This window comes from Candidatus Cloacimonadota bacterium (assembly GCA_016932035.1).
Classification (GTDB): domain Bacteria; phylum Cloacimonadota; class Cloacimonadia; order JGIOTU-2; family JGIOTU-2; genus Celaenobacter.
This window is the reverse complement of the sequence record JAFGDR010000031.1, coordinates 1-57,671: the sequence shown is the minus strand read 5'-3', so window position 1 is coordinate 57,671 and position 57,671 is coordinate 1. Positions and strand designations below refer to the sequence as shown.

The 57,671-nt window shown below is 40.5% G+C and carries 49 protein-coding genes, 4 tRNA genes, 1 other RNA gene and 1 pseudogene (1 of these 55 running past the window's edge); 22 read left to right on the top strand and 33 right to left on the bottom strand.

What is annotated here, in order from left to right; genetic code table 11:
• Both JW794_05195 and JW794_05190 read left to right on the top strand, forming a co-directional pair.
• A protein-coding gene (locus JW794_05195; protein ID MBN2017506.1) for a hypothetical protein crosses the window boundary here: on the top strand, positions 1-140 show its end. The gene continues 583 nt to the left of window position 1, outside the view; only the last 140 of its 723 coding nucleotides appear in the window; its start codon lies beyond the left edge, outside the window; the stop codon is at positions 138-140.
• Between the two features lie 32 nt (positions 141-172).
• Positions 173-1,747: a response regulator gene (locus JW794_05190; protein MBN2017505.1), complete on the top strand. Its 1,575-nt coding sequence runs from the start codon at positions 173-175 to the stop codon at positions 1,745-1,747.
• Positions 1,748-1,750: 3 nt separating this feature from the next.
• On the opposite strand, the gene mnmE is transcribed toward JW794_05190, so the two are convergent.
• From mnmE to JW794_05170, 4 genes are read right to left on the bottom strand one after another with little or no spacing between them, the layout of a single operon-like run.
• Entirely contained in the window at positions 1,751-3,091 is a 1,341-nt protein-coding gene (mnmE, locus tag JW794_05185) for a tRNA uridine-5-carboxymethylaminomethyl(34) synthesis GTPase MnmE (protein ID MBN2017504.1), read from the bottom strand.
• Complete coding sequence (locus JW794_05180) at positions 3,088-4,956, bottom strand: 1-deoxy-D-xylulose-5-phosphate synthase (GenBank protein ID MBN2017503.1); 1,869 nt, start codon at positions 4,954-4,956, stop codon at positions 3,088-3,090. Before JW794_05180 ends, mnmE begins: the two co-directional genes overlap by 4 nt.
• Positions 4,950-5,582: a YihA family ribosome biogenesis GTP-binding protein gene (locus JW794_05175; protein ID MBN2017502.1), complete on the bottom strand. Its 633-nt coding sequence runs from the start codon at positions 5,580-5,582 to the stop codon at positions 4,950-4,952. The genes JW794_05180 and JW794_05175 overlap by 7 nt, the downstream gene beginning before the upstream one ends.
• The gene (locus JW794_05170; GenBank protein ID MBN2017501.1) at positions 5,569-5,949 is read right to left on the bottom strand and encodes a 6-carboxytetrahydropterin synthase; all 381 of its coding nucleotides are present in this window, start codon (positions 5,947-5,949) and stop codon (positions 5,569-5,571) included. The genes JW794_05175 and JW794_05170 overlap by 14 nt, the downstream gene beginning before the upstream one ends.
• A 113-nt stretch (positions 5,950-6,062) precedes the next feature.
• Between JW794_05170 and JW794_05165 the strand changes: the two genes are divergently transcribed.
• The 12 genes from JW794_05165 (at position 6,063) to JW794_05110 (ending at position 15,071) form a co-directional block, all read left to right on the top strand.
• Positions 6,063-7,451 carry a TldD/PmbA family protein gene (locus JW794_05165; protein MBN2017500.1) on the top strand — a complete coding sequence of 463 codons (1,389 nt, stop codon included), beginning with the start codon at positions 6,063-6,065 and terminating at the stop codon, positions 7,449-7,451.
• Positions 7,451-8,785 carry a TldD/PmbA family protein gene (locus JW794_05160; protein MBN2017499.1) on the top strand — a complete coding sequence of 445 codons (1,335 nt, stop codon included), beginning with the start codon at positions 7,451-7,453 and terminating at the stop codon, positions 8,783-8,785. Before JW794_05165 ends, JW794_05160 begins: the two co-directional genes overlap by 1 nt.
• A gap of 3 nt (positions 8,786-8,788) precedes the next feature.
• Positions 8,789-9,571, top strand: coding sequence for a hypothetical protein (locus tag JW794_05155; protein ID MBN2017498.1), 783 nt, complete (start codon positions 8,789-8,791; stop codon positions 9,569-9,571).
• Positions 9,572-9,679: 108 nt separating this feature from the next.
• Complete coding sequence (rpmH, locus tag JW794_05150) at positions 9,680-9,814, top strand: 50S ribosomal protein L34 (GenBank protein MBN2017497.1); 135 nt, start codon at positions 9,680-9,682, stop codon at positions 9,812-9,814.
• A gap of 6 nt (positions 9,815-9,820) precedes the next feature.
• Positions 9,821-10,141 carry a ribonuclease P protein component gene (rnpA, locus tag JW794_05145; GenBank protein MBN2017496.1) on the top strand — a complete coding sequence of 107 codons (321 nt, stop codon included), beginning with the start codon at positions 9,821-9,823 and terminating at the stop codon, positions 10,139-10,141.
• A gap of 4 nt (positions 10,142-10,145) precedes the next feature.
• Positions 10,146-10,355, top strand: coding sequence for a membrane protein insertion efficiency factor YidD (yidD, locus tag JW794_05140; GenBank protein ID MBN2017495.1), 210 nt, complete (start codon positions 10,146-10,148; stop codon positions 10,353-10,355).
• Between the two features lie 14 nt (positions 10,356-10,369).
• Positions 10,370-12,001, top strand: a complete 1,632-nt coding sequence (gene yidC, locus JW794_05135) for a membrane protein insertase YidC (GenBank protein MBN2017494.1) — start codon at positions 10,370-10,372, stop codon at positions 11,999-12,001.
• Between the two features lie 11 nt (positions 12,002-12,012).
• Positions 12,013-12,276, top strand: an RNA gene (gene ffs, locus JW794_05130) — signal recognition particle sRNA large type.
• Positions 12,277-12,289: 13 nt separating this feature from the next.
• Positions 12,290-12,496 carry a hypothetical protein gene (locus JW794_05125; GenBank protein ID MBN2017493.1) on the top strand — a complete coding sequence of 69 codons (207 nt, stop codon included), beginning with the start codon at positions 12,290-12,292 and terminating at the stop codon, positions 12,494-12,496.
• 1 nt (position 12,497) lies between these two features.
• Positions 12,498-13,439 (top strand): radical SAM protein, encoded by a 942-nt coding sequence (locus tag JW794_05120; GenBank protein MBN2017492.1) that lies wholly within the window; start codon positions 12,498-12,500, stop codon positions 13,437-13,439.
• Positions 13,436-14,632, top strand: coding sequence for a DUF401 family protein (locus JW794_05115; GenBank protein ID MBN2017491.1), 1,197 nt, complete (start codon positions 13,436-13,438; stop codon positions 14,630-14,632). The genes JW794_05120 and JW794_05115 overlap by 4 nt, the downstream gene beginning before the upstream one ends.
• Position 14,633: 1 nt before the next feature.
• Positions 14,634-15,071, top strand: coding sequence for a TIGR00725 family protein (locus JW794_05110; protein MBN2017490.1), 438 nt, complete (start codon positions 14,634-14,636; stop codon positions 15,069-15,071).
• 16 nt (positions 15,072-15,087) lie between these two features.
• Here the strand turns inward: JW794_05110 and JW794_05105 are convergent, their stop codons facing one another.
• The 4 genes from JW794_05105 to JW794_05090 are packed head-to-tail and all read right to left on the bottom strand — an operon-like array spanning position 15,088 to position 24,496.
• Positions 15,088-16,101, bottom strand: coding sequence for a hypothetical protein (locus JW794_05105; protein ID MBN2017489.1), 1,014 nt, complete (start codon positions 16,099-16,101; stop codon positions 15,088-15,090).
• On the bottom strand, positions 16,098-21,026 hold the full coding sequence (locus JW794_05100; protein MBN2017488.1) for a T9SS type A sorting domain-containing protein: 4,929 nt from the start codon (positions 21,024-21,026) through the stop codon (positions 16,098-16,100). The genes JW794_05105 and JW794_05100 overlap by 4 nt, the downstream gene beginning before the upstream one ends.
• 13 nt (positions 21,027-21,039) lie before the next feature.
• Entirely contained in the window at positions 21,040-22,299 is a 1,260-nt protein-coding gene (gene purD / locus JW794_05095; protein ID MBN2017487.1) for a phosphoribosylamine--glycine ligase, read from the bottom strand.
• Between the two features lie 4 nt (positions 22,300-22,303).
• Positions 22,304-24,496: a FecR domain-containing protein gene (locus JW794_05090; GenBank protein MBN2017486.1), complete on the bottom strand. Its 2,193-nt coding sequence runs from the start codon at positions 24,494-24,496 to the stop codon at positions 22,304-22,306.
• 130 nt (positions 24,497-24,626) lie between these two features.
• Here JW794_05090 and JW794_05085 point away from each other — a divergent pair, with 130 nt between their 5' ends.
• Positions 24,627-25,841 carry a CinA family nicotinamide mononucleotide deamidase-related protein gene (locus JW794_05085; GenBank protein MBN2017485.1) on the top strand — a complete coding sequence of 405 codons (1,215 nt, stop codon included), beginning with the start codon at positions 24,627-24,629 and terminating at the stop codon, positions 25,839-25,841.
• A 233-nt stretch (positions 25,842-26,074) separates the two neighbouring features.
• Here JW794_05085 and JW794_05080 read toward each other — a convergent pair whose 3' ends face one another.
• The 3 genes from JW794_05080 to JW794_05070 all read right to left on the bottom strand — a co-directional run bounded on the left by JW794_05080 (position 26,075) and on the right by JW794_05070 (position 28,393).
• A complete protein-coding gene (locus tag JW794_05080; GenBank protein ID MBN2017484.1) occupies positions 26,075-27,649 on the bottom strand; it encodes a S41 family peptidase in 1,575 nt (524 codons plus the stop codon).
• A complete protein-coding gene (locus JW794_05075) occupies positions 27,646-28,302 on the bottom strand; it encodes a dTMP kinase (protein MBN2017483.1) in 657 nt (218 codons plus the stop codon). Before JW794_05075 ends, JW794_05080 begins: the two co-directional genes overlap by 4 nt.
• 14 nt (positions 28,303-28,316) lie before the next feature.
• Positions 28,317-28,393 (bottom strand) — tRNA-Arg (locus JW794_05070).
• 129 nt (positions 28,394-28,522) lie between these two features.
• On the opposite strand from JW794_05070, the gene JW794_05065 reads away from it, so the two are divergent.
• The 3 genes from JW794_05065 to xth are packed head-to-tail and all read left to right on the top strand — an operon-like array spanning position 28,523 to position 32,689.
• Positions 28,523-29,551 (top strand): NAD-binding protein, encoded by a 1,029-nt coding sequence (locus tag JW794_05065; protein ID MBN2017482.1) that lies wholly within the window; start codon positions 28,523-28,525, stop codon positions 29,549-29,551.
• Between the two features lie 26 nt (positions 29,552-29,577).
• A complete protein-coding gene (locus JW794_05060; GenBank protein ID MBN2017481.1) occupies positions 29,578-31,941 on the top strand; it encodes an anti-sigma factor antagonist in 2,364 nt (787 codons plus the stop codon).
• Positions 31,928-32,689, top strand: a complete 762-nt coding sequence (gene xth, locus JW794_05055; GenBank protein MBN2017480.1) for an exodeoxyribonuclease III — start codon at positions 31,928-31,930, stop codon at positions 32,687-32,689. The genes JW794_05060 and xth overlap by 14 nt, the downstream gene beginning before the upstream one ends.
• Positions 32,690-32,819: 130 nt before the next feature.
• On the opposite strand, the gene JW794_05050 is transcribed toward xth, so the two are convergent.
• From JW794_05050 to JW794_05000, 11 genes and pseudogenes are all read right to left on the bottom strand, one after another.
• Positions 32,820-35,948, bottom strand: a complete 3,129-nt coding sequence (locus JW794_05050; protein MBN2017479.1) for an isoleucine--tRNA ligase — start codon at positions 35,946-35,948, stop codon at positions 32,820-32,822.
• Between the two features lie 210 nt (positions 35,949-36,158).
• On the bottom strand, positions 36,159-37,451 hold the full coding sequence (gene guaD / locus JW794_05045; GenBank protein MBN2017478.1) for a guanine deaminase: 1,293 nt from the start codon (positions 37,449-37,451) through the stop codon (positions 36,159-36,161).
• Positions 37,435-37,827, bottom strand: a pseudogene (locus JW794_05040) (septum formation initiator family protein). Before JW794_05040 ends, guaD begins: the two are co-directional and overlap by 17 nt.
• The gene (eno, locus tag JW794_05035) at positions 37,781-39,061 is read right to left on the bottom strand and encodes a phosphopyruvate hydratase (protein ID MBN2017477.1); all 1,281 of its coding nucleotides are present in this window, start codon (positions 39,059-39,061) and stop codon (positions 37,781-37,783) included. The pseudogene JW794_05040 and the gene eno overlap by 47 nt, the downstream one beginning before the upstream one ends.
• Positions 39,062-39,072: 11 nt before the next feature.
• Entirely contained in the window at positions 39,073-39,354 is a 282-nt protein-coding gene (locus tag JW794_05030; GenBank protein ID MBN2017476.1) for a hypothetical protein, read from the bottom strand.
• A 25-nt stretch (positions 39,355-39,379) separates the two neighbouring features.
• Positions 39,380-39,955: a D-sedoheptulose 7-phosphate isomerase gene (locus JW794_05025; GenBank protein ID MBN2017475.1), complete on the bottom strand. Its 576-nt coding sequence runs from the start codon at positions 39,953-39,955 to the stop codon at positions 39,380-39,382.
• A 61-nt stretch (positions 39,956-40,016) separates the two neighbouring features.
• Entirely contained in the window at positions 40,017-41,240 is a 1,224-nt protein-coding gene (gene rodA, locus JW794_05020) for a rod shape-determining protein RodA (protein MBN2017474.1), read from the bottom strand.
• The gene (locus JW794_05015; GenBank protein MBN2017473.1) at positions 41,241-42,791 is read right to left on the bottom strand and encodes a YifB family Mg chelatase-like AAA ATPase; all 1,551 of its coding nucleotides are present in this window, start codon (positions 42,789-42,791) and stop codon (positions 41,241-41,243) included.
• Between the two features lie 70 nt (positions 42,792-42,861).
• Positions 42,862-42,938 (bottom strand) — tRNA-Arg (locus tag JW794_05010).
• Positions 42,939-42,974: 36 nt separating this feature from the next.
• Positions 42,975-43,051 (bottom strand) — tRNA-Met (locus tag JW794_05005).
• A gap of 16 nt (positions 43,052-43,067) precedes the next feature.
• Positions 43,068-43,144 (bottom strand) — tRNA-Met (locus JW794_05000).
• 210 nt (positions 43,145-43,354) lie between these two features.
• Between JW794_05000 and JW794_04995 the strand changes: the two genes are divergently transcribed.
• From JW794_04995 to JW794_04980, 4 genes are read left to right on the top strand one after another with little or no spacing between them, the layout of a single operon-like run.
• The gene (locus JW794_04995) at positions 43,355-44,788 is read left to right on the top strand and encodes a TolC family protein (protein MBN2017472.1); all 1,434 of its coding nucleotides are present in this window, start codon (positions 43,355-43,357) and stop codon (positions 44,786-44,788) included.
• A gap of 13 nt (positions 44,789-44,801) precedes the next feature.
• Entirely contained in the window at positions 44,802-45,779 is a 978-nt protein-coding gene (locus JW794_04990) for an efflux RND transporter periplasmic adaptor subunit (protein MBN2017471.1), read from the top strand.
• A 36-nt stretch (positions 45,780-45,815) separates the two neighbouring features.
• Entirely contained in the window at positions 45,816-46,964 is a 1,149-nt protein-coding gene (locus tag JW794_04985; GenBank protein MBN2017470.1) for an ABC transporter permease, read from the top strand.
• Complete coding sequence (locus tag JW794_04980) at positions 46,961-48,112, top strand: ABC transporter permease (protein ID MBN2017469.1); 1,152 nt, start codon at positions 46,961-46,963, stop codon at positions 48,110-48,112. The genes JW794_04985 and JW794_04980 overlap by 4 nt, the downstream gene beginning before the upstream one ends.
• Before the next feature lie 7 nt (positions 48,113-48,119).
• Here JW794_04980 and JW794_04975 read toward each other — a convergent pair whose 3' ends face one another.
• The 11 genes from JW794_04975 to JW794_04925 all read right to left on the bottom strand — a co-directional run.
• Positions 48,120-49,028 (bottom strand): hypothetical protein, encoded by a 909-nt coding sequence (locus tag JW794_04975; protein MBN2017468.1) that lies wholly within the window; start codon positions 49,026-49,028, stop codon positions 48,120-48,122.
• 7 nt (positions 49,029-49,035) lie between these two features.
• Complete coding sequence (locus tag JW794_04970; protein MBN2017467.1) at positions 49,036-49,941, bottom strand: hypothetical protein; 906 nt, start codon at positions 49,939-49,941, stop codon at positions 49,036-49,038.
• Positions 49,938-52,430 (bottom strand): lamin tail domain-containing protein, encoded by a 2,493-nt coding sequence (locus JW794_04965; GenBank protein ID MBN2017466.1) that lies wholly within the window; start codon positions 52,428-52,430, stop codon positions 49,938-49,940. Before JW794_04965 ends, JW794_04970 begins: the two co-directional genes overlap by 4 nt.
• 17 nt (positions 52,431-52,447) lie before the next feature.
• Entirely contained in the window at positions 52,448-53,506 is a 1,059-nt protein-coding gene (locus tag JW794_04960; protein ID MBN2017465.1) for a DUF4837 family protein, read from the bottom strand.
• On the bottom strand, positions 53,496-54,047 hold the full coding sequence (gene pgsA / locus JW794_04955) for a CDP-diacylglycerol--glycerol-3-phosphate 3-phosphatidyltransferase (protein ID MBN2017464.1): 552 nt from the start codon (positions 54,045-54,047) through the stop codon (positions 53,496-53,498). Before pgsA ends, JW794_04960 begins: the two co-directional genes overlap by 11 nt.
• The gene (locus JW794_04950) at positions 54,034-54,909 is read right to left on the bottom strand and encodes a hypothetical protein (GenBank protein MBN2017463.1); all 876 of its coding nucleotides are present in this window, start codon (positions 54,907-54,909) and stop codon (positions 54,034-54,036) included. Before JW794_04950 ends, pgsA begins: the two co-directional genes overlap by 14 nt.
• Positions 54,906-55,610, bottom strand: a complete 705-nt coding sequence (locus JW794_04945; protein ID MBN2017462.1) for a methyltransferase — start codon at positions 55,608-55,610, stop codon at positions 54,906-54,908. Before JW794_04945 ends, JW794_04950 begins: the two co-directional genes overlap by 4 nt.
• Before the next feature lie 6 nt (positions 55,611-55,616).
• On the bottom strand, positions 55,617-56,048 hold the full coding sequence (gene dut, locus JW794_04940; GenBank protein MBN2017461.1) for a dUTP diphosphatase: 432 nt from the start codon (positions 56,046-56,048) through the stop codon (positions 55,617-55,619).
• On the bottom strand, positions 56,048-56,938 hold the full coding sequence (locus JW794_04935) for a polyprenyl synthetase family protein (protein MBN2017460.1): 891 nt from the start codon (positions 56,936-56,938) through the stop codon (positions 56,048-56,050). The genes dut and JW794_04935 overlap by 1 nt, the downstream gene beginning before the upstream one ends.
• 25 nt (positions 56,939-56,963) lie before the next feature.
• On the bottom strand, positions 56,964-57,176 hold the full coding sequence (gene xseB / locus JW794_04930; GenBank protein ID MBN2017459.1) for an exodeoxyribonuclease VII small subunit: 213 nt from the start codon (positions 57,174-57,176) through the stop codon (positions 56,964-56,966).
• Positions 57,177-57,671, bottom strand: a 495-nt coding sequence (locus JW794_04925) for a thiamine diphosphokinase (protein MBN2017458.1), incomplete at its 5' end; no start/stop codon positions are given.

The window sequence follows — 57,671 nt, the reverse complement described above, 5'->3', positions numbered from 1 at the left end:
ATGATATTGATAAAAAAGGCGCTATTACATGGTCTTGCTTAGATGTAAATGGTTTTCAAATACCTTCGGGAGTTTACCTTTACATTTATTTAAATAAAAATTATACATCATACGGTAAAATTGTTCTTATCAAAGAATAGATTTCAACCTTTTTTTTAGAGAGAATGTCCTAATGATTCAAATTGATAAAACAGACATTACAAAAGAAGAAGAATATCTTCAACTGAAAAAAGCAATTGAAACAATGAAGCTCGGGGTTACAATCACAAATATAAAAGGCGAGATCATCTATACAAATCCTGCAGATGCACATATGCATGGCTGGGATCCTGATGAATTGATTGGAAAAGATGTTCGTATCTATGCTACAAGAAAGAAATTGCAGCCCTGGAAGATCGACCAGGTCATAGAATGGCGAGGAATGACCAGAGAAAGCACGAACATTAAGAAAGATGGTGAACCTTTTCCAGTTCGTCTTATCTCAGATGTAGTTCGTAATGCTGAAGATTTCCCTATAGCGGTTGTTACGTTATGTGAGGATATAACTGAGTCAAAACAACTTCAACAAGAATTAAAAGAAAGTGAGGAAAAGCTTCGCCAAAAACAAAAGATGGAAACAATCGGTGTGCTTGCTGGTGGAGTTGCTCATGACTTTAACAATCTTCTCACTGCTATCAATGGTCGCTGTGACCTGCTTATGCGTAAGCTGAATGAATCCGATCCAATATATAATGACCTTAAGGAAATACGAAAAGCTGGTGGAAGAGCTGCTTCACTTACAAGCCAGCTTCTTACATTCAGCAGACAGCAAATCATTGAGCCCAAAGTGTTGAATGTATCAACTGTTATCAATGATGTTCACGACATGCTTCAACGTTTGATTGGTGAGGATATCATATTTCAAACCGATCTTCAAGAAAATCTCTATATAAAAGCTGACAGCAATCAAATAGATCAAATTCTTATGAATCTTGCTGTAAACGCAAGAGATGCAATGCAGAATGGTGGAAAACTCACGATAAAGGCTTTTTCAAAAACTTTAACAACAAAACTTGAATCAACTCAAACCGAAGCTCTTAATCCCGGAGAATATGTCGTTATAGAGGTCTCCGATACCGGCACCGGGATGAGCAAGGAGACGATCGTTCGAATATTCGAACCTTTCTTTACAACAAAAAAAGTCGGCAAAGGAACAGGTCTTGGACTTGCAACAGTATATGGTATTGTTAAACAAAGTGATGGTGGTGTTGAAGTCGACAGCTCGCTTGGAGAAGGTACAACATTTAGGATTTATCTTCCGCTGGTTGAGCAAGAAGAAATCGAAGCTCCCGTTTCTGAAACAACGACAAAAATCGAGCCAGAATATTCTATTGAACAAAAACAGCATACTATTTTACTGGTAGAAGATCAAGAAATGGTGCAAGATCTCGTTACAGAAATTCTTGAGGATGAAGGTTTTAAAATTATTACTGCCGACAATGGCATCAATGCGCTTGAAGTAGCCAAGAATTTCGATGGTTCTATTGACCTGATGCTTACAGACGTAATTATGCCAGAGATGAATGGAAGGGAATTAGCAGCAAAGATGCATGAAAAAAAGCCTGATTTGAAAATTCTATTCATGTCCGGCTATACGGGGGAAGAAATCCGTAATCGAGGTGTTCTTGAGCCCGGAACAAATTTCATACAAAAACCATTCACCCCAGACTCATTAGTTGAAAAAGTAATTGAAGTTCTAAGGTCTTAAAACCTATTTCCCAACGCAAAAACGATCAAATATAGAATTGATAATTTCCTCACTACTTATCTTTCCTATAATCTCCTCCAAATATTCACTGGATTCTTTTAGATCAAATGCAATGAACTCCAATCCTCTCTGAGAATCAGCAGAATCTATTGCCTGACATAGCGCTTTCAGGCTCTTTTCTGCAGCTGCAAGCTGTCTTGCATTTGTAATAAATCCACCTGATATATCATAATTGCTGATATCAATATTGTTAATCATTCTTTTTTTGAGTTCCTCGATTCCGGTTCCATCTATTGCTGATACATATAACAAATCCTTCTCTTTTTTTGGTTGAACACCTAATAAATCTACCTTATTCAATACCTGGATAATATTTATCCCATCAAGATTAGGCAGTGATGTTTCACGTGAAACAGTGCAATCCTTGATCCATATGACAAGATGTGCATCTCCAATTATTTTTAATGATTTTTCTATTCCGTATCGCTCTATATGTTCTGGATCATCTCTCAGTCCCGCCGTATCAAATAGTTTAACCAGATAACCCTCCAAAGCGATATCCTCTTCAATATAATCTCTGGTCGTTCCGGGTATATCGGTAACAATAGATCGTTCATTTTCGATGAGTTTATTAAAGACACTTGATTTGCCTGCATTTGGTGGACCTGCAATTACTACTCGATAGCCTTCGTGCAGTATTCTTCCTTCATGTGCTGTTTTTATGAGTTTTTTAAGTGATTTTTGTATTCTATTAAGTGCACTTCCATAATCATTAAATTTTTTAGATCCCAATCCCTGATCTGAGAAATCAATATCGAGCTCTATCTCTGTTCTGATAGCAGTTATCTCATCTAATATTATTGAAATTGAGTCATGAAGTTTCCCTTCAAGTTGATAAATTGCAGACTCTAATGAATGCTTTGTAGAGGAATGTATCAGGTCAATAATTGCTTCTGCTTCTGTCAGGTCAATTTTACCATTGAGGAAAGCTCGTTTTGTAAATTCTCCCTTCTCTGCAGATCTTGCTCCCCTTTTCAGAATAGTCTCTAATACTCGCTGTGTAACAAACGCTCCACCATGGCAACTTATCTCGATGACATCTTCGCCAGTAAAACTATTCGGGTTTTTGAAATATGATACGAGAACTTCATCAATTAACTCGTTGCTATCAAAAATCCGTCCAAAATATATGTGATGAGATTCCATCTCTTCTGCTGCTATTTTCGATCGGAATACTTTATTGATTATTTCCAGGCTATTCGTCCCGCTTAATCTTATTACCGCAATCCCGCCAGTCCCCGGTGGGGTTGAGACTGCTGCAATGGTATCCAGATGGTTTGTCATAATGATGAAATATATGATATGATATTTCTTGTCGTAAGTCCAATTTTATCTCTTAATATCTCAGTATTTCCATATGTTACAAAATCATCTGGCAATCCGAATCGTTTGATTGTAAAATGTATGTTCAGCTCATTACAAGTTTCAAGAATAGCTGCTCCAAAACCTCCATAAAGAGCATTTTCTTCTATTGTGATGATATTCTTTAACTTTTTTTTATGTAATTCTTCAAGCATCTTACTATCGATTGGCTTGATAAATCTGGCATTTATTAAAAAAGGATGCTTGCCATTTTTCTCCATTTCATGATATGCATCATATCCAATTTTAAAACTGGTTCCTGCACAAATGATTGCATCTCTTTCTCCCTCATATATAAGTTCAAATTTACCCAATTGTATTATCTCGCTCGTACTTTTATATGAATCAACTACTCCCCTTGGATATCGAACAGAGATGGGACCTTTATTATAATTTTGCATGAATTTGAGCATCTTTTTAAACTCTTCACCATCTTTAGGTGCCATGATAACCATATTGGGGATACATCTAAGATATGAAAGGTCGAATGCACCATGATGTGTCGGTCCGTCTTCACCAACGAGTCCACCTCTATCAATCGCAAATTTCACGGGTAATTTCTGCAATGCTACGTCATGAATTATCTGATCAAATGCCCTCTGTAAAAAAGTCGAATAAATGGCCACAAAGGGTTTTAACCCTTCCAATGCTAGTCCGGCCGAAAAGGTGACGGCATGCTGCTCTGCAATTCCTACATCAAAAAAACGATCGGGAAATTTCTCTTTAAATCTTCGAAGTCCTGTTCCATCACACATTGCAGCAGTTATCGCAACGACATCTTTATCTTTCTCAGCTATTTCAATGAGAGTGTCACCAAAAAGTGTAGAATAAGATGGTTTTGCTAGCTTTGCTTTTGATTTCTTTATCTCCCCTGTCATGTTGTCAAAAGAAGAAACTCCATGAAATTTTGTTGCATCCTGTTCAGCAAATTCACACCCCTTGCCTTTCTTGGTGATTAGATGTACAAGAGCTGGCTCGCTTATGTTATTTCTGACCTGAGTGAGAATTTTTATTACTGTCGGAAGATCATGGCCATTGATCGGCCCAATATATCTAAAGCCCAGATCCTCGAAAAGACTGCTGGGTACGAACATCTTAAGAATACTGTCCTCAAAACGCCTTGCACCTGAAATAATCTTATTTCGTACGATTTTTGGGAGTGTCTGTACCATATCCCATACATCATTTTTTAGCCTATTATAATGCCTCCCAGAAAGAACATTTGCAAGATAATAATGCATACCTCCAACATTCTTAGAAATAGACATTGAATTCTCATTTAAAATGACGATAATATCCTTTTTAGAACCACCGATATTATTTAACCCCTCGTAGGCTTCTCCTGCAGTAAGTGCACCATCGCCAATGACAACGATCGTCTTATCTGGATTATTCTTATACTCTTTGCCAACAGAAATTCCAAGTGCCGCAGATAATGAAGTGCTGCTGTGACCAACGCCAAAAGCATCATATTTACTCTCAAAAATAGAGTTAAAACCGCTTATCCCGCCAAACTGGCGAAGCGATTCAAAATTATCGTTTCTTTCCGTAAGAATCTTGTAGGCATATGACTGATGCCCAACATCCCATATCATTCTATTCTTTAGTGGATCAAAAACATTTAAAAGTGCAACAGTGAGTTCAACAACTCCCAAGCTAGGTGCAAGATGCCCGCCTGTTTTGGAGGTCACGTCTATAATTCTTTCTCGAATATCCTTGCATAGCTCTTTTAGTTGTTCAAGGCTAAGTTTTTTAAGGTCTTCAGGTTTGTTTATCTGTTCTAACATGTTTCATCTCCATTTGTGTCTGTTCCAGTAATGTGGTCGATCCATTCTAATATCGGCTCTCTACCCTTTTTATCCTTTGCGGAGAACATCAAAATATCTTGGTTGGGTAAGAGTAAAAATTGATCTTTGAGTATCCTTGTCTTAATTGAAGCCAGTGATTTACTTATCTTATCTGCTTTTGTTGGTACAATGAGTAAATTTTTATTATGTGATGTAATCCAGTTTTTTGCTTCAATATCCTTTATGTCCGCTTCATGCCGTATATCAACGATCAACACAATGCCACATAAGTTTTTCCTCTTCATGATATAATCATCAGACAGTTTTTTCCAGGCTTGCTGGACTTTCTCTGAAATCTTTGCATAACCATATCCTGGCAAATCAGCAAAATTGATATGAAAATCTCTGCCGTTTCTAGTGCATACGACTTCAAATATATTGATTGTTCGTGTTTTACCGGGTTTTTTACTTGTCTGTGCTAGATTTTTTCTTTGCAGCAGACTATTTATGAGTGATGATTTTCCAACATTCGACCTTCCGATAAAAGCAATTTCTGGCGCATTACCTACGGAAAGATCAGAATATTTATAAGCACTTTCGACAAATCTGGAATTAAGGATTCTCATAAGGTCTATATATTACTGAGTATTTCTCAGATTCACTTACTTCAATCTCATAGACAGCAGTTTTGTCATCATTAAACACAGATTCTGCTTTTTTATAAAGAACCTTCGCAATAGACTCAGATGTTGGATTTATTTCGCTGAAAAATTGTAATTTGTTAAGATTTTCATGATCAAATTCTTCCAATATCTCATTGAACTTATTCTTTAGTATTTTGAAATCTTTGGTCATACCAATTTCATCGATGCTGCTGCAACGCAGAACGAGTCGCACATTCCAGTTATGACCATGCACTTTTGAGCAATCACCCTTGTATCCTACTAAGTTATGTGCGGCACTAAAATTACTTTTTATATTAACAATATACATTATACACCTCAACGTATAAGCTTATTTTTTTATGTAATTTGTTGTCAAAATATTCTACACTTTCTTGACATCACGTCCAGTCTTTCATGCATAAGTTCTTTATCGGAGGTCACATGTTAAAGAAATCAATAATTGAGAAAGTCCTTCAGAAATCGCTTTCAAATGGTGCTGATTTTTCTGAACTCTTCTTTGAAGATACTCAAAATGCAACGATCCAGATGCTTGACAGCAAGATAATACAATCAGTCAACGGCAAAGATCATGGAGCTGGGATTCGAGTTTTTTATGGCAATAAGGCAATCTATGCATTTACAAACGATGTTTCAGAACAAGGTCTGCTGAAAGCAGCAAAAGCAGTTAGTGGTGTTGAACAAGGAGATTCTGAAACTAAAATTTTGGATCTTTCAGATTCTCAGAATAAATCGAACAATATATTCTTAATTCCTTTTAGTGCCGTTCAAGCAGAAGAAAAAGTAGAACTCCTTCATCGAATTGATTCGTCTTCACGAAAATATTCACCGTACATTTCTCAGGTTAATATCACATATCTTGAAAAAGTACAAAATATCGTAATTGCCAATAGTGAGGGAATGCACACAAAAGACCAGCGATCTTATGCTCGTGTCTATGTCAGTTCAATTGCATATAAAGACGGGCAAATGCAGACTGGTAACGAAAGTCCCGGAGCTCTAAAAGGATATGAATTTTTCAAAGAGCTAAAGGCAGAAGAAATTGGTATTATGGCATCAGAAAGAGCAGTAAAAATGCTTCTTGCTGACTATGCGCCGAGTGGTAAATTTCCTGTTATAATCGGTAATGGTTTTGGGGGTGTCATATTCCATGAGGCTTGTGGTCATCCTCTTGAAACGACTGCTGTTGCAAAAGGAGCCTCGGTCTTTGCAAATAAACTCAACCAAAAAATAGCAAATACTTGCGTCACAGCGATAGACGACGGCACAATGCCTAACTACTGGGGATCATCAACGATCGATGATGAAGGGAATCCTACCCAAAAAACTATCCTTATAGAAAATGGAATATTGAAATCCTACATGGTCGACAAACTTGGTGGCCTCAAGATTGGAATGCCAACAACAGGCAGTGGTCGACGACAATCCTACAAATTTGCTCCCACATCCCGAATGAGAAATACTTACATCGATAAAGGTAACGATTCATTCGAAGACATGATTTCCTCAATTGACTTTGGCCTCTATGCAAAAAAGATGGGCGGAGGTTCAGTTCAACCAGGTACAGGTGATTTCAATTTTACTGTAGGTGAGGGATACCTTATAGAGAATGGAAAAATCACTAAACCCGTCCGCGGTGCTACATTAATAGGTAATGGGAAGGATATCTTGAAAAAAATCAGTATGATAAGCGATGATCTGGAATTTGCTGAAGGTATGTGTGGGTCACAAAGTGGCAGTATTCCGACCTGCGTGGGACAGCCAACGATTAAGGTAGACGAAATTGTGGTAGGTGGAAGGAAGGTGAAATAATGTTTGAAAAAGAATTTGAAGAAATTAAATCCATTGCAAAAAAACATAACATCTCACACTATGATGCATATCTTTCAACTTCTCATTCTCTATCTATCAGGATATTCCATGGGGATATAGACTCATTCAATTATTCAGACGCTCTTGGGTTAGGTCTTCGGATAATAATAGGAGAGAGAACTGGTTATGCCTATACAGAGAAGCTCGATCGAGAATCTTTGGAAGCCACACTTTGCAATGCACGTGATAATGCGAGGATTGTTGATTACAAAGAAGAGGTCAAATTAGGCAATTATCCTCCAATTACCAAAAAATTGGATATATATTCTGAAGCTCTATCCAAAATTTCTGTTGAAGATAAAATTAAAAAAGCAAAAGAGATCGAGAAGGCTTCATATGACTCTGACAAACGCATCGTTAATGTTCCCCAATCGATCATTGGTAATAATGAATCGTATGTAAAAATAGCAAACTCTTGCTGGATGACAAAAGAATATATCACAAATGCTTGTTACGGGCTGTCCTTCTGTCTTGCGAAAAAAGACGATGAAACAAAGTCCGGTTATTTCGAACACCTATCAAGGAATTTTAATGACATCCATGCTTCGGAAATAAGTTCCGGGGCGGCAAAAAAAGCAATCGAATTACTTGGTGCACGAGATATTTCATCCGGGAATTATCCAGTTCTCTTTAACAATGAAATGGCTGCCACGCTTTTAAGCACATTCTGGGGCATCTTCTCAGCAAAAGCTGTTCATGAAGGACAATCACTTTTAAAGGGACAACTTCATAAAGAAATAGCCAGTCCGCATCTTACTATCATAGATGATGCGCTTCTTGATGGTGGATATAATACACGTCCTTTGGATGATGAAGGTTATCCGTCACAGACAACAGAATTAATAACTGCCGGTACGCTGAACACGTACCTTCATAACTCAATAACTGCATTGAAAGATGGAATTCCTTCAACCGGTAATGCAAGCAGATCATATAAGACCACTATCGGCATCTCTCCTTCGAATTTGTACATAAAACCAGGAATAAGCACCAAAAAAGAGATCTCATCCAGCGTGAAAAATTACATTGAAATTGTTCAACTGGCTGGGATGCATAGCGGATGCAATACAATTTCAGGAGACTTTTCAATGAGCGCTCAGGGATTTTATTGCGAAAATAGCGAGCGAAAATATCCGATTCATAATTTTACCGTTTCGGGCAATTTTTTCAATCTTATGAAACAGATCATTGGTATTGCAGAGGATCTTTCTTTTAAACTATCGGCGATTGGTGCCCCCTCGATCCTTGTGGATGAACTTTCAATAAGTGGTTAACGTATGCGTGTAGGATTTCTTCAATTTTCTCCCGTCTTGTTTCACGAGAAACAGAATCTCGAAAAAATATCCCTTCTGCTTGAAAACTGCCATACCGATGTTGTCGTGCTTCCTGAGCTTTTTACAAGCGGATATTCTTTCATGTCTCATGAAGAGATAATGCCCTTCGCTTCAGAAAAAGATGGTAGAATACCAGAATTCTTTAAAACGATTGCATCCAGAGAACAGACTGCCATTGTAGCCGGATTCCTAGAAAGAGATGGTCGTCGATTTTATAATTCTCAACTCTTTGTCGATCCGCAGGTTAACCAGACCATATATCGAAAGACACATTTGTTTTTGAATGAGAAAGATCACTTTGAGCCCGGAGATACCGGATTTAAAATCGTAAATTATAAAGGTGCTCGATTTGGTCTCATGGTTTGCTTTGATTGGATTTTTCCCGAATCTGCTCGCACGCTGGCAGTTATGGGTGCAGATATACTCTGTCATTCAGCAAATCTCGTCCTTCCTTTTTGCCAGAAAGCTATGATCACACGATCCATTGAAAACAGAGTTTATACCATCACGAGTAATCGAACCGGCTCAGAAAAAAACAAAGAATCAAAATTAACTTTCACTGGCATGAGCCAGATTACTGATCCGTCAGGAAATCTAATTGCATCAGCAAACGAAACCGAAGAGATTCTCAAGGTTGTTGATATTGATCCTACACTGGCTCGGAATAAAATGGTCACTGACAAAAATCATATTCTGAACGACCGGCGAAAAGAATTTTACGAATAACAAATATTTCTTACATTACTAAATACGTGCATTAAAGGGTTCAAAAACTTGACACCATATCAGGACTCTCAGAATTGCACATTCTAAAGTACATCTGGAGGTTTCGCTGTGAAAAGAACATATCAGCCTCATAATAAACCGAAAAAAAGTTCTCACGGTTTTCGCAAAAGAATGAAAACCAAAGACGGAAGAGCGATCTTTAAACGTCGCCGTGCAAAACGCCGTAAAAGACTCTCAATCTAATGGCTCGTGAAGAGAATCACTTCTCAGGCACAATTTGATGAATTACGAAAGCATGGCATACGGAAGCATACCCGGTCCTTTGACCTGGTCTTTTGTCCTTGTTCACTGGAAGATGATTTCGGACTTGCAATCATTATTTCCAAAAAAGTAGCAAATGCCGTGAAAAGAAATAAGATAAAACGCTGGATACGGAACTTCGCTCATGCTAACAACGCTTTATTTAGTAATAAAATAAACTATCTTGTTATCAGCAAGAATGGGATTTTTGAGTATGGGCGAGACAATATTTATAAAGATCTGATAAAGGTACTTGATAGCATTGAATAAAATTATAAACAACTTTTTTATTCTTTTAATAAACCTTTATCAAAGGTTAATATCACCTATATTTCCGGACACCTGCCGTTTCTATCCCTCCTGCTCGTCGTATGCAAAAAGTGCTTTTTTAAAATATGGATTTTTAAAAGCGGTCTATCTGTCTTCCTGGCGCATTCTCAGATGCAATCCCTGGTCAAAAGGTGGATACGATCCGTTACCCTAAAGGAATGATACAGTATGGATAAAAAAACTATTGTTGCATTGATTCTGATTTTTGTTGTATTTTATGTTAGCAGTAAATTTCTCTGGAAACAACCAGCCCAGCCTGTTACACAGCAATCTCCAATAGAGCAAAACTCGCAGGTTACACAAAAAGATACCAAGCCTGAAACTACAGAAAAACAACTTTCAAAAACCACCTCTGTAATTGATTTAAAATCAGACATTGCTCTCAAAGACGATATAATACTCGAAAATAATCAAATCAAGGTCATTTTCACCAATCGTGGCGGTAACATCAAACAGGTTATCCTAAAGAGCATTGAAAATGAAGCTCATGAAGGACCGATCGAGCTCTTTGTAAAAGATAGCGGTATGTTCAATACTGTCTTTTATACAGACACAGACACGATCAACTTCAAGAAGCAAAATCTTGATTTCACTTATGATGAATTCAGCGTTGTTTTTTTCATAGAAAAGGATGGCAAGCGAGTCTTTGAGAAAGAATACTCGATTATTAGTGACTATACACTTGATGTGAAGATCAAGGCTGATGACCTTGCTTTTATTGATTCTTACGACATACAGCTTAATGCAGGCGTCTATTATGATCAGCAGGGAGACAAGAGATTTGACACCTACATAAATGCGGTTGCATTCATCGACAATACACTTGATAAGATTACGATAAAAAAAGCAACTGCAGGAATCTCTCAATATGGAAATATTTCGTGGACGGTTTTAAAATCAAAATATTTCATGGTTGCCGCAATTCCGGAACGTACTGTTAAGCTTCGAGAAATCTTTGTCTATGCAGATAATAGTAATATCATGGAAAATGCAAAGGTCGAGGTCGGAAGAAACTCCATCGATCATTCGTATCAATTCTATTGCGGACCTGTAGATTATGATCAGTTGCGTGCTTTTAATATCGGGCTTGAAGATGCAATGAATTTTGGATGGAAACTACTCAGACCGATCAGTAAACTCATCCTGAAGTTATTGAAGTTCATCTATTCTCTTATTCCAAACTATGGTATAGCGATCATTCTTCTTTCAGTTATCATCAAATTTATTTTCTATCCTCTCACGCATAAAAGTTTTACCTCTGCTCAAAAAATGCAGCAGGTCCAGCCGATGCTGAAAGAGCTCCAGGCTAAATATAAGGGCAATCCACAGAAACTTAACCAAGAAACCATGAAGCTGTATAAAGAGCATGGTGTCAGTCCGTTAGGTGGATGCTTGCCACTTCTTATTCAGTTCCCTTTCCTGTTTGCTCTCTATCCTGTTCTGCAATCCACCATCGAGCTCAGGCATGCGGGATTTATATTCTGGCTGAAAGATCTTTCAATTCCTGATCCATATTACATCTTACCGATTCTTATGGGCATTACAATGTTCTTCCAGCAAAAATTAATGGCTCAGAAACCAACTCCCAATATGGACGATAAGCAGCTTGCCCAAGCAAAAACTCAAAAATTCATGATGTATGGTATGCCGATATTCTTTGTGTTCATTTTCAGATCTCTTCCGGCGGGTTTGGTTCTGTATTGGTTTACTTATAATATCCTTTCTGTGATCGAGCAGCTTTCTATCAGAAAAAAAACGCAAGCTCTTTCACATGAAATTGTTGTTGATAAAAAGAAATAAACATACATAGGGTGTGCTAGGCGGGAAGCCAGCGGTGTCCTGTAACCTGCAATCCGCTATAGCAGGGCTGAATTCCAATCTGCGAGATTTGATGTCTGTCTGTGTGGTATGCAAGTGGTGTTGAGAGTCAAGTCTAACGCAATCGGGCTCTGTGAACCTTGTCAGGACCGGAAGGTAGCAGCAATAAGCAGTCCGCCTGATGTGCCGTTAGGAAACTTGGTTTGAGCTAACGACATAATGCCTTTCAGAATATGATTTCAACGTGCGGTGCACACCCCCTTCATCTCAATGGAAAAAGATAAAAAGATCGAACACAAGAAAACACATGTTCCCAAACCAGTAAGAATAATCCTCGGGATTCTTCTTGGAATGCTGGTTGGTTTCCTCTGGCATAAATTCGTAGGATGCCGATCCGGTGCCTGCCCCATCGCTTCTAATTACCTCTATTCTCTGGGATTCGGTGGTATTGCGGGTTTGCTCATCTCCCTTTTCTAACATGAAATACAAGCATCTCTTCGGACCGGTTCCCTCTCGGCGCCTTGGACTTTCACTCGGAATCGATCCCATTCCATATAAAACCTGCACTTTTGATTGCGTTTATTGCGAATGCGGGACAACGACCGATCTTACAAAAAAACGAAAAGAATATATCCCTGTTGATGAGATACTATCAGAACTCGAATCGTTCCTTTCAACTAATCCAACCCTCGATTATATAACATTTTCCGGCTCGGGTGAACCGACCCTCAATAGAGGCGTTGGCAAAATAATCTCCTTTTTAAAAGACAATTACCCTCAGTATAGCGTTGCAATGCTGACGAACTCATCTCTTCTGTCAGATCCGAACGTTAGAAATGAGTTGTTACAGGCAGATGTTATCATGCCGTCGCTTGATGCAGTTTCTGAAGATGTTTTTCAGAAAATTAATAGACCGGCTCTCGGAATCAACATCGATGATATCATAGCTGGCTTGATAGCGTTCCGCAAAGAATTTAACGGTAAAATTTGGCTTGAAATATTCATAATTCCAAACATAAATGACTCTGATGAAGAGATTGAGAAGTTCCATCAAATATTGAGAAAAATTAAACCTGATCTTGTACAGTTAAATGCTCTTGACAGACCGGGCACAGAAAACTGGGTTATGCCTGCAAGTGCTGATGTGCTTCAAAAACTTAAGGAAACTTTTGCTGACCTTCCCGTAGTGATGATCAGCAATTATCAAAAACGCGAGAAGGTAAAATCCTACGATCTTTCAATTGAAGATGCAATACTATCAACGATCTCCCGTCGTCCATGCACTGCGGAGGACCTTTCTGAAATTCTCGATATTCATATTGCTGAATTGAATAAATATATAGATACACTTCATGAGAAGGGAAAGATCGAAGCATTAAAAAAACCTCGGGGTATATTCTTTAGGGCTAAGGTAGTATGACGGCTCTCCTCCTTTGGATTGGCTTCTTTTTCTCGCTGGTTGTAATGATCCTTGTTGCGAGAAAAAGTTTGTGGATGGGTTTTTTTGTTGGAGCTCTGATCCTTGGGATTATCAATCTCAAGCCGATAACAATCATACAACAATTTAAAGGCACGATTTTCGATGTATCCATCTTGCTTCTTGGTATTTCTGTAGGATTCATCGCCCTCATCGGCGGAGTTCTTGAGGAATCAGGTTTGATGGAAGGATTATTTAAAAATTTACGTTTAAAACGAAAACTCTTTCTTATGTTTGGACCTGCTTTTCTGGGAATGCTCCCCATGCCCGGTGGTGCTCTTCTCTCTGCACCCCTCGTGTTGAGAGCAGGAGATGATATTTCTGATAAACAATACACTGCGATCAATGTATGGTTTCGACATGCGTTGATACTCATCTACCCTCTTGGAGCGCTCCTTTCAACAAGCAAAATGGCTGACCTTTATCTTTACAGAGCTCTTTTATACCTGATCCCCGGATTTATTATCATGATACTCCTTGGCTGGGTATTTCTTCTGAGAGATATCGATGGGAACCTTCCCACCCAAAAACATCTTGATATGAAAGCGCTTCTAACTCCTATTGGTATTATTCTCGCGGCTCCACTAATACACTTACTTCTGATGATTATCTTTCCGGACGTTATTACCGAAATTCCTCTTATTATTGGCGTTTCATGCAGTCTTATCCTTGCTATGATCTTAGGTAACATGCCCATAAAAAATATTGTGCTGGTCTTCAAAAAGATGAAACCGCTAAAATATTTTCTGCTCATTATTGGTATGTTCTTCTTCTTAAATGTTTTCCGGGCGTCGAATATGTCCGACATCATTGCTCAAGCGGCAATATCAAAGAGCTTCACTATCGTCATAATTGCTGCGTTCCTCGGTTTCGTGACCGGTCGTGTTCAGATGCCTTTTGCAATTGTTCTCCCGATCTTTTATGCCAGATACGGCATTGATGCCATGTCATACCTGCTCTTTGCGATTATGTTCTTCTCGACCTACATGGGCTATATTATTTCTCCAATACATCCCTGTGTATCAGTTTCCCTTGAGTTTTTCGGTTCAGATCTGAAAGGTTTCTATAAAAAATTATTCTGGCCTTTTTTCATTTCTCTTGCAACTGCCTATATAATAGCACTCATTGTAACATAATATGAAGAAAAAGATCATAGCAGTAATCGGGGGAAAATCAGCTAATCAGGACTATTATGACTTTGCATATCAGGTTGGAAAATTGATAGCTGACAATGGTCATATATTAATCTGTGGTGGACTCGGTGGCGTTATGGAAGCAGCGTCAAAAGGTGCTTCTGAAAATGGTGGATTTACCATTGGAATACTTCCGGGATTCGAGAAAAAGGATGCTAATCCTTATATTTCTATATCTATTGTCACTGGAATTAGTACTGCTCGGAATTCCATTATAGCACGAACCTGCGACCTTGCTATTGCTATAAACGGATCATATGGTACGTTATCTGAAATCGCTTATTGTCTCGATTTTGGCAAAACAGTGCTTGGATATAAGACTCATGATGTAAAAGGTATTATTTCAATTGATAAACCAGAAGAAATAAAAGCGTATCTATAATTCCCTACAACTTACATTAAAATTTCGCAACAACCCCAATCCTATGTGAATTCCCAAGATCTGCGTGAGTTATAAGTGCATAGTTTATTGTGAACTGCCTGTAGCTGAATCCGAGACCTGCAGTGAAATGATTATTATAAAGACCGGAGCGAACTGACAGAACTTTTTTATAGGTAAACTCAAGTCCAAGGTGGTTCAAATATTCGTAAACATCACTCCAGTCATATGCAAGGATCACATTTGAGTCTATGAATGGAACCGGTTGATCGAGCGCTAAGCCAAATCTGGGAGTCGTTACGATCTCATCGACATGTTTTGAGCGCGTGTCCCATGTAATTTTTGTTCCGCTTATATCTTGAAGATTGAATGCAAATTTGATCTTTCCAAGCCAGGGCACTTCAGTAAGAAGTCCAAAATCGGTGCGTATCATAAATGATGCATCAAGCCCCATTCCTGTGCCTATGTTCTCATAAATATCACGCTTAATATATTTAAAAACGCCGCCGATATAATAGTCTATCGGAAGATCGAAAAGCTCCCATCCAAGGTCGGCGATCCGAGAAAAATTCTTTGCAAATGCAAATTCAAAAAGCTGATCAGAGCTCGTAAAATATCCATCCGGAGTTCCGGTCAACTGTAAATCGACATTTGAAGATCGTATGAAAACATTTGAGTTTTTCAACCATTTTTCATCAAACATAGGGATATTATCAACCGAGAGCTGCGTGAAGCTGACACCGATCGTAGTACTTGCCGGTAGCGGGATACAGAATGAGAAGAAATCATAAGCAGCAAGGTTATCAAAGAGAAATGCATGCATAAATTCTGCTTCGATATCAGTGATTTGAGCAATACCAGATGCATTCCAATAGATAGCACTCCCGTTATCTGCAACTGCAGAAAATGCACCTCCCATACCAAGCGGTCGAACACCGCTTCCGAGAAGAATGAAATCTCCTGCATAGCGTCCAGCATATGCAAACAAGGGCATTATTACAAGCAAAATTATTATTACAATCTTTTTCATCATCGCAGGATAGCCATCTTCATTATCTTCTCGATTGATTCATTACCTTTAGTGGCAACGATCTTGTAAAAATACACACCATTTGCGAGCTTTCTTCCATCTCGATCAACGCACTCCCATCCTTTCAGGGTATGTGGATATTCATGATATCCAACGGTTGTGCGCATATCCCTTATTACATTTACAAGTCGTCCTGATACAGTATAGATCTCGATCCTGACCTCGTCTGCATCGTCGGTGAGCGTGTACGTAAATCGTGTGCGTCCTTCGTTGTTTGGGTCGGTCGTTTCCAAAGAAACCGGATTCGGGTAGTTGCCAATATGTATAAGGTTGAACTCTTTCTGAACAGAGAAATTGATCACTCTCTCATGGAAGTTTCCGTTCACATCAGCCACGGAGATGATGATCGTGTATGAGCCAGCTTCCACATCAATCTGATATTTAACAGGAATTGACGTCATATTATTAGTAGATAGCGAATAATTGCTGACAGCTTCACCGTTTAAAAAGATCTTGATCTTCTCAACATCAACGCCATTTGCATCCTGAATAATAAATGAAAACTGCGCATTATTATCAACATAACCGCCATTGGTGAACTCCTGTCCCTCAACATTTACATCGATCGAGGGAACGGTTGTATCGTCGTTGTTGAAGAGTGTATACAGCCCGGGTTTTGAAATGTATGCATAGGAAACGCTTTTCTCCTGAAGATTCGTATCACCACCGATCATGAACCAGCAGCGGAGCTCCTCATTCCAGCGATATATCCTAAAATTGCCATTCTGAGCAAGATGCTGGATCGTTGTGTCGGTTCGAGAATAATTAAATGCGAGAGTAATATCTTTACGGAATTTCTTATCATGCGTTAGACAGGTAGAGTCGAAGGGAGATATCTCATAACACATATACTCTTCAGAAAGGAGAGGAATTGGTTCAACATCGGGAAGGAGTGTTATCGTGTCCAGTGTTGAAGGATAAATATAGAATAATTCATCCTGGCCAACAACTCCAGAAGGAAATGCTGCAACAAAATTGGAATCAAGACTGGTATGTGTTAGTGCTACATTATTCGGAACCGTAAAAGCATTGATGTCGTATATTTTTGTTGATGTATTATTATAATAACTTAGTTCAAGATATGATGTGTCCGGATTGGCATGCACTGTTAAAGTATATTCTGCAGGAGTTAGATCACAGCTGAACGTTATAATTCTCTTTTCAAGTGATCCAAGTTGGGGAGTTGTAATTGAGTCGAGGATTGTAGGGCCGTCAGTAAGTACTACCTTTGTCTGAGGTGTCTGGAGTTTTCCAATATTAAATAATTCAACATCAAATGAAATCCCGGTCGTTCGATATTTTAACTCGAAGCTTTCAATTGCTATATCTGGACCGGACACCTCGAAATTTACCTCTTCAGACTGTGTGACACTTCCATCAGTAGCATACACCTCAATATAGTATTCTATAGTCGTTTCAACATCAAAAACATCTATTGGCTGGATTGTTTTGTAGCCAAGGGTATCCCCGACCTCCTTCTCCATTAAGACTTTGTATTGGGTTTGTGGGCTGCTATATTTCCACCACACACATTTTACGGAATCAATTCCGGCATTATCATATGCTTTTGCAGAGATGTAGATGGAATCTCCAATGGCTGGAATTTCTGGTATGGGATGCATATGAAAGATTGCGGCTTTGCCTACCGTGAACTCAGTATATCCTATATAATCAGAGTATGAATCATATCCATAGGTTCTTACAATACGAGAAAATTCTGATGATGTATCGAGTGTATCGATTATGTATTCATATCCAGCTGGGTTGTAAGATGTTCTTTCAATATTATTCAACTCAACCTGGATCATCTCGCTTTGATTGTAAGGGTTCCTGATAAGATCATCTTCATCGGTGACGTAATATGATATTCTATTCAATGTGGATGCATCGTTTTCAATGAATATCGAAACAGTATCACCTTTCACAAATTGATAGCTGTCCAATGTCGTATTCAGTTCTTGTATAGGAAACACAATATCGATCGCCGGATCGCCCATATAATTAAAATGGCGTAAAAAGACTAGGTGAGCACTATCCCAGGGATATTTGAGTGCATACTCGGTTTTCGCAATATTACAGACCGTTGCCATATTCCTCTCACCAAACGTAAACATACTCTGAAGGAAATAAGCTCCAAGGTATTCATCTTGATCGAGAAATCCTTTTCCTGCTCCACCGAAGAAGCCGATCGATCCTTTACCTGCTTCGAGAACAAATGCTTCACCCAGACAGCTTGTACCTGGATATTCAAAGTTCGATGTATAACATGTCAAGCTGCTGATAATTGGATAATTATCATTGAAAAGCGTAGAAATATCTCCCAAGTTCATCAAATTCAGATCTGACCAGATCTGTCCACCGCCATGTCCCATGAACTGCATAAACGCTGTTCCATCATCAATATAATCTTTAATGTTCGTCGTACTTCCCCAATAAGGATCATCGTGATCTGCCTGTGCATAAATTCGTGATACACGAAAAGTTTTAGGTATATATTTCCTGTTGAGTCGCTGACTTTGATCCTCGAAAGTGCCCGACCCACCAGCAATGAGCATAACATGATTTCGCCAGTTATCATTGAAATTTGGCTGGGAATTATATTGAATGGTCTTGGCAAATGCCGGGAGTATCTGACCTGCTTCCCAAACAGGGATTCTACCGACTGCCAGGTCTGGAAGTTCGTCATCGCCAACGATCGATACAAACCAGTTATCATCAACCGTTGCACCAACTTTATATGACCAGCTCATGTGAGAAGGCACTATGCTGTATTCCTTGTTTGGAGATGTCGGACGTTCATCATAACAGGCATCACCTAATAACAGAATGTATTGAGGTGCAGGTTCCTGCCAGTTATTATATGCATAAGATATAAAATCCTTAATGGCTTTATCCGTCTTAAGCCCATAATTGAATTCATCATATATTGCTTCTGTCGAAACTGTTTTAACGATCAAGCCTTTTTGCTCATACCAATGAGCTGCAAAATCATAAAAAATATCTTCTTCGAGAAATTCCCGTTTTGAGATCACAATATAATCTGCTTGTTCATTCGGTGTTCTGATATTACTTGGAAAGTCTGGAAGGACTGCTTTGGGGATCAGTTTTTGTGAATCGCTCACGGCAATGTACTTTGTGTTATTGTCAAAAACGTGATCCTGGAAAGAAAGCACATAAGGAGCTCCGCCTTCTGGCAATCCGGATTCTATACTCAGATTCTCAAATTTACTCACCCCGATTTTATACACATCGATATCCGGAATGGTAAATTCGTTGATCTCAAATTGCATCAATCCGGGAGAAAAAGAAGTCGGTTTATTGAATTCAAGCAGATCTTCGTGGGCTATGCATTCCCGCCAGTACCTGACGTCAATGTAATCCAATAACACCCTATCATACGATGCATCTGTATCTCCTGGAAGCGATAAATATATCTGGTTACTGCCATTATTGAGTTTGTCGTTACTCATTGTACCGGTCATGATCTTCTCGTTCTGACCATACCAGTATTCAGACCCTACTTGAGATGAGTTAATATATGAAAGCGCATGATGCTCTCCTGTATTATTCTCACTTGCATAGGTTTCACCAAAGTAACAAATCGTAACATCCGCACTTCTTGCATTACTTTGAAGGGGGTTATAAAGCTGAATAGTAAAATTGGTCATATTCGGTGCGCTGAACTGCTGCCAGAACCAGAGATCCTCTCTCGCAGGAGAAACCTGGCTTAATTTAGAATAAATGCTTTGATTCTCAAAATGAACAGTGGTATCAAAATTATAGACTTTTCTGTAATTATAAGGATTCGTCTCATACAATCCACCATCTTCGATCGCAAGCCGCGTTCCGAGCACTTCTTCGTCGTAACTCAGGAAAAACACATTCTCCCACGAAAATGGATTATAGTAGCAGTTCTCCCCATGGTATATATCTGCATAAAATTCGAAGTAATCTCCTTCATCGAAAGAGTCGTCGTCCTGACCATAGAAATAGATCGGGATCAACTCACCCTGATTATGCAGCTGCAAATATTTCGGATTTATCTCATCAATCTGGATACGGATATCATATTCTGTTCCCAGCGAATCGATCCATGTTTGTAGCGTATCTTTAAGGTATTCATAATCAATTTTATAAATACCCTTTTCTTCGATGACGAACTTGAACTGTGATATCTCTGTTTCGTTCTGTCTCTTATGAAGATAGGATTCCTTCTCTTTTTCTTTTCTCCAATATTGAGACACCTCATTATTGATGATCATTTTGTCTGCAATGCCATCAATATAATTTACTTCACCCCCGCGTGCTTTGCTTTTATCTCCGTCGATATGAAATTGAATCACAAGGTCAGTGTAGAGCTTAGCTGTTTTTTTTGTATGATTATATTGAATAGGAAAGATACGAAATGATCCAAGATATCTGTTGCCGATATATCCCATCGCCTGCACTTCAGCAGCTTTTTCTGGATAATAGTTGTTTGTTTTAAAATTTATAAACTGTTTCGAGGGATCCGGAACAAGGATTCCTTCGTCTTTATACGGATGATTGATCGGAATTGAAACATTTGTGAGAGTCACATATTCCTGCGATAAAACACTTACACCAGCTTTTCCTTCTGGTGGAAGACCAATATTTCCAGACAGGAATGGAAGGGCTGGCAATCCTTCAGTTGTAATAAAGTATGTTTCAAGGTCCGGCAGGGAGAGTGTTTCGTTCGTTTTTGCATTTGATTGAGGAATTGTATATTCATCGATCCTCAGGTGCACCTGAATGAAATCTTCTGTTACTTCTTCTATCGTAAAACTATTCATTCCCCATAACGAAGAAGCTACAAGGATTAATAAAGCAACGGTAAAAACTTTCTTCATCAACACATGTCCCTCATAATTTACGAATTCCTTTTTGGGCGATGTCCTTTCTATGATAGCTACCCGTAAAGGACACTTTGGCAACTTCCTTATACACCTTATCTTGCGCATCGCGAAGGTTATCCCCGAAAGCTGTAATCGATAGGACTCTTCCTCCGTCTGAAAGTAATGCCTCTTTCTCTTTCTTCACTCCGGCATAGAATATAAGCACTTCATCTGAAACCTTATCGAGACCCTTGATCGGAAAATCACTTTTGTATTCTCCGGGATATCCACCTGATGCAATCACCACATTGACCGCACTCCTATTTTTCCAATTCAATTCAACCTCATCGATGCGTTCTTTTAGGATAGCTTCAAACACATCAACAATATCATTGTCAAGAAGTGGAAGAATTACTTGCGTTTCAGGATCGCCAAAACGACAGTTATATTCGAGGACTTTCACGCCGTCTTTTGTTAACATCACCCCCGCATAGAGAATTCCTTTGAAGGGTCTTCCTTCCTTCTTCATTCCTTTAAGAGTAGGAGCAATTATTTTTTCGTTTATTTCTTTCTTTATATCTTTTGAATATATTGCAGGCGCATAAGCTCCCATTCCTCCGGTGTTTGGGCCGTTATCTCCATCCCAGATCTGTTTATGATCCTGAGATAAAATAGTCGAACTAAAATGTTCTCCATCACAAAATGCAAAAAGGGATGCCTCTTCTCCTTTCAGGTATTCTTCAATTACAACTTTTGAACCCGCATCACCGAAAAGTTTGTAATTTATGATATGATTGAGTACTGTTTCAGCTTCAGTATAATTATCACAAATAAAAACACCTTTTCCCGCTGCCAGACCATCGACTTTTAGAACAACGGGGAATGGTATCTGAAGCAAATAATTCAATGCAGGCACAATTTGGTCGAAGACCTCGAAGTCTGCAGTTGGAATATGATATCTCTTCATGAAAGTTTTGGCGAAGACCTTGCTGCCTTCTAATTCGGCAGCTTTTTTTGATGGTCCAATTACAGCAAGTCCCTCTTTCACGAAAGTATCAACGATTCCTTCGGTAAGCGGCTTTTCGGGTCCGATAATTGTAAGGTCTATTGCCTCGGATTTTGCAAAGTGTACGAGTTCTTCAGTCGTGTGCAAAGGTATATGCCGTGCAACGTTCTCCATGCCGGGATTCCCTGGAGCAACAAAAATACTGTCTATCTTCTTACTTTGCGCACACTTCCATGCAATGGCATGCTCTCTACCACCGCTTCCAACAATTAAAACCTTCATGTGACTATATTTTTATCTGCACTCCAAAACTATATGTCTTTTTGGTCTCATCGTCTCCCGATATCTTCCCGTCACCATTGAGGTCGATGTAGTAGACTTTATAATCCCAAACGAGAAGCGTTACCGGTGATACTTCGTAGCCGATCTGGGCTTCTATCACTGCATTGGGACTCTTCCATGTGGTGAATTTCTCAACCTGTGTTTGAGAATATCGCGCATAGGCATAGTCAAGACCGGGGATGAATGTTTTCTTCAAACGCGCTTCTCCGAGGATTGATTTGCCCATGTTATAATCTTTACCATGAATATCTTCATAGGCGACTGTAAAATCGAGAATGTTGAAAATGTGCGAAACGAGCTGTCCGCGCCATCCCTGAGATTTATTGATTCCCTTCAGCGTACTCCTCTTGGTTACAACAGAATCTCCAACGACCATTGCGCGTTCGTTATCATAAAGGTAATCAAAGAAGTTGGGTTCAAAATCATCTCCGAACATTCTGTAATCGAGGGTTGCGTCAAAGATAAGAAATTTTGCACCAAAGCCAGGGAATATCACACCAGTTCCATAATCAAGAATATGAGCTAGTTCGGAATAATGATACAAACTGAAAAGCTTGGAATTGATAAGAGGTAATGTATAATCAGCGCCAATAATGGTAACGCTTTCCTTCTTTCCTAATTTATACACACTCTTCAGATAATCTGCCAGATTGTCCCATCCGGGTATAACCTGATTTACATCAAGTTCATTATTATTATCAGCGTCGATATCAATCGTAACACTTCCCACAGAATCGATATTAGCAGGATCCGGCCAACCATCACTATCGGTGTCTGCCCAATAATGGGGATTATCGGGATAGTCATCGAATATATTTGGATATCCGTCTTCATCATTGTCCTTTAAGCCGCCGAGTTCGTTCAGGTCTGTTACTCCCGTAAATCCAAATTCCAGATTGTTGAGGAAAGGAATACCTGTGGTAACAAAAGGATTCAACTTAACTCGTGCAGCAAATATGTTATGCTCATCGACATTCGGACAGAATACATCTACGCCAAGTCCGAATGGTTTTGTATTAACAGCAATTTCTGCTCCAAGCTGTTTTGTTGCAGGATAGTCAAGCATGTTTGTATAGTCTCTCATGATGAGACCGTGACCAAATTTTACACTGGGGAATGCACCGAGCCTGAAATAGAACGGGTCGCGTCTGTTTGCAAACTCAAGATACATGATCTTATTCAAATATGCATTGAAGTTATCCCAATCTTTCTTCCTGATGTTGCCGTCACCATCAATGAGGATATCAAAATCAAGCCCTAACTTAAATTTCCAAATTGGAATTTCCGGCATGAGACGGATGCGTGTATAGGTAACACCATCGATGGTAACTGTTCCGATCCCCAGTGTTCCGGGAAGTATTGATTTTCTGGGTGCTTTAGGCTGGTCTGCTTTTGCTTCCTCTTTGGGTTCTTCAACTGGCTGCACTTCAATATCCGGTTTCTGTTGTGGCTGTTCTTGAGGTTGATCTGGTTGCTTTGGTGTTTCCGGTTTTGTCTCTTCAGGAATTGTGACTTCCATAAGAGATTCTGGGGGCTGGACATTTTCCATCATCTGGAAAGAAGGAGGATCAATGCCGTTTGAAAATCCTTGATTCCCAGCTGGAATACTGATTCTTCCAAACTCATTACTAAAATCGACAGTCCCTTCGAAAACCTGTAGCGTTGTAAATCCTGTCTGGGCATCAACATCGGTCATAAAACCAGTTCCTTTAACGGCTGCTACTGACGTTGGCGTTTGGATATAATAATCCCCTTCCCCGGTTGTCACTTCAGACCAGATCTTTCCAACATCGAGCGTAAGGGTTTTCATGAAACTTTGCTCTCTCTGGCTCATATTTATGGTCAGGGTGCTATTTGAAAACACCTTAGATATAGCTCCATTATCTGAGAATTTTACAATTGCAAAGGAGTTGTCCTTAGTCAGGAGCATATCTCCGTCAAAAAGCTTATCCCCTTTGGTTGCAGGAGCAAGCTGGTGATCATGATTGAGAATTACCTCTCCCTGAAGATTCATAATTTCAGCATGCGCCATATCTTCCTGGGCTTGTAAAACAGTCATTGTTACAAAAGTAAAAATGAAAAAGAGTACAAAATATTTTCTTTTTGCTATCATAAGTGCTCCTTTCGAAGAAAGCATTTAATATCATTTTTTTTAAGAAAATCACTATTGATGAAAGAAATCATTGACGAATCTCTCGGTGTCAAGTAATTTGAACGATGTAGTTTGGCTTGTAACTGGTACGGATAAAAGTTTTTCTGGAGAAAAAATGGCAAAAATTTTATATGTCGCAATAGGCAATGAAATTTTGATGGGTAAAACAGTAAATACCAACGAAAGCTTTATTGGCGAACACCTGGTAGCAGCTGGTATACCACTCGATCTGACCATAACAGTTAAAGATGATGTTGCAATGATCGCAAATACACTCAAGCATTATTGGGAGCAGTATGATGTGATCATCATGTCGGGAGGTCTCGGTCCAACTCATGACGATGTAACAAAACATGCCATGTGTGCTTTTTTTGGGAAAAAACTCATATTCCATAATGACATCTGGGAAAAAATCCAAAAGATGTATGCAAATAAAAGTTTTGATCTGCCCGAGATTGCGAAAACCCAAGCAGATGTTCCGCAGGATTTCACACCTTTAAACAATCCAATTGGAACAGCTCCGGGATTGTACTTTTGTAAAAACAGCAAACACTTCTTTGCTGTACCAGGCGTTCCTTCTGAAATGAGGTTCATCTTTGAAGACAGTATCTTACCTCTATTACTCGAAAATTATCATCCTCAACCACTATTCCAGAGAACCATTAGAACGATCGGTATTCCGGAATCTATTCTTTCTACATCAACCCAACAAATCAAGGAAACACAAAAAACAAAAATTGCTTTCCTTCCCAAGCCAGGTATGGTTGATATTCGAGTGTACGGAACCCCTGAAGATGAAGTGAGTAAAATCGTTAAATTGTTCGTCCAACATGTTCCTCAACAAAATATTTATGGATTTGATGCTGATTCGATAGAAACGGTCTTTCATAAAAAAATGATGGTGTCGGGCAAAACCCTTTCTGTGGCGGAATCTTGTACAGGAGGTCTCATACAGAGCTTGATCACAGACAATGCAGGAAGTTCGGAATATTTTAAGGGGGGTGTTGTGTCATATAGTAATGAAGCAAAAATGGAAATTTTAGGAGTGCGAAAAGCTACACTTAGCAGATACGGAGCTGTAAGCCTGGAAACAGGTAAGGAAATGGTTCTCGGGATAAAAGAACTTATCGGAACAGACTATGCGATAGCTGTATCCGGTATTGCAGGACCTGATGGTGGAACCAAGGAAAAACCAGTTGGGTTTGTATATATCGGAACATGGGGAAAGACCGGATTGGTGATAACAAAAAATAACTTTTCTGGAACGAGAATTGAAGTAAAGAATAAAACCGCGCTTTATGCACTTCGTCAACTTGAAGTGGAAATTTAGATTCATTTTCTAATCCTAATGAACTTTTTGAAACAAAAAAACATGATCTTTTGTATTCACAACTCAATTCAGCACATTGCTATTTTTCGCGCACTTTTTTGATATAGAGAATAATACCGATAAAAAAAAGAAATCTATATATTGTGGTATGGATTGAATACTACTTATATTTACTAAAATCAAGGACTCATCGTAATGATAAGTCCTTTTATTATATAATATATGTGCTGCGGTTATTCTTCAGCTATTTCATCTGCGTGGACAAACATCTCTTTGAGAGAGCCGTACTGATCAAAAAGTTTGAGAGCTTCCTGAAGCTGGGGATCCTGATTGATAGCTCTCTTATTACCCTCCTCCAAACCAAATTTATTACTGATGATCTGCGATTCCAATGCATTTCTGAGCCACGGTTCGGATTGAGCAAGTTCTTCATCTGTGAACTCGATTTCTTTATCGCGAATACGTTGTACAAAATCTTCAAAAATTTCATCGTCTACCGTAAAATCAAGACCAATATCATTTTCTGATAGGTAGTCCACTGCAAATGGAAAGAACAGGTTGTTTCTACGGACCTCGAGTTCAAAGGCGTTGAGGGTATCCTGTACAATGATAATATCGGGCGTGATCCCGCCGCCACCATATACTTCTCGTCCACCAACGGTAAAATAGACTTCCTTTTCCTCATTTGAATCGATCTTCTTATTCAGTTTGGTAATATCATTCTCTCTGATCGCATCTTCATTTGCATCATTATGAATACAACGGCCGCTTTCAATATAGTATTTTGAGGTAGTAATCTTCAAACCATAATTCATTGGCAGCGGAAAAAGTTGCTGTACCGAACCTTTGCCGAAACTATTCTGTCCAACAATAAGCGCTTTATCCCAATCCTGAAGAGAGCCCGAGAAAATCTCCGCAGCGCTGGCACTTGTCTGGTTTACCATAACAATTATAGGTATGCCTTCAAAGGCATAGTCGTCCTTTGTATAAAATTTCCTGTTGAATGTTGCTATCCTTCCTTTTGTTTCAACAACGAGTTTATTTTTTGGAAGGAACTGGTCAACTGTTTCGATGGCAGTACTGAGCAAACCGCCCGGGTTTGAGCGCACGTCAATAAGAAGCCCTTTTATCCCCTCTTTGGTGAGTTCGACCATTGCGTTATGAAGGTCTTCTCCAGTACTTGCATTGAAGTTCGTTATTCGAATATAACCGATGTCCCCGATTTTATAAGCATAAGGAACACTGTCCATCTTGACTTTATCCCGCTCAATAACAACATCAAAATTCTCATCAACACCTTCTCTCTTAATAGTTATCGTCACTTTAGAGCCTTTAGGACCCCTGAGATGATCGACTGCTTTTGAAGATGTCCATCCTTCTGTAGACTCACCGTCCACTGCCACGATTTCATCGCCAGCCATCAGGTTTGCCCTGTATGCTGGTGTTGCTTCGATGACCGAAATGACCATTATATAATCTGTATCGGTGTGGGAGATCGTTATACCCAATCCGCCGAACTCGCCTTTAGTGCTTGTTTGAAGATCGGCAAACTCCTCCGGTGTAAGCAAAGAAGTATAAGGATCGAGGGTATCAAGCATGCCGTTGATCGCACTTTCAAATAGTTCCTGCGAATCAATCTCTTCAACGTGCGCCTGGTTGAGTTTTGTTATGATGTCTGTGAACAGCTTCATGTAATCATACAGACTTCCTTGAGTGCTTTCTGCTTTTGCAAATCCGACTCTGCCTATTATAAATCCAAAAATTATGGTTATGACAACCAATACTATCAATACTTGTTTCTTTTTCATTGTTGCTCCCCTGATAAATCTTTGTATCTTTCGGTAAAATTAAACATTATATCCTTATGAATATCTTCGACATTCTTTGTCCCGTCGATTATCACCACGCGTTCAGGTTCCTTTTCCACAAGCTTGAGGTATCCTTCTCGAACCCGTCGATGAAAAGCAACATCTTCGCTTTCGAGCCGGTCAATGTCCTCGGCTTTTGTTCCGTTATGAAGCCGCTCAAGACCGATCTCGACAGGGACATCAATAATATACGTCACATCTGGCTTGAGTCCAGTTGTAGCGATATTGTTAATTTTTTCTATCTCTTTTTCCGGTATCTCTCGAGCTGCCCCCTGGTAAGCATAGGTAGAATCATAATATCTGTCACAAATAACGATCTGCCCTATTTCAAGGGCTGGTTTTATCCACTCAACAGTATGCTGAGCCCTGCTCGCCATATACAGAAATACCTCTGTGAGGCGGTGCATTTCAGTATATTCTTTATTGAGAAGCAGCTTTCTTATTTTTTCGGAAATACGTGGTCCGCCAGGTTCTCTGGTGAGGAGAACTTCATACCCGAGAGTTCGAAGAGATTCTGTTAGAAATCTTGCCTGTGTGCTTTTTCCACACCCTTCGATGCCTTCGAATGTAATAAAGAGACCTTTTCTATTCATCATAATAAAAAATTTGGCACGCCCGGAGGGAGTCGAACCCCCAACTCACGGATCCGAAGTCCGTTGCTCTATCCAGTTGAACTACGGGCGCAGCGTCTCACCATTTCTTGCGTTGATGTTTTTCTGTCAATTATTCTATTTTACAAAAACATTGATGAATCCATTTAATTATTGACATTTAATCATCCCCTAAAAGCTTATAACTATAAGTGAGTTACACATGAAAGGATATATAACCTCAAAGCTTCTTAAGAAATTCCTCATTGCAGGCACGGCTCTGCTGATTATCATATTCGGGTCAACTGCCGTGTATTGGTTCATCGCTGGAGATTCATATTCCATGCTTGACTGCTTGTATATGACCGTTGTGACGATTTCTACGATCGGCTATTCAGAAATAATCGACCTGTCAAACCACTCCTTTGGTAGAGTTTTTACAATGATCATCGCATTTACAGGTGTGGGTATCCTGACATATGTACTTTCAACGATTACTGCTTTCACTGTCGAAGGAGAATTAAAAGCGACCTTCAGGAGAAGAAAGATGGAAAAAAAGATCGAACGTTTAAAAAATCATTATATTGTGTGCGGCGTGGGACAGGTTGGACTCCACATCATAAATGAGCTCTATACAACAGGAAGAAATAGTGTTGTTGTTGCCTTGACCGAGGAACGAATTCAACGACTTGAAGAACGTTTCCCTGAACAACTGTATGTTGAAGGGGATCCGATAGAAGATTCAATATTGAAAAAAGCGGGCATCGATAGGGCGGCAGGGCTTTTCGCTGCGATGGATGATGACAATAAGAATCTTATCATCAGCCTATCGGCACGTCAGATTAATCCCAACATTAAAGTTGTGGCAAGCTGTCATAATAATATGAATGCCGAGAAGATGAAAAAAGCCGGTGCCAGTGCTGTGGTTTCTCCAACACTCATCGGGGGACTGAGAATGGCTTCTGAAATGATACGCCCAACCGTGGTTTCTTTCCTCGACACCATGCTCCGCGACACGAATAAAAATCTTCGTATCGAAGAAACACCTCCTCTCGATTCCTTCGAAGGTTCGCAACTCAAAGATCTTAATCTCAAACAATTTAAAAATACACTTGTTCTTGCATTGCACACAAAAATTGGATGGATTTATAGTCCTGCCGAAACATATATGATTGGCAAGGGAACATCCCTCATAATAATGACGACACCTAAAGAACGCACATTAATTGAAAAACTTATACAAAAGAAATAACCTTCGCTTCTGATTAGAGGACTCTTATGTTTGAAGTCAAAGTACATTCAATTCAGGACTATCCATGTCTCAGATTAAAAGGACGTCTTGATGGTCTTGGTGCTGAAATTTTTGAAAAAGAAACCGGCTCTCTCAATAATGATTCAGCTCACTGGATCGTTGATTTCGAGAATGTTGACTACATGTCCAGCGCTGGAATGAGAGCTCTCCTGAAAAAGGAAAAAGAACTCAGGAAAAAAGGTGGGATGCTTATCCTGTTTGGTCTAGATCCTGAAGTTGAAAAAGTACTTGCGCTTACAGGACTTGCTAAACAATTCATTCTTGCTGGCGATCTGGAAGAAGCTCTTGCGCATGCCCGATCTCATATAAAAACAAATGAACAGAAAATAGCATTTGAAAAAGAAGAATGTTCGTTTACGTGCATCGGAACCTTCGATTGTCATTCAGCCATCGATATCTGGAATAACTCAAAATCCTCATCATCTCCGCGATTTGGTAAAGACTCATATATTCATACAAACTTGAAAGAACTTGGGTTCTCTCTTGGTATTGGCGGATTCGGTAATACTTCTGCCCAAGCCGAAGAGGGCTTAGGGCTATTTCTATCGCTTGCACATGCCGCGGGTGTTTCTCCAGCAGACGGATTTTGCAGACCTGATTTTCTGTTCACAAACGAACCTGTCGATGTTCCTATGTATGTTGCGCAAGGATTGAGTTTTTCCGGCAACCCGTCATTGACTATCAATAAAGATTCTGCTGGAACTCTTTCGTTGGAGAAACTTCTTAATGCATACCATTCCTTTTTGGCCCCACAGATGACAAGCATGCCAGCCGCCTGGGGTTTTGCTATACTTGCAGAAGTAACCTCTATCTCTGCTTCAAAGACGAAAACCAAAGAAGAGCTGTGCAACTCAATATCAACTCCCTGTATTGAAAACCAAGGTAAAATAGCTCTAATTTTTGGAGTTTACTACAATCATTACAAACTCTCAAAAGACGATACTCTTCGTCATCTTATAAATAATCTACAGATATTTCCGGCTTCTTCCTCCTATTATGCACATGCATTCATTCTTGATGAAATCTTCAGTGTTGAAGGTGATGCATTTAATAAGATCATTCATCAGATTTCTCAATCTGAACATGTAATGGATGTTGTTCGAATAGAGTCCGACACAATCATTTCAAATGCAAAATCCTGGATCTTTCTCCCTTCATATATCAGATCTGCAGAAGAAAAACGCCTTGTCATCGAAATAACGGAAGGAACACGATACGAAACGGAATGGGATACGCTCGTTCGCAGAATATATGCTGACTGCGGCAGGGTAATTCTCGACCAATTGCATGGCGGTTTCACGTCGATTACATTCCGAGTTACCAGCTATGACAAAGATGGTCGCCGCCTGCTGCCGACAGTATTAAAAATCGGTTCTGTCGAGAATAATGACCGCGAAGTAAATGCCTATCATAAATACGTGAAAAAGTTTATTCTGAATAACAGCACAACGATTATGGGAACAACCACCTATAAAAATTGGGGTGGGCTTCGCTATAATTTTCTTGGCATCAACGGCCCAGACAGCAATCTTGTATGGCTTGCGGACTACTATAAAAACCATCCAGCAGAAAAACTCATCCCCATCTTTGACCGCATTTTTACCGAAATCCTTAAACCGTGGTATGGACAACCCCAATGGGAGCCTGTCTATCCATATGCAGAACATTCTCCTCTAAATCTATTCTCAAATCTATTTGAAACGCTTGAGCAAGAATTGGACATATCGCCCGATGATCGGACTCTTCACAGCGAGGAATTGGAAAGAGATATCATCAATCCATACTATTTTCTTAAATACGAATATCCAAAAAGAAAAAGTAGGTCACAATTGTGGTATAAATCAATCTCTCACGGTGATCTGAACATGCAGAACATCCTTCTTGATGAGAAAGAGAATATTTATATCATTGATTTCTCAGAAACAAAATCGCGGAACATCGTTGAAGATTTTGCACGCCTTGAGCCAATCTTCAAGATAGAAATGTGCTCCATTGAAAACGAAGTGGCACTAAAAGAAATGCTACAATTTGAGCAAGGGCTTCTTGTAGCAAATCGTCTGAATGAACTGCCTCTATTTACGTATAATGGAAATGATCCAATGGTGAAAAAAGCATATGAAATGATCTGCAAGCTTAGAGAGTACTCAAATACCGTGACACTCTTTGAAACAGACATCATACCATACCTGATCGCTCTGCTGGAGTGGACATATCCCATCGTTTGCTATATCCAGCTAAACAAAAATAAGAAACGATATGCTATACTCAGTGCAGCTCTGATCTGCGAAAAAATAGTAGAATTGGAAGATAAGAACAATGCCAAACTATAAAATGATATCCTGGAATGTAAACGGGCTTCGGGCTTTATTAAAGAAAGGTTTTCTGGATTTTTTAAGGGACTCCGATCCTGATTTTTTGTGCATCCAGGAAACAAAGTTGCAGGAGGGACAGGTGGACCTCGACCTTCCCGAATACAATGACTATTGGAATTATGCGGTGAAGAAAGGATATGCGGGAACAGCAATTCTCACCAAATATAAGCCCGTCGGAGTTTATAATGATATGGGAATTGTCATGCATGATAATGAAGGCAGGATTATTACCTTGGAATATGAGAATTTCTATTTTGTGAACGTGTATACTCCCAATTCACAGAGAGGGCTGACACGACTCGAATACCGGCAGGTGTGGGATAAGGATTTCCTTGCTTATATGAAAAATCTTGAAGGGAACAAGCCCGTGATCTTCTGCGGTGATCTTAATGTTGCACATAAGGAGATCGATCTGGCCCGTCCAAAAGACAATCGTCATAATGCTGGTTTCACTGATGAAGAGAGAGAAGATTTTGATAAGATCGTCGATGCAGGATTCATCGATACGTTTCGTGAATTCAATGAAGATGGGGGTAATTATTCGTGGTGGAGCTATATGTTCAATGCCCGTGCAAATAATGTGGGATGGAGGATCGATTACTTCCTGATCTCACAAATGCTACGTCCACATCTTAAGGATGCTTTTATTCTTTCCGATGTTATGGGATCGGATCATTGCCCGGTGGGGATTGAGGTTGATTTATAATCTTCCTTTACTAAGCTGGGGCTTAGTAAAGAGGTGAATAATATATTTTCTGATATAGTCATCGTCAATCCGCGAGTTAAAAAAGGAGCACCCGAAAGCGCTCCTGTCCTCAATAATTTCGAATATTTATTTATGAAACTGTTTTCACACTAAGAAAAACCTCGTTATCATTAACATTCCAGTTTTTCATGCCTTCTGGACTTTCGATTTCAATGATCTCTTTGGCTAAGGTTTCTTTCTTAATATAAGACGCAAATTTCTCAAAGGTTTCTTTTACATCCCCGGATTCCGTGTAGAACGATATCTTAATCCTGTCCATGATGTCGAAATCCTCTTTTTTTCGCATAAACTGAATTTTATTCACCAGCTCTCGTGCATTTCCTTCGAGAAGAAGCTCTTGATCAATGCGTGTGTTCAAAGCCACAAACACATCACCTTCTTCACCGTACACGTAACCTTCTTTGTTTTGAGTTTCTATCTGCAGGCTCTCTTTCGTAAGCTTGATTTCATTTGTGTCGATATCAAGATGATAGACGCCTTCCTTGTTCAAAACGGCAATCAGGTGGTTGGCATCCATGTTCTTAAGTGCCTGAGCAATGTGCGACATATGTTTACCATAAAGTGGTCCAAGGACTTTATAATCTGGTTTAACACTATAGTCCATAAAGCAAGATGTGTCTTCCACGCATTCAATATCATGGACATTTATCTCTTCGATGATAAGCGCTTCCATGCGTTGAACAACATCCTGTAATGATGCTGGAACATAAAGTGTTCTAAGTGGCTGTCGTATCTTGATCTGCACCTCGTTTCGTGCGGCTCTCGCAAGTGATACAATATCAATTACGTTCTGCATTTCCTTCTCGAGTTCAGGAAGTATCATCTCTTCTTCTGCAACTGGATAATCTTCGAGATGTACGCTCTCTTTTCCTGTTAAGGATCGATATATCTCTTCTGAAATATACGGGGCATAAGGCGCGCACAGCTTGGATATGGCTAGCAGAACTTCATACAATGTCATATATGCAGAAACCTTGTCATCTTCCATTCCTGATGCCCATACACGCTTTCGAATTCGTCTTACATACCAGTTACTCACATCATTGATAACAAATGCCTGAAGAAGTCGAACTGCTCTGGTAAGATCATACTTTTCATTGAAATCATTAACCTTTTTGATAACCGAGTTCAGTCGAGATATGATCCATCGATCGAGTTCGGGACGATCTGCAGGTGCAATAGAATATTCATGATAATCAAACTTATCGATATTTCCATAGGTCGCAAAGAACGATGCTACGTTTTTCAATGTGCCGATAAATTTATTATTTACTTCAAGAACTCCTTCTTCATCGAAGCGCGTAGGAATCCACGGGGGACTAACCGAGAGCATGTACCAACGTGTAGCGTCTGCGCCGTATTTTTCCAGTATCTTAAAGACATCCACAGCATTTCCTTTGGACTTGCTCATCTTCTTTCCATGTTTATCAAGAACCAGTTCGTTCACAAGACAACTTTTATAGGATGATTCTCCTTTTATAAAGGTCGCGATTGCCAACATGGTATAGAACCATCCTCTAGTCTGGTCGATCCCTTCTGCGATGAAATCTGCGGGGAAAAGTTCGGTATCGAAGATGTCTTCCTTTTCAAATGGATAGTGCCACTGTCCGAAAGGCATTGAGCCGGAGTCGAACCAGCAATCGATGACCTCTGGAGTCCTTTTCATAACGCCGCCGCACTTTGGGCACGTAAAGACGACATCATCCACATAGGGTCTATGCAATTCGATATCCTCTGGAACTGGACTTCCATCAGCCAGGTTTCCTTTTTCACACAACTCTTTTATTGAATCCGGAGAATCTTGATGTCCGCAGTTCTGACACAGCCAGATGTTAAGAGGTGTACCCCAGTAGCGGTCGCGGCTGATAGCCCAATCGATGTTATTTATAAGCCAGTCTCCGAATCGTCCCTCTCCAACATATGGAGGATACCAGTTGATCTTTTTATTGTTCTCGATCATCTTATCATTATAAGCAGTTGTTCTGATATACCATGATTTACGAGCAAAATAGATAAGAGGGCTGTCGCAGCGCCAGCAGAATGGATAGGTATGTTTCATTTGTGCACGGAAATAAAGCATTCCGTTCATGTTCATGTATTTTATAATATCTTTATCTGCATCTTTGATGAAAATGCCAGCCCAATTCGTGATCTCTTCTGTGAATTTTCCTTCTTCATCTACTGGTCGCATGAATGGAAGGTCATATTCCTTACCGATTGAAAAGTCCTCTTCACCAAATGCAGGTGCGGTATGAACAATTCCCGTTCCGTCCTCTAGCGTAACATAATCTCCGAGTGCTACATAAAATGCTTTTTCCTCGGGTTTTATAAATGGAAAGAGCTGTTCATATTCTTTATATTCAAGGTCTTTGCCTTTATAGGTTTCTACAATTTCATATTCCTCGCGGAGTACATCTAATCTGGCTTTTGCAAGTATAAGATATTCATCACCAGTTTTCACTTTCACATAGTCATAATCAGGATGAACGACAAGGGCAACGTTAGAAATAAGTGTCCAGGGGGTCGTTGTCCATGCAAGGAAAGAGGTGTTTTCCTCATCTTTTGCTTTGAACCGAACGTACACAGAGGGATCTTCAACTTCCCTATAGCCTTGAGCTACTTCATGATCGGAAAGCGGGGTGCCACAGCTTGGACAGAAAGGAACGATCTTTTTATCGACATAAATCATATCCTTTTTCCAGTATTGATTGAGAATCCACCACACGGTTTCGATGTAATCATTTTTCAGTGTGATATAAGGATCATCAAGATCGAGCCAGTAACCGAGTAGATTCGTCATCTCACGCCATTCTTTCTCATACGTAAAGACAGACTCTCGGCATTTCTTATTGAATTTCTCGATACCGTATTCCTCGATCTCTTTCTTGACCGAAAAACCAAGTTGTTTCTGCACCTCGATCTCAACTGGCAGTCCGTGAGTATCCCAACCGGCTTTTCTGCGAACCTGGAATCCCTTCATGGTTTTATATCGGCAAACAACATCTTTGAGGGTTCTGCTTATCGCATGATGAATGCCGGGCATGCCATTCGCGGTTGGAGGTCCTTCATAAAAAACAAACTTTGGTGCACCTTCGCGGAAATCCTCGCTTTTTCGAGGAATATTATGTTTGTTCCAATACTCTCGTAGTGGCTTTTCAAACTCAGCAGGCTTTGCTTTGACATCGATCTTTTTGAACATAGTGTACCCCATGTATTTATTTTGGATATAAAAAAACCGCCACAGGTTGCCCCGTCGCGGCTCGACATAATCATGTCAGAACCGGCAGGGCGGTGAATTAATAATTATAATACCGATTATTTTTTCTATATCCTTTATCATAAGTTCAGAAAAGTTTCATATGCTCCGCTGGTGTCAAGAATTACTAGCATGTATAATCCTCTGAGAAAATTATTTTCTAAATACCCGTTTCCCTCTTATATAAACTTCCTCAACATAATCCTCCCCATTGCCGTATATGAGTTTTGATAAAAGGTCTTCTGGATTCTGGAAAAAACTTTCATCACAGATGTTCAGCCTATTAACATCCAAGACAGTAAAATCAGCACTCTTTCCTGCCTCGAAACTGCCGATCTCATTTTCCAGGCAAAGAGCTTTTGCACCACCGAGTGTTGCAAGATAAAACGCTTCGATTGATGAAAGCGGTTTATATTCCTGGTCTGGATACAGGAAGGATATTGACTTGGATGACTCGATCGCTACTCGCATTTCCGAATACATAGAAAGGCTGTATCCGGCACCCACATCCGTGCCAAGTCCGATGTGAATATCGTTTTCTTCCAATCTGCGATAGGGCATAATGCCACTTTGCAGGAATATATTCGATGAGGGGCAATGCGCGATCTTTGTGCCTGTCCTTTCTAAAACCTTCACCTCATCTTCTTCCAGATAAATACAGTGTGCCATGATCGTTTTTTCTGTGAGAAGACCTGTTTTCAGATATATATCCGTATAGTTCTCAAAGTCCGGATACATTCTCATGACAGTGGCTATTTCAGAGGTGCTTTCTGCAAGATGTGATTGGATATGAACGTTATATTCTTCGGCAATTTTTCCTATCCCGTTCAATAGATCCAGCGTGCAGGAAGGCACATAGCGGGGTGTGAGCACATAATGCAATCGTCCTGCATCAGCCCCATTCCATTTTTCAATAAGATCTTTTGAATCTTTCAACAAATAATTTGTATCTTTCCTGAGATATTCCGGCACATCACGATCCATAAGTACATTCCCAAGAAAGGCACGAATACCTGACTTCTCAGCTTTTTGAAATGCTATGTCTGTTGCTTTTTTATGGACCGTCACATAGGAACTTGTTGTCGTAGTTCCCATGCGTAAAAGTTCCTGGAAAAATTTTTCTGCATAGCTCTCTGCAATTTCTTGTGATGAGAATCGTTCTTCTGATGGAAATATTATATTATCCAGCCACTCGAGTAATGTTCCTCTGTAAAGACCACTAAGCGTAAATTGAGGGAGATGATTATGGATATCAACAAATCCGGGAATGATGAGTTTTTCTGAAAGGTCGATGAGATAATCTCTCTTATGTTGCTTGTGTGGAATATCGTTAGCGACTTGTTCGATCATACCGTCTTCGGTAAGGACAAGATAACCTGGATCGAGATACAACACTCTCTCCGGTGAGATTGGTGATAGGATTTTCCCTTTAATTATCCTTCTCATCTTCGTCTTCACTCACTTTTTTAATTCGAATGATGGTTTCACCCTCTTTTGCCAAGCCTAATTCTCTGGCTTTCTTCTCAATTGTTTTAGGATCCTGTTCTGCGAGCTTTTCTCTCTCTTCTTCCAGCTGGTCTCTCTCTTGAGCAAGTTCATCAATCTGCTCAACGTTCTGATCGATGAAGAATTTTGTTCTGAATATCTTGATAACGCTGTATTTATAAAAAAACAGAAACCACACCAGCCCGAGAAGGATAAGAATCAGAAAGATCGTCACGTTGGTACGCCACCCATTGGACTTCTTCCTTCTTCGAGCTTCCATGGTTAATTATTTATCTTTGAAAGATGCTTTTACCGGGAAATCGCGCAGCCTTGCCAAGCTCACCTTCAATACGAAGAAGTTGATTGTATTTTGCAATTCGTTCCGATCTGCATGTAGAACCGGTCTTGATCTGTCCGCTGTTCACTGCTACTGCAAGATCGGCTATGAAGGTATCGCACGTTTCACCAGAGCGGTGTGAAATGACGGTAGTATAACCTGCTTTATGCGCTTTTTCAATCGTGTCGAGGGTTTCTGTGACCGTACCGATCTGGTTGAGTTTGATCAGAATAGAGTTGGCAACGCCAGATGTTATACCCTGGTTGAGCCGTTCGATATTTGTAACGAACAGATCGTCGCCAACGATTTGGATTTTAGAACCAAGCTCATCGGTAAGTAACTTCCAGCCCTTCCAGTCATTCTCATCAAGTCCGTCTTCGAGTGAGATAATGGGATACTTTTGTGCCCATTCTTTATATATATCAATAAGCTCGGTGCTGGTTAGTTTTTCTGTTTTCCCTGTATTGAACACATATTTACCAGACTGGTAAAATGATGATGCCGCAGAGTCGAGGGCAATAGCAATATCTTCACCGGGTCTATATCCGGCGGTTTCGATTGCCCGAAGAATGAATTTAAGAGCATCTTCGTTTGAACCAAGATTTGGTGCAAACCCGCCTTCATCACCAACAGCGGTGTTATATCCGCCATTTTTCAAGATCGTCTTAAGCGCATGAAAGGTTTCTGTTGCCATTTGCAATGCTTGTGAGAAATTTTCGGCACCAAATGGAACGATCATGAATTCCTGAATATCAACATTATTATCTGCATGTTTGCCGCCATTGAGCACGTTCAGCATGGGTACGGGGAGTGTCTTAGCATTGACTCCGCCGAGGTAGCGATAAAGAGGAATTTCCAATTCCAGTGCTGTCGCTCGTGCAACAGCCATGGAAACACCGAGTACAGCATTTGCTCCAAGCTTGCTCTTATTCGGGGTTCTATCCATGTCGCACATAACTTCGTCTATCTGAACCTGTTGATCGCTTTCCATTCCAAGTATTTCTGGTGCAAGAATCTCATTTATATTTTTAACGGCTACAAGTACACCTCGTCCGTTGTATCTGTCGTTATCTTCATCGCGCAGTTCGACTGCTTCATATTCGCCGGTTGATGCTCCGGAAGGAACAGCTGCCCGGCCCCAGAATCCAGATTCGAGCATAACATCAACTTCGACGGTTGGATTCCCGCGGGAATCTAAAATCTCACGGGCAAAAATTCCATCAATTAGAGACATATATTCTCCTTTTACTTTTTAATGACATACTCGACTTTATCGCCATCAATATAGAGGAATTTTGGCTTTCTCGGGTAGTCTTTTTTCTTGATCTTATCTGAATCTCCTTCTTCTTCGATGCGCCAGACTTCCCAGCGATCGTCGCTTCCGTCAACGCAGAATGTTACCTTCTTCTCAATGAAATCATCGATCACGAACTGGATGCTCTCCAGGCTGCCGATCTTTGTAACAGGTACGCAGAATTTCTTTGCATCATAGGCATATTTTTCACTAGTTTCCTTTTTCTTGGCCATTTCATCTCCTTATCTATTGGATTTATTAAAAAACGAGTTCTTCGGTAAGTCTACACAGAATGTGTCCTATGGTAATATGTGCTTCCTGAATCCGGGCAGTATCATGATGAGGGATCACGATCGCATGCTGCGCTATCTTTGAGATCGTTCCGCCATCTTTGCCAGCTAATAAAATTGTTGTTATATTATGATCATTTGCATATTCTATTGCATGAAAAACATTGGGGGAATTCCCGCTCGTGCTGATGCCTATCAGGATGTCGCCTTCATTTCCCAATCCTTCGACCTGTCTTTTGAATATTTCGTCGAAGCCGTAATCATTAGCGCATGCAGTAAGAAGGGATGTGTCTGTTGTAAGTGCGATAGCCGGAAGTGAGCGCCTGTTGAAATCACCACGAAACCTGACAATAAACTCTGTTGCAATATGCTGGGAATCTGCAGCGCTTCCGCCATTTCCACAAAGCAGTATCTTATTATCTCTTTTCAAGGCTTTGGAAAGTAGGGTTGCAATCTCGCTGATTTTTGGATAAAACACACCCAGTCCGTCAATTACTTTCTTGTGCTCTCGAAGGGCATCATCAAACAATGTTTTTATCTTCATAAGTTATACATTTTTCAAAGTCTGTAAAAAATCACGCAAGAAAAATTTTGGCCAATTTTCATCACACAAAACTCCGCTCTCGTGCATACTTAAAAATAAGCCCCATCGAAGCCATACTTACAAGCAGACTGCTTCCGCCATAGCTGATAAATGGAAGTGGAATTCCAACGACAGGAATAATGCCGATATTCATGCCGATATTCACGATAATCTGAAAAATGAAATAGGATAAAATACCTGCAATAATAAGTCTCCGCTTATTGATTCTGATCTTTCTCAGGATTATCACGATCCGCCACAAGAGAACAACAAACAGGATAAGCAATATGAAACACCCAACGAAACCAAGCTCTTCACCGATGACGGAGAAGATAAAATCCGAATGCTGTTCTGGTAAAAAGTTCAAGTTCTTTTGAGTTCCCTGCAAGAAACCCTTTCCAAAAATCCCGCCTGATCCTACTGCAATTTTGGACTGTATGATCTGATATCCGCTTCCAAGTACATCAAATTTCGGATTTATAAACGCAAGAATCCTGTTCCTTTGATACTCGTGCAAGCTCCACCATATGTACGGTGTTATCAAAGAAATAAAGGCATTTCCAATAAGGATGGCACCCGCGGGAAAAAGAGAAACTCTTTTTAGTATAAGCAGAAGAAGGAGTATCACATCAAAAACGATCCAATACAACACATTGAATCCAACAAGGATGCTCACAATCGGTGTAATAATAATAAACAACGTGAAGAAGGAGACGCCAGCAAAATAGAGCATCGGGAACAGAATCGCAAAAAATACCAGCGCACTGCCCAGATCAGGTTGCCTTAATACAAGAAGCGCTGGTATAATAGCTATGAGAAAACCGTATAATACAATTTTGGTTGTGGGAATATACTTTGTTGAAAATACCTTTGCAAGAAGGAGTATGACACCAAGTTTTGCAAACTCAGACGGTTGAAGAGAAATATTTCCCAGGCTTATCCAACGGTGCACGCCCTTGATCGCAGGCAGGATCAGAACTACTATCAACATTAATAAAACAATAATGTTATAAGGAACGACCACCAGATCCAAAATCACATCAGGGATATAGAGAATAGTAAGAAAGACACCAACTCCAATGGCGATCCAAATAAGCTGCTTTACATAATAATCGCTTACAACAACCTTTTCTCCGATTTTCTGTACAGACGCACTGTAAAGAGCTAACGTGCCAAAAATCAAAAGAAGGATAAGCACAAGCATAAGCTTCCAGTCAAATTTTTGAATGATATCTGTGGAACCCATTTATATCCAGTATTTCCTGTCGAGACTCCTATATTGAATTGCTTCACTGATATGAGCTGGTGTTATCTGGTTGCTGTTTTCAAGGTCTGCAATCGTTCTCGAAACCTTGAGAATACGGTCGTAAGCCCGTGCCGAGAGTCCCAATTTTTCAATTGCGATCTTCATCAACTTCTTTCCTTCATCGTCGATCCTGCAGAATTCACGGATCTGCTTCGATTCCATGTCTGCATTGGAAAATATCTTCTTTGCAAATTCGAAGCGTTTATGTTGAACTTTTCTTGCTGCGTTTACCCGTTTCTGAATTTCAACAGATTTCTCGCCCTTCGGATCTCGAGATAACTCATCATATTTGACGGCAGGCACTTCTACGTGTATATCGATTCTGTCGAGAAGCGGTCCTGATATTCGTGAGACATATTTCTGAATTATCGTAGGTGAGCAGGTACATGTATGCCCTTCAACATTACTTCCATAATACCCGCATGGGCAGGGATTCATTGATGCTACGAGCATGAAGTTTGCAGGAAATGTAAGGGATTGTACTGCTCTTGAGATCGTAACGATACCGTCTTCCAATGGCTGTCTGAGCACCTCTAATACTGTTTTCTTGAACTCCGGAAGTTCGTCCAAAAAGAGCACGCCGTTGTGTGCAAGCGAAACTTCTCCCGGTTTTGGATAACTTCCGCCACCTATAAGGGCAACATCACTAATTGTATGATGCGGAGCCCTAAACGGTCGTGTTGCAATAAGAGAATGTTCCTGTGCTGTTTTGCCGGCAACAGAGTGTATTTTTGTTGTTGTCAGCGCTTCCTCCAGAGTAAGCTGGGGTAGTATCGTTGGTACCCTTCTTGCAAGCATGGTTTTGCCTGAACCCGGTGGACCGATCATCAGGATATTATGACCACCGGCTGCTGCTACTTCGAGAGCTCGTTTTACATTGTATTGACCCTTCACATCGAACATGTCGATCGTTTCCCTTGATTCCTTTTCAAACAGAGAAGAAATATCAATATGAAGCGGTTCTATTTGTTCTCTATCTTCCAGAAATGAAAGACATTCTCCAAGGGTTTTTACCGGATAGATCGATATGCCGTCAACGACTGCAGCTTCTTTTGCATTTTCTTCAGGAACGATCAGCCCTTCGAGCTTTTTTTCTTTCGCTGCAATCGTTGTGGGTAAAATTCCCTTAACCGGACGAACCTCTCCGTTGAGAGATAGCTCTCCAACCATGCCGATTGTTTCCAGTTTTTGCGGGCTTGGATATGCCTGTTGAAGCGAAGTGACCATCCCCACAGCAATCGGCAGATCAAAACCTACACCCTCTTTTTTTACATCAGCAGGAGCTAGATTCACAGTATAAGCACGTGCAGGTTTCTTATAACCATTATTTTTTATGGCTGCAGTCACCCTGTCCTTGCTCTCTTTCACAGAGTTAGTCGGCAAGCCAACCATCGTGAAATAGGGCATAGAAACATGCTTGGTATCAACTTCAACCTCAATCGGAATGGCGTCGATGCCTAAAATTGAAAAAGAAATTAATTTTGTGAACATAGGACAAATAGGAGAATAAAAGTTTGATTGGTCAAGATATAAAACGGTGAATTTTATATGTGATAAAAAATGGCACGCCAGAGAGGATTCGAACCTCTGACCCACAGCTTAGAAGGCTGTTGCTCTATCCTGCTGAGCTACTGGCGCGCAAAGAAAAAAACTGCCTGTGCGGCAGCAAAAAAATGGTAGCGATGCAGGGACTTGAACCCCGGACACTCGGATTATGATTCCGATGCTCTAACCAGCTGAGCTACATCGCCGAGAATTCTTAAAAAATGGTAGCGGGGGCAGGATTTGAACCTACGACCTTCAGGTTATGAGCCTGACGAGCTACCAGACTGCTCCACCCCGCGTCGAGAATTACAACATTTTTAAGTGCCTTCTCTGCTGTCAAGAAAATGAACACATATCTATAATGAACAATATATGAATCCTATCATCTAAGCTCAAACTTCTGTGGTCTAAATAATTCCTAAAATAATTGAGGTATTTGACTTTTTATCAAACCTATTCATAAAAGAACGAAAACGAAATCCGGTTTTAGCAAAATAATAGGATATAATATGAAAAAATTTTTATTCATTTCCCTTTGTTTAACGTTTTTCATGACCTCTCTTTATGCCCTACAGATCGAACTGAGTTTAGAAGCTGCTGTTGACAGTGCACTTGTCAATAACCAGAAAATAAAGCAACAGGAAGAAGTCGTTCGTCAGAAAGAGTATCTGAACAGAGCAGCAATTGGTAATTTTCTCCCGTCATTAGATCTCTTTGCTGGATACACCTACCTGAGTGATAATCCGCTATTTGATACAGAAAAGATCAAAGAATCGATCGATGACATGTTTGGTGATTACGGAGCTGTGATGGCACGTCAGCTCGGACTCTCGCCCGGAACACAACAAGAAATACATGATATTATCGTTTCTGGGCTGGGTACACTCCCTGCATACAAGCTTGAAATCGACCAACAACAATACAAAAACGCTAACCTTGTTCTCACCCAGCCAATTTTTCTTGGGGGAGAAATCTGGGCTGGAAAGAAATTCGCACAAGCCCAACTCGATTTTGCAAATGAAACACTCTATAAGACCAGGAATGAAATCATACAAAACACAACCCAACAATATCTCTCTGTAATACTCCTACAACGAGTGGTCGCATTGAGAAAAAATGCTTTATCCGGCATAAAAAAACACGAAGACCAAGCAGAACGGGCGATCGAAACGGGCATCATAGCTCCACCTGAAATTATCAGGGCTCAGGTTGCCGTTGCAAATGCGGAAAGAAATCTCCAGGATGCTCAGAACGAACTTGCCCTTGCTAAATCTGCTTTTCGTGCCACGCTAAGTTTACCTGCTTATACTGCTCTACACCTGACCGACTCTCTTTACTTCCATGATATGCAGCTGGATCTTACTGAAACAAAAGAACTTGCACTTGCCCAGAACTCTATCCTCAGAGAAATCGACCACAAGCAGAAGATGGCAGATCAGGCATTTGCGGTAAAACGAGCAAAATTCCTGCCGCAGATCGTAGCGATGGGAGAGTACAATTTAATCCGGGAAGATTATCCCATCATCCTTCCCCGTTACTCGCTTGGGGTTCAGCTTGAACTCAATCTCTTTCACGGCATGAAGAAAGTAAACGAATTAAAATCTGCAAAACATCTTATCCGCGAAGTGCAGGTTGCCAAGAAGTATGCTGAGGACGAGATCATGCTTCTTGCAGAAGATCTTTTCTATAAAACTGAAAATAATAAAACACGTTTTCTCAAGCTGAAACCGACAGTCGAACTTGCAAAGAAAAACCTGGAAATCAACGAAACCCGATTTCGCGAAGGGCTCGGGAAATCGATCGATGTCATCGATGCTCAACTTCTGTATCAGGCAGCCTCTATCGAACGCCTGCTCTCTTTGTACGACTATTACTCATCTCTGACACAGCTTTTCCTTGTTATTGGAGAGCCCCAAAAAATCATTTCATTGTTTGAAGAATAAATTGGAGATATATATGAATAAAAAAAATCTACTTCTGCTCATACCTTTGATCCTGATCCTCATTGCAATCGTTTTTCTCTTGCTTCACTCCTGTTCTCCATCAAAAGAGGTTTTTACCGGTACTTTTGAGACAACTGTCATTGATGTTGCATCTGAAATACCCGGCAGGATCGATACGATCTATGTGGATCGGGGAGATGTCGTACAAAAAGGACAGCTCCTTGCTACGATCCAGCCCAATATTATGAATGCAAAGCTTGGTCAGGCACAGGGAGTACTCCAGGCAGCACAGGCATTGGTTGAAAAAGCAGAGAGCGGCACGCGGGAACAGGAAAAAACTGCAGCTAAAAATCAGTATGAGATGGCAAAAAGTCAGTTTGATTTCGCAGAGAGAACCTATGTCCGCTTCAAGGTTCTGTATGCGGACAGCATTATTTCCGAGCAGGAAATGGACGAGATCGAGTTCAAATACCATGCTGCAGAAGACCAGATGAATGCTGCAAAAGCAATATATGATATGGCGCTACAAGGTGCACGTGTCGAGGATATCGATGCTGCAAAGGGAGAATATCTCGAGGCACATAATGTGTATAAAGAAGCCCTTGCGTATCATAATGAGCTTGAGGTCATCGCTCCTGTTTCCGGCGAAGTTTGCAGCAAAATTGCACATCCCGGCGAAGTAATGGGTGCCGGATATCCTTTGCTTTCCATTCAAATCCCCGAAGAAATCTACCTCCTTCTGAATGTGCGTGAGGACAAGCTCTCCTTCTTCCAAAAAGGACATCTCTGCAAGGTCAAAATACCGGCTCTTAAAAACAAAGAATTCGAATTCAAGGTTCATTTTATTTCTGTCATGGCGGATTTTGCTACGTGGGTTCCTACAAAGGCAACAGGGCAATTTGACCTGAAAACCTTCGAGGTCCATCTCAAGCCGGTTTCGAATATCGATGGATTGCATCCCGGCATGACCGCACAGGTATATCCAAAGTAATATATGAACTTTCAGCCGATTTTTTTCCGTGTCACCCTGCGGGAGATCGATAGGATAATTCACAGAAAATCAACAAGGAATCTGCTTCTCTTTGTTCCGGTTTGTGTGTTCTTTTTGCTCTCTTTCATCTATGTAAAAGGAATTTTGCACGACATCCCGGTTGCGGTTTATGATAAGGACAACACAGAACTTTCTCGAACAATCGTACGCTTTATCGAAGCTTCTCCCGAAACAAAGATCGTCCGTTATCTCAACTCAACAGACAACATAAAACAAATCTTTCTTGAAAATCACAATATCGAAGCAATATACGAAATCCCAAAAGGTCTCTCGAACGACATTCTGTCCGGCAAAAGTACCAAGATCGGGGTGTACACAAACTCCTCTAATATTATTTTTGGAAATACAATATATAAGGAAGCGGAAGATGTGGTGAACACGATCAATGCTGGCATCCTGATCGAAGCATTTGTAAAAAAGGGCATGACTAAAGAGCAGGCAATGAATCTTGCGCTGCCCATACGTGTGGATGTCAAGCCGCTTTTTAATCCGAATTATAATTATCTCTACTATCTCGTGCCCGGGCTTATGACCGTACTTCTGCAGATGATCATCTTTTTTGTGTCAACACGCGCAATCAATTCGGAGTTCAATGAGAACACCTTTACCCAGCTCGTTTCTGTGGCAAAAGGAAAAATCACGAACATCCTTTTCGGCAAGGCATTCGCTTATCTCATCATGGGATTGCTCATCCTGCTGTTCATCCTTGGTATTGTGTATCCGCTCTTTGGAATACCCATAAGCGGTAGTCTTATCTTCATCCTTGGATTTTCCTCGATCTTTCTCTGTGCGGTGATCTTTCTTGGCTTAATGCTTTCTGCAATTGTAAAAGACGAAATCCTCGCGCTGGATATTGCATTTTTCTATAATTCACCCGCATTTGTGTTCAGCGGCTTCACCTTTCCCATATTTGCAATGCCCTGGTTCGATAAATTTTATGCGCAACTCATTCCTTATACTCATTTCCTGTACGGCTTCTTCAAACTTTTCCAGATGAATACTCCAGCCCGGTATGCACAACCAGAAATACTCGTCTTGCTTCTCTTTATGCTTGTTGGTTGTATGGGAAGCATTATTGCGTTGCGAATTCGCATTAAGAAGTTCCCGAAACGGATGGGATCATGAAAACTTTCTTCAAAGTCTTTTCACGCGAACTCGGTATTATTTTCAAGGATCATAGTATCATACTAACAGTACTTATTGCGCCCATTCTCTATGCTTTCTTCCTCGGTTCGATCTATCTGTATAAAGATGCAGACCAGATCAGTTTTGCCGTTGTTGATATGGATAGAACGCTGACCACCCGGGAACTCTACCGGTTCATGGATGCCACTCAGAAGATCAAAATGATCGGCACATTGGGCAGTTACGAGGAGGGGGTCGATCACCTTTATAAGATGGACATCAATGGATTCATTTATTTTCCAAAAGGGTTTGAGGATGACCTAAAATCTCTCGCTGGTGCGGATGTAAAACTCTATCTGAACACAACCCGCTTCATGCCCTCGAACGATCTGAATAATGCTGTTCAGGAGATACTTCTAATGTATGGAGCTGGAGTTCGTTTGCGTTACTTTGAAGCAAAAGGCATGACCCAGAAGACTGCAATTGAACTGGTTGAACCTCTTTCCGCAGAAGTGCATCCCATCTATAATACCACGAATTGTTATGGAAACTTCCTCCTCCCTGGCTTGTTCCTTCTCATCCTCCAACAGACACTTCTGATCGGCTTCGGTGAAAGCATTGCAAAAGAGAATGAGAAAAATAAATTTTCTGCGCTCTTTGCCGCTGGCAAGAACAACCTGCTGCAGATGCTTTCCGGCAAAAGTGGGTTTTATTTTCTTTTATATGTGGCTTATTTTCTGTTCTTTTTCGCAGTCGTTTTTCATGCCTTTGAAATCCCGATAACGGGCAACCTGCTTGCTGTGGCTGTGATGTGCATGCTCTTTTTGTTCTCGGTTTTATTCTATACACTATTTGTTGCATCCTTCTTCCATAGCCAGAAAAGGTATATGGAAATTATCGCATTCACCTCTTATCCTCTGTTTTTAATATGTGGCTACTCCTGGCCAATCTCGACCATGCCCCTTCCCATTAAATGGCTCTCTCATACGATCCCTACTACACCATTTTTTAATGGATTTATTAAACTCAGCGTAATGGGGGGAGGGTGGCTTTCTGTTAGAGGTTATGCATTGCATTTGGTGATTTTATCGATTGTTTCCTTTATTGCGATGATGTGGAGATGGAGATATTTGGAATCTCGTTCATAAGTGTCCCCTACAGCTCAAACCTCACCCCGACCCTTAACACGACAGAGTTGAGATCCATCTGTTCGAGAGTTCGTATGTCCGGCACCTTTCTCCAGAGAACCTCCGTATAAATTTTATCTTTATAACTCAATCCCAAGCCATATGCACTATATAGGTCCGGGAACAGGTTAAATCGTATCGCTCCATCTTCCATACCTCTTGAATAGACAAAACCTGCATGAAATATCCCGTATCCGCGAAATCCTGCAATCTGCGGTATTGGAGCAGCTTTTACGAACAAGTATGCCGGCAGGATGATTATCGAGTCATCGTTGCCCAGATCTTGTTCCCATTGAACATTTATCCCGTATCCTATATGGTAGATCTCCCTGAAGGTTCGCGTGAACTCCACTGCGAGTTCCGGAATATTGACCCTCGAGTAATTTTCATGCCCCTCTTCCTCCACATCGAAAGAGCACTGAGCTAACCCGCTGGAAACGAGAATATACTCGGTTGGTTTCTTCCTTTTTGTTGATATTTTTACTGATAATAGCGTATCGGCACCAAATGTTTTAAACTGAACTGTTACTTCCTTAAAATCAAATCCCGATCTGCCAATAGCATCAATGCCGACCATCGCGAGCCCGACAGGTATGAGGGGGTAACAAAACACGATGTTTTTGAGCATTTCCACGCTTGGTTTGGTTTTAAGCGTATAATAAAACTTGTACTCGTCCTGCATTATGAATGTGACATCCTGGGTTTTTATTTTCCATAGATCGGCAGAAACCGGCATTTGACCGATGTGTTTTTCGTTTATTAAAACATCCACGCTGTCTGTTTCACTTGAAAACGAAACTTCCTCGATCGGGCCATGTGATATGGTTGCACAAGCAGAAAGTATAATAACCAAAAAACATAACGCTATATTTTTCATAATCTCTTTATTGCAATATATTTGGAAGCCTGAATCCAACCTTCAAACCAATAGATTCGGTAGGCATTTTAGGGCACTTATGTGAAATACCTTTTATTAATATTTCTGCATATATTTTCTTTCCCAAATCCATCCCAACTCCAAAGGCAATATAAAAATACTGTCTTGAGCAAGAAAATGGTTCTTCGTTATTCGCAAAAATATCTCCACCCCCAAGATGTAATAAAACATAACCCCTATTAATATTTTCTACTTTTGGAGCTCCCTTAAAAAGAAAATATAATGTATAATAGGTTACATTATCGTTTTTTTTATATTGTAGGAGTCCATAATTTCCCCCGATTCCGAAATGTAGAATATCTCTTAAGGATAAAATGGTTTCAAAGTAAAGATCCCCTGTAACAATATTTTTTCTGTCTCCACTTTCGCCAACTTTCCCATAACATCCGCCGCCGGATAGTAATAAATATAGCTCTGGTTTGATCCTCCATGGTTCTGTCTGTACTTCTAATGTGACTTCATTGCCTTCTGCTTTGTTAATTGTACTCTTTAATTTCTTGCTAACTTTCTTATCAACAAACGTCCATCCTCCTCCAGAAATAATGTCGGTTCCAATTCCAATAAGGCATAATTCTGGAGCAACAAGAAGAAGGTTCAATAATACCGCAGGACTGATTGTTTTCTTAAGTACGTATTTAGCTTTCGTTCCGTTTGGGTATATTAATGTGACTTCCTTTCTTCCAAACGTACTGATTTCTGCTGAAGTTGGAGTATACCCTATTTTCTTTCCAGAAACCCATACTTCTGTACTGTCGGGTTTACTGGTAAACATAACCTCTTCCTTCGTTCCTTGAGTAATCGTCGCACAGCCAGAAATGATTACTATCAGAAGCAAATAACATACTTTCTTCATTTTTCTCCTATGACCATCGTGGTTGCCTTTTCGTACATCCTACCACCCTGCTTTCCACCACCTTCCATATGTACAATATATATGCCGATCGGTACGACATCTCCGTTCTCGTTCTTGCAGTCCCAGATAACCGTTCCCTGCGAGCCGACCCATTGCTGGTCTGTAAGCCATCGCAGCATCCTGCCCTTCATATCAAAGATGCGGATATTGATCTGTGAGATAGGTTCCGGCAGGTTATATTCGATGAGGACAGATTTCTTTTCCCTGTACGATAACGGATTAGGGGTAACGGTGAGTTCGACATCAGGAATAATGTGCTCGACATATAAGCTGTTCTTTTTGCCCGGCGTTCCACCGAAACTACTTACGGAACTATCCCAGTTATCTGTATTTTCAGTTGGCAGATGCGGATTGATCCGTTCGAGTGAATTGTCTTCGATCTCTTTCCAGTCACTGTAATAATGTATGCTGTCGATCATGCAACCATTTGCATCAAAGAGCATGAGTATATCATCGCCATTATTGAGCGAGGGTAGATTCCAAGCGAACACAAAATTAGGCAATGTATCTAAATATGTAAAGTGTGTCTTCAGGGTAAGTGTGTCATTTAAATTCGGGAGAATCACGAGATATTCGTTTTGGGAAATCGTTTTCTGAGATGATTCGATGATAAGAGTATCGTTCTCGTCAGCAATTGTCCATCCTGAAATATTGAGTGGAAAATCGAAGATGTTAAGTAGCTCTATCCATTCGGGTTGGTCTCCAGTAGGTGCTGCCTGGATCTCGTTGATACAAAGTGGGTGTGACCCGATCGTGTTATGGGTTGTCAGCAAAAGATTATTTGAAAGGTCCATATCCTGCGAATCTTTGATATAAAATCCATATTGATAATAACCTGTTTCCGGTTCAAAGGTGTAGGAAAAACTCGTCGTGTCACCAGATGGGAGTTCAAATAATCCTGTCCACATTCCTTCTCCTTCTTCATAATGGTCGTTCCGGTTCAGATCATCGAAGAAGATGTATTCGATATCATACATGGGATTAAAACCAATGTTTTTGCATTTCCCCGTTAAGGTAAGATCTTCCCCGTTTTTCTGTTTCATAAGCGCAGTTACGGCAATGTCATATTGCTTTGGCGTGATGCTGTTAACCCGTCCCGGTGTTGCACCAAGACTATCTTTGGAAACACCCCAATTATCTGGGATTTCTTCATAAGGATTGATGCGCTCCAGGGAATAATTGTAGGAACATGAAAACTGAGTGGGATCGTAGCCCATGGAATCAAGCTGGGTATAGTATTTATCTGAGATGAAAACTTCATCGGGAGAAGTGTTGTTCAGCGATGCCCAATCGTTGGTCTGCGCAAGTGTTATGTCATATTCATAATAAACTTTCACGGCGGTTGTATCTTCGGTTAAGACGATATATGAAAACGGAAGAAGCTTTTTCTGTGAAATAACCGTGCACCAGCTCGAAGTGGCATCTTTCATATGCCAGTCCATAACAGTGAAAGTGTCCGCAGAATTATTGAACAGTTCGATCCACTCAACGTTCGGTGTGCCGGGCATGTACATGATCTCGTTAATAATAATCGGAGAATTGCCGACAAGAAAAGACGATTCGTAAGAATTGTTTGATGGGGTTGTGTCTGTCGATAGGATAAGTTCAATATAATAATCATATAATCCATTTGCAAATGTGCCTAGAAGCAGTTCGATCTGGTGCGTGTTATGGCTCTGGATTTCTTCTTGAATAACTCCTTGCGTAACAAGTGCCCCACATAAAAATACTTTATATGAGCAACTGTCTGCCTGTATTTGAATATCTGAGTTGTTATAGGCAGAAAAGTGCAGATACACCTGGTCTGTACTGTCAGGGTGTTCCGGTTGAATCGATACATTCTGTATAATGACATCCTGGGGAATCTCGTTTGGTGCACCCGGTGTGGGGTATTCGCATTCGAAGAAATCTTCTTCGCAATTATCGGTATCATGCCCGTTCGGATAGCGTATCAGCGAATGTCCAGAAGAGACATCGACAGTAAAATAGATCCCCGGCTGGTGAGCGTCTCCGGGAAGATTGTTGGAATTTGGAGAATCATACAAGATCGTATCAATGGTATCTCCTTCTGCGGTCAGGATACGAACGCCGTCTGTTGCGGTTCCTCCATTTTGAAAAGCAAGGGATCCAATAAGATCTGCTTCCGGTACCTGTGATTCTCCCACAAGAAGATATTGTTGGGGATAGATCGTGTATTCGGGAAAGGTAAAACACACCTCGAACGCTGTTCCTGCTTTCTCAATCTGCCAACCTTCTAATTGAACAGGTTGGGTGCCTGTGTTATAAAGTTCAATCCATTCATGCCCGGTATCTCCTCCGGCTGGATCGTAGAAAAGTTCATTAATTTTAATACCCTGTGCGTGAGCTTTTTGTAGGAATATGCACAGTGCTATCATGCTTGCAAATGCTACAAGAATTCGTTTTCTCATGGAGCCCTCCTGGCTGTTTATTTGTTTTCTATGATGTTAAATGTATTGCTGATAATTTCCAGTCCGATCAATGCCCGAAGTTTATCACCTTCCGGGAAAAATACTGAATTATCGATCATGTATGCCATCTTCTGCTGTTCGTCATAGAAGCCCCAGCATGCAAATGCACCGCCGGTGTAGCTTTTCGTGTTCTGCCATCTGCCGGATAGTTTATATGCAGGATGCCCGAGGAATTCCGTATTCTCCTGCCTGACATCTTCTTTTGTTATTGTGTCACCATTATAATATTTTTCCCCGATCTCAAGGCGTTTTTCAAAGAGCCATTCTTTAGAAACGCGGTTTTCCTGCATGGGTTCCCAATACACCCCAAGGAATCTGTCGGGGTACTTCTTTACTCTACAAAGGTACGATACAAAGTGATGTTCATCGTCCCTTCGATAAACATTATACTGAGAGGGAAGTTCCAAAAACCACAGATAGTGCCCCTTCTCGTATGCTATTTCCGTTTCATTCAATCCGGGCCTATATACAACTTCTTCTATTCGCTCGAACTCAGCTTCTTCATATATGTCGAATATCAAATTTAAATTCTCGAAGGTATAGAGAAGGAGTGTTTCGAGATCTTTTCCCAGGAGGAAAATCACGCGCTGGTCTCGTGCCCAAAGGTCTTTCGCGGCGATCACCGTTGCAGGTAGTGAGTCTCCTATCATAGCAGCTTGTTCTGGGATGACCTCTTTTACATATTTGGATACAGGTTTATTCGAATTCACATTGCAGAAAAAGAGCAGGTTGGCAAATTTATAGTAGGTGTGAATGTTTTTGATATCGTGTTTTTCAATGGTAAAAAGCCTTTCATTGGTTGTTGTAAAAAAAGTTCGTTCGAGGGATTTTTTTAGTTCGAGCTGTCCATAATCCCATGCTTTTTGGTCTGCATAGGTAAAGATTCTGTGAGACTGTCCCCAGGATAGCGGTTTCTTGTGGTCTGTGCTGCTCTTTCGTGCTGATGGTCCGTTATCACAACCGGTGAAAAATACTATAAGACTCAAAGCAACAACAGGTATCAAACTACGTCTCATGCCGCTCCTTCCGAACCTGATTTATATAAATTATTGCTGAAACCCACGATAAACCAGCAATCAAAAAATACATAATAAGAAGGAATGTGTCAATTATTCCAAATGATGGTAGTACTGCTTTATATGCAAGGGTTATGATAATCGTGGTCATCTGGGTGGTTGTCTTTGCCTTGCCGTAGCTGTTCGCCGCAAGGAAAATCCCTTTCTTTTTCAGCACTTCTCGATAGATCGTCATGAAGATCTCACGTAACAGAATAATGGCTGTGAGCCACCAGAATAATACTCCCCAGAGAGAAAAGATGATCAGAGCAGAAGCAACAACAAGCTTGTCTGCCAGCGGATCGACGATCTTCCCGAAGTTCGATACATACCCATACTTGCGTGCAATAATACCGTCAAATGTATCTGTTAGCGCCGCCACAACAAAGACAACGAGAGAAGCAATATACAATTCCTTCAACGACAGATAAATGAACACCGGTATCAGAATGATCCTGATGACCGTAAGTGCATTCGGTATCTGACGTTTAAGCTTTTCCACTTTTCTTGAATACCACTTTTGTTTTTTCCTTGTCTTTGAACAACAGGTTGATCATCGAGATCAATACGTATAGACCAAGAAGGACACAAACAGAGCGCCAGCCATCATTGAACTCCAATATATTCGTGTTAAAGAGCAGGAGCAGGTCATCGCCAAAGAGGAGGATAAGCACTTCAAACATTCCTGCTACAACGACAATTGTGATCAAACACTCCAATATTAGATGTGGTACTTTGAAAATCGGTTTGATGTTCAGACTCTTCCAGAGTTTCCACTTCTCTTTCTGTCTGCTTCTCATAAGGCGTCTTACAAGGAAAAGAACAAAGCTGAAAAGGATCAGTACCAGTATTTGGGGACTCCATTTGAAGCGCGTGAAAAGTGAATGTATCGTGCCAAGTCGTGCAACCTCGATCTCATTATAATCGATCTGCTGGATGCGTTCATCTGACGTGAGGGAATCTACCATCACAGTAAAAATTTTTGATGAAAATTCAGGCGGGTTGAGATTTGCCTGTACAAAATCGGGTATCTTGTCCGGATCGACCCACTGCGGAAGAGTTGTCAATCCGTAGCTTTGCTGTAATTCCGCTATTGTTTCTGTGCTTGTTATGAGTTTATGGTTCTCGATCACCGGATAGGTCAGGATGGTCATCATAACATCTTCGGTTTGAGCTTGGGGATTGATATATACAATAACCGGTGTTTTTGCGATCTCCTCGTGAAGCACTTTTTCAAGAAATTGTTCGGCATAAAACATTGCAAGCAGAACGAGTGCGGTGAGCAGGATCAGGAACCAGATAATGATCAGGTGTCCTATCAGGTCCGAATACAGTTTTCTGAACAGCGAAAAGAAACCTTTCATGTGCGTTTTATCATCTCCATAACAAATAATGAGCTACTTTGAGCAAATTTAGATAAATCCGTTTTCCTTTGTGAAGATTTCCATGTCCCGATAGGATTTTTCAAGTCCTGAAAAAAGCTGATTTTTGTAATATCGAGATGTGATAACCGTTCTGTTTTCTCAACACATTCGTTTATGCGCTGGATGGGATACACAATAAATCCAAATCCTTGAGGTTTCAGGAGATATTCAAATGAATTCAATACATCATCCATTGTGCAGAGAATTTCGTACCGCGCGTGGTGTTTCTCTTTAACAGGACTTGGCTTGCCAGAACCCTTCGGAAAGAAGGGGGGATTTGAAAAGACACAATCAAATTTTCCGGGATTAAAAAAGTCTTTGATCTTCCGCCCGTCTGCTTTTATAAGTACAACTCTATTTTCAAGTCCGGCATGGATAATATTCTCTTTAGCAAGATGAAACAGCGAGTCCTGGATCTCGATGGCTGTAATCGTAATATTTTTTAGTTTTGCTGCCAGAAGCAATGATATGATGCCAGAGCCAGTACCGAATTCGAAAGCATTTCCACGAAAATCGAATCCAAGCCGTTTGATGATCGTGTACAGCAAGATCAACGAGTCTTCTGTGCTTCTGTAACCTCTTTTATTTTGCAGTAAATGTAAATTTTTATATTGCAGGTCATCCTGGGTCGTTTCACGCATGATCGACTATCCCGTATGACCAAACCCACCATCGTTTCGTTCTGTTTCCTCAAGAGAAGAACTCTCTTCGAGTTCAGCGTGTTCAAACTTTGCAAATACCATTTGTGCGATCCTCATTTCTCTCGTGATTCGAAAGGGTTCATTTCCAAAATTAAAAAGTATTACTTTTACTTCTCCCCTGTAATCTGCATCGATCGTGCCTGGTGAGTTCAGTACGCCGATCCCGTGTTTGGCTGAAAGACCGCTGCGAGGTCTAACCTGCCCCTCATAACCAGTTGGGATCTCGACAGATATTCCCGTTGGAATTAACCCAACTTCTCCCTTTTTAAGTATGTATTCATCAATATCAGCATACAGATCATAACCGGAAGAATGTTCGGTCATTTTTTGAGGTGTTTGTGCTGTATTGGTAAGTTTTCGAAATTTTACCGTTATCATCAAAATTCCCGGGTTGCAATATACACACAGATCTTTTTGAGGAATTCTGCTTTGGGACCATAATAGGTTATGATGTTCTGTGCTTTCAGCATGAGCTCATCGCGCTTCTCTTTTGCCTTTGCAAGACCATAAACCTGAGGATAGGTAGCTTTGCCAACCTTTACGTCTTTGCCGGATTTCTTCCCGAGTTTTTTAGTTGTACCTTCGACATCGAGAATATCATCCACAATTTGGAAAAGAAGCCCTAGTGTTTCACCAAACTCAGTTATGCGTATGATATCATCCTCGCTTGCTTCAGCCATGATAGCCCCAAATCGAATTGCCATGCAGATCAACTTGGCGGTTTTATTCACATGTATATAGTCGAGTGTTTCTGTATTTACTTTTTTGCCTTCGCTTATAATATCCACAACCTGTCCTGCGATCAACCCTCTGCTGCCTGTTATCTCGGCAAACTCGGAAATGATCTGGGCTTTGAACTTCGGCTTTACATCAAGTTCGAGCATCAGTCGGAATGCCTCCACAATAAGTGCGTCACCTGCAAGAAGCGCAATGTCTTCTCCAAACTCAACATGATTTGAGGACTTCCCTCTTCGAAGATCGTCGTCGTCGATGTCCGGCAGGTCGTCGTGTATCAAAGAATACGTATGAATGAGTTCGATCGCTGCTGCAACAGGCAGAATCTTCTTATCCATGTGCCCGAAGAGCTGGTATGTTGTAATTGTCAGATACGGTCTGATACGCTTTCCGCCTGCAAAAAGGGTGTATCTCATCGCTTTATGTATGATCTTAGGATATTCATCTTTTCGAGGTAAAAACCGATCGATAACAATGTTAACAAGCTCTCGCTTTTCTTTCACGTCTTTTTTCAATCGCATCATTTTTGTCATGTGGGTGCTCCTTTAGACCAACACTTTATTGGTCGGTCTGGTTCTCATCTTCTTCAACGTCGTTGAGCATAGCGATCTTATTCTCGATCTTTTTCAGCTTTGAGGAGCATTGTTTGATGAGATTGATACCCTCTTCATAATACTCAAGGGACCTTTCGATATCTATATTGCCTTCTTCGAGCTTCTCTACAATTGTCTGAAGCCGCTCAAGCGCTTTTTCAAACTTAACTTCTGTCATTTATCGTCCTCGTATAATTAATAAGATCCCGGATGAGATTCTTATGGTAATTTTATTATCTGATGCAACATTACTAACTCCGCGCGATCGGTCTCGATAAAGAATTTCGTCTTTCAACTGATATTTTAAGCCGGCAGTTGATTTGACAAAAACCTGTTGAGATAGCGGAATCAAGGATATCTCCGCACCGATCTGTTCTTGAAAATTTATCTCATCCTGGTCGTGAAGAACAAAAATCTCGTTCTTCCTGTTGATAAAATAAAGCGAAAGCCCTTTTTGTAAAAAGCTTTCTGCTAAAAAAATATTTGCAAGGGAATGATCCAGCCGTCCATTCACTGCGTTTACCATGGTAACAGTGTCAAACCCTTTCTCTACACAATAATCAAGGGCTATCTCACTGTCTGTCTTTTCTTTTTCTGGTGGAAATTCTAGGATCTCTATTTGCTCGGCCAGAATGTTCAGAGCATCGTCTGAAACTGAATCGAGATCGCCAAT

Excerpts from the sequence above, each read along its gene's own strand:
- JW794_05115 (MBN2017491.1), top strand. The coding sequence starts at position 13,436 with ATGACGGCTCTCCTCCTTTGGATTGGCTTCTTTTTCTCGCTGGTTGTA.
- JW794_05050 (MBN2017479.1), bottom strand. The coding sequence starts at position 35,948 with ATGTTCAAAAAGATCGATGTCAAAGCAAAGCCTGCTGAGTTTGAAAAG.
- JW794_05080 (MBN2017484.1), bottom strand. The coding sequence starts at position 27,649 with ATGAAAAAGAAACAAGTATTGATAGTATTGGTTGTCATAACCATAATT.
- JW794_05105 (MBN2017489.1), bottom strand. The coding sequence starts at position 16,101 with ATGATGAAAAAGATTGTAATAATAATTTTGCTTGTAATAATGCCCTTG.
- JW794_05170 (MBN2017501.1), bottom strand. The coding sequence starts at position 5,949 with ATGTATATTGTTAATATAAAAAGTAATTTTAGTGCCGCACATAACTTA.
- guaD (MBN2017478.1), bottom strand. The coding sequence starts at position 37,451 with ATGAGAAGGATAATTAAAGGGAAAATCCTATCACCAATCTCACCGGAG.
- JW794_05090 (MBN2017486.1), bottom strand. The coding sequence starts at position 24,496 with ATGCTTTCTTCGAAAGGAGCACTTATGATAGCAAAAAGAAAATATTTT.
- eno (MBN2017477.1), bottom strand. The coding sequence starts at position 39,061 with ATGTCTCTAATTGATGGAATTTTTGCCCGTGAGATTTTAGATTCCCGC.
- JW794_04965 (MBN2017466.1), bottom strand. The coding sequence starts at position 52,430 with ATGAGAAAACGAATTCTTGTAGCATTTGCAAGCATGATAGCACTGTGC.
- xth (MBN2017480.1), top strand. The coding sequence starts at position 31,928 with ATGCCAAACTATAAAATGATATCCTGGAATGTAAACGGGCTTCGGGCT.
- JW794_04945 (MBN2017462.1), bottom strand. The coding sequence starts at position 55,610 with ATGCGTGAAACGACCCAGGATGACCTGCAATATAAAAATTTACATTTA.
- purD (MBN2017487.1), bottom strand. The coding sequence starts at position 22,299 with ATGAAGGTTTTAATTGTTGGAAGCGGTGGTAGAGAGCATGCCATTGCA.
- xseB (MBN2017459.1), bottom strand. The coding sequence starts at position 57,176 with ATGACAGAAGTTAAGTTTGAAAAAGCGCTTGAGCGGCTTCAGACAATT.
- JW794_05155 (MBN2017498.1), top strand. The coding sequence starts at position 8,789 with ATGCGTGTAGGATTTCTTCAATTTTCTCCCGTCTTGTTTCACGAGAAA.
- yidC (MBN2017494.1), top strand. The coding sequence starts at position 10,370 with ATGGATAAAAAAACTATTGTTGCATTGATTCTGATTTTTGTTGTATTT.
- JW794_04970 (MBN2017467.1), bottom strand. The coding sequence starts at position 49,941 with ATGAAGAAAGTATGTTATTTGCTTCTGATAGTAATCATTTCTGGCTGT.
- JW794_05075 (MBN2017483.1), bottom strand. The coding sequence starts at position 28,302 with ATGAATAGAAAAGGTCTCTTTATTACATTCGAAGGCATCGAAGGGTGT.
- JW794_05060 (MBN2017481.1), top strand. The coding sequence starts at position 29,578 with ATGTTTGAAGTCAAAGTACATTCAATTCAGGACTATCCATGTCTCAGA.
- JW794_05160 (MBN2017499.1), top strand. The coding sequence starts at position 7,451 with ATGTTTGAAAAAGAATTTGAAGAAATTAAATCCATTGCAAAAAAACAT.
- dut (MBN2017461.1), bottom strand. The coding sequence starts at position 56,048 with ATGATAACGGTAAAATTTCGAAAACTTACCAATACAGCACAAACACCT.
- rodA (MBN2017474.1), bottom strand. The coding sequence starts at position 41,240 with ATGGGTTCCACAGATATCATTCAAAAATTTGACTGGAAGCTTATGCTT.
- JW794_04980 (MBN2017469.1), top strand. The coding sequence starts at position 46,961 with ATGAAAACTTTCTTCAAAGTCTTTTCACGCGAACTCGGTATTATTTTC.
- JW794_05110 (MBN2017490.1), top strand. The coding sequence starts at position 14,634 with ATGAAGAAAAAGATCATAGCAGTAATCGGGGGAAAATCAGCTAATCAG.
- JW794_04935 (MBN2017460.1), bottom strand. The coding sequence starts at position 56,938 with ATGACAAAAATGATGCGATTGAAAAAAGACGTGAAAGAAAAGCGAGAG.
- JW794_05165 (MBN2017500.1), top strand. The coding sequence starts at position 6,063 with ATGTTAAAGAAATCAATAATTGAGAAAGTCCTTCAGAAATCGCTTTCA.
- JW794_05175 (MBN2017502.1), bottom strand. The coding sequence starts at position 5,582 with ATGAGAATCCTTAATTCCAGATTTGTCGAAAGTGCTTATAAATATTCT.
- JW794_05180 (MBN2017503.1), bottom strand. The coding sequence starts at position 4,956 with ATGTTAGAACAGATAAACAAACCTGAAGACCTTAAAAAACTTAGCCTT.
- JW794_04990 (MBN2017471.1), top strand. The coding sequence starts at position 44,802 with ATGAATAAAAAAAATCTACTTCTGCTCATACCTTTGATCCTGATCCTC.
- JW794_05085 (MBN2017485.1), top strand. The coding sequence starts at position 24,627 with ATGGCAAAAATTTTATATGTCGCAATAGGCAATGAAATTTTGATGGGT.
- JW794_05120 (MBN2017492.1), top strand. The coding sequence starts at position 12,498 with ATGAAATACAAGCATCTCTTCGGACCGGTTCCCTCTCGGCGCCTTGGA.
- JW794_05065 (MBN2017482.1), top strand. The coding sequence starts at position 28,523 with ATGAAAGGATATATAACCTCAAAGCTTCTTAAGAAATTCCTCATTGCA.
- JW794_05190 (MBN2017505.1), top strand. The coding sequence starts at position 173 with ATGATTCAAATTGATAAAACAGACATTACAAAAGAAGAAGAATATCTT.
- mnmE (MBN2017504.1), bottom strand. The coding sequence starts at position 3,091 with ATGACAAACCATCTGGATACCATTGCAGCAGTCTCAACCCCACCGGGG.
- JW794_04950 (MBN2017463.1), bottom strand. The coding sequence starts at position 54,909 with ATGAAAGGTTTCTTTTCGCTGTTCAGAAAACTGTATTCGGACCTGATA.
- JW794_04975 (MBN2017468.1), bottom strand. The coding sequence starts at position 49,028 with ATGAAAAATATAGCGTTATGTTTTTTGGTTATTATACTTTCTGCTTGT.
- JW794_05100 (MBN2017488.1), bottom strand. The coding sequence starts at position 21,026 with ATGAAGAAAGTTTTTACCGTTGCTTTATTAATCCTTGTAGCTTCTTCG.
- JW794_04960 (MBN2017465.1), bottom strand. The coding sequence starts at position 53,506 with ATGAGACGTAGTTTGATACCTGTTGTTGCTTTGAGTCTTATAGTATTT.
- JW794_05015 (MBN2017473.1), bottom strand. The coding sequence starts at position 42,791 with ATGTTCACAAAATTAATTTCTTTTTCAATTTTAGGCATCGACGCCATT.
- JW794_05125 (MBN2017493.1), top strand. The coding sequence starts at position 12,290 with ATGGAAAAAGATAAAAAGATCGAACACAAGAAAACACATGTTCCCAAA.
- JW794_04995 (MBN2017472.1), top strand. The coding sequence starts at position 43,355 with ATGAAAAAATTTTTATTCATTTCCCTTTGTTTAACGTTTTTCATGACC.
- JW794_05030 (MBN2017476.1), bottom strand. The coding sequence starts at position 39,354 with ATGGCCAAGAAAAAGGAAACTAGTGAAAAATATGCCTATGATGCAAAG.
- JW794_05025 (MBN2017475.1), bottom strand. The coding sequence starts at position 39,955 with ATGAAGATAAAAACATTGTTTGATGATGCCCTTCGAGAGCACAAGAAA.